At 66.3% G+C, this 54,523-nt stretch carries 48 protein-coding genes and 3 pseudogenes (1 of these 51 running past the window's edge); 24 read left to right on the top strand and 27 right to left on the bottom strand.

Going from position 1 to position 54,523, the window contains the following annotated elements:
- The 5 genes and pseudogenes from ORI27_RS20245 to ORI27_RS20225 all read left to right on the top strand — a co-directional run.
- A pseudogene (locus tag ORI27_RS20245) lies at nt 1–148 on the top strand (cytochrome P450); the annotation flags it as partial.
- Nucleotides 149–241: 93 nt separating this feature from the next.
- Nucleotides 242–514, top strand: a complete 273-nt coding sequence (locus tag ORI27_RS20240) for a hypothetical protein (protein WP_265998710.1) — start codon at nt 242–244, stop codon at nt 512–514.
- A 20-nt stretch (nt 515–534) separates the two neighbouring features.
- A complete protein-coding gene (locus tag ORI27_RS20235; protein ID WP_407666372.1) occupies nt 535–1,413 on the top strand; it encodes a LysR family transcriptional regulator ArgP in 879 nt (292 codons plus the stop codon).
- Nucleotides 1,414–1,508: 95 nt separating this feature from the next.
- The gene (locus ORI27_RS20230) at nt 1,509–1,640 is read left to right on the top strand and encodes a hypothetical protein (protein ID WP_265998711.1); all 132 of its coding nucleotides are present in this window, start codon (nt 1,509–1,511) and stop codon (nt 1,638–1,640) included.
- A 61-nt stretch (nt 1,641–1,701) separates the two neighbouring features.
- Nucleotides 1,702–3,168 (top strand): peptide MFS transporter, encoded by a 1,467-nt coding sequence (locus ORI27_RS20225; RefSeq protein WP_265998712.1) that lies wholly within the window; start codon nt 1,702–1,704, stop codon nt 3,166–3,168.
- Here the strand turns inward: ORI27_RS20225 and ORI27_RS33190 are convergent.
- The 5 genes and pseudogenes from ORI27_RS33190 to ORI27_RS20200 all read right to left on the bottom strand — a co-directional run bounded on the left by ORI27_RS33190 (nt 3,165) and on the right by ORI27_RS20200 (nt 9,566).
- Nucleotides 3,165–4,781 (bottom strand): AMP-binding protein, encoded by a 1,617-nt coding sequence (locus tag ORI27_RS33190; protein ID WP_265998796.1) that lies wholly within the window; start codon nt 4,779–4,781, stop codon nt 3,165–3,167. The two genes, ORI27_RS20225 and ORI27_RS33190, sit on opposite strands and share 4 nt — an antisense overlap.
- 18 nt (nt 4,782–4,799) lie before the next feature.
- A pseudogene (locus ORI27_RS33185) lies at nt 4,800–6,314 on the bottom strand (long-chain-fatty-acid--CoA ligase); the annotation flags it as partial.
- Between the two features lie 24 nt (nt 6,315–6,338).
- Nucleotides 6,339–7,433 (bottom strand): acyl-CoA dehydrogenase family protein, encoded by a 1,095-nt coding sequence (locus ORI27_RS20210; protein WP_265998714.1) that lies wholly within the window; start codon nt 7,431–7,433, stop codon nt 6,339–6,341.
- 1 nt (nt 7,434) lies between these two features.
- Nucleotides 7,435–8,649, bottom strand: a complete 1,215-nt coding sequence (locus tag ORI27_RS20205; protein ID WP_265998715.1) for an acyl-CoA dehydrogenase — start codon at nt 8,647–8,649, stop codon at nt 7,435–7,437.
- Between the two features lie 20 nt (nt 8,650–8,669).
- The gene (locus tag ORI27_RS20200; RefSeq protein WP_265998797.1) at nt 8,670–9,566 is read right to left on the bottom strand and encodes an enoyl-CoA hydratase; all 897 of its coding nucleotides are present in this window, start codon (nt 9,564–9,566) and stop codon (nt 8,670–8,672) included.
- 225 nt (nt 9,567–9,791) lie between these two features.
- On the opposite strand from ORI27_RS20200, the gene ORI27_RS20195 reads away from it, so the two are divergent.
- The 5 genes from ORI27_RS20195 to ORI27_RS20175 are packed head-to-tail and all read left to right on the top strand — an operon-like array spanning nt 9,792 to nt 16,486.
- The gene (locus tag ORI27_RS20195; protein WP_265998716.1) at nt 9,792–10,901 is read left to right on the top strand and encodes an LLM class flavin-dependent oxidoreductase; all 1,110 of its coding nucleotides are present in this window, start codon (nt 9,792–9,794) and stop codon (nt 10,899–10,901) included.
- Between the two features lie 16 nt (nt 10,902–10,917).
- The gene (locus ORI27_RS20190) at nt 10,918–13,467 is read left to right on the top strand and encodes an FAD-binding oxidoreductase (RefSeq protein WP_265998717.1); all 2,550 of its coding nucleotides are present in this window, start codon (nt 10,918–10,920) and stop codon (nt 13,465–13,467) included.
- Nucleotides 13,468–13,480: 13 nt separating this feature from the next.
- Nucleotides 13,481–14,530, top strand: a complete 1,050-nt coding sequence (locus ORI27_RS20185) for an alpha/beta fold hydrolase (protein WP_265998719.1) — start codon at nt 13,481–13,483, stop codon at nt 14,528–14,530.
- Between the two features lie 10 nt (nt 14,531–14,540).
- Nucleotides 14,541–15,677 (top strand): 3,4-dihydroxy-2-butanone-4-phosphate synthase, encoded by a 1,137-nt coding sequence (locus ORI27_RS20180; protein WP_265998720.1) that lies wholly within the window; start codon nt 14,541–14,543, stop codon nt 15,675–15,677.
- Between the two features lie 38 nt (nt 15,678–15,715).
- A complete protein-coding gene (locus tag ORI27_RS20175) occupies nt 15,716–16,486 on the top strand; it encodes an SDR family oxidoreductase (protein WP_265998721.1) in 771 nt (256 codons plus the stop codon).
- Nucleotides 16,487–16,500: 14 nt separating this feature from the next.
- Here the strand turns inward: ORI27_RS20175 and ORI27_RS20170 are convergent, their stop codons facing one another.
- Entirely contained in the window at nt 16,501–17,547 is a 1,047-nt protein-coding gene (locus ORI27_RS20170; RefSeq protein ID WP_265998722.1) for an alpha/beta fold hydrolase, read from the bottom strand.
- A 30-nt stretch (nt 17,548–17,577) separates the two neighbouring features.
- Nucleotides 17,578–18,339, bottom strand: coding sequence for an SDR family NAD(P)-dependent oxidoreductase (locus ORI27_RS20165; protein ID WP_265998723.1), 762 nt, complete (start codon nt 18,337–18,339; stop codon nt 17,578–17,580).
- Nucleotides 18,340–18,521: 182 nt separating this feature from the next.
- Here ORI27_RS20165 and ORI27_RS20160 point away from each other — a divergent pair, with 182 nt between their 5' ends.
- Entirely contained in the window at nt 18,522–19,412 is an 891-nt protein-coding gene (locus ORI27_RS20160) for an AraC family transcriptional regulator (RefSeq protein ID WP_265998724.1), read from the top strand.
- 70 nt (nt 19,413–19,482) lie between these two features.
- A complete protein-coding gene (locus ORI27_RS20155; protein ID WP_265998726.1) occupies nt 19,483–20,862 on the top strand; it encodes an FAD-dependent oxidoreductase in 1,380 nt (459 codons plus the stop codon).
- A 4-nt stretch (nt 20,863–20,866) separates the two neighbouring features.
- Here the strand turns inward: ORI27_RS20155 and ORI27_RS20150 are convergent, their stop codons facing one another.
- Nucleotides 20,867–22,069, bottom strand: a complete 1,203-nt coding sequence (locus ORI27_RS20150; protein WP_265998727.1) for a TetR/AcrR family transcriptional regulator — start codon at nt 22,067–22,069, stop codon at nt 20,867–20,869.
- 192 nt (nt 22,070–22,261) lie between these two features.
- On the opposite strand from ORI27_RS20150, the gene ORI27_RS20145 reads away from it, so the two are divergent.
- Nucleotides 22,262–23,218 carry a helix-turn-helix domain-containing protein gene (locus ORI27_RS20145; protein ID WP_266074012.1) on the top strand — a complete coding sequence of 319 codons (957 nt, stop codon included), beginning with the start codon at nt 22,262–22,264 and terminating at the stop codon, nt 23,216–23,218.
- 6 nt (nt 23,219–23,224) lie between these two features.
- On the opposite strand, the gene ORI27_RS20140 is transcribed toward ORI27_RS20145, so the two are convergent.
- Nucleotides 23,225–23,983 carry a DeoR/GlpR family DNA-binding transcription regulator gene (locus tag ORI27_RS20140; RefSeq protein WP_265998729.1) on the bottom strand — a complete coding sequence of 253 codons (759 nt, stop codon included), beginning with the start codon at nt 23,981–23,983 and terminating at the stop codon, nt 23,225–23,227.
- Between the two features lie 10 nt (nt 23,984–23,993).
- Entirely contained in the window at nt 23,994–25,892 is a 1,899-nt protein-coding gene (locus ORI27_RS20135; protein ID WP_265998798.1) for a PTS mannitol transporter subunit IICBA, read from the bottom strand.
- Nucleotides 25,893–26,163: 271 nt separating this feature from the next.
- On the opposite strand from ORI27_RS20135, the gene ORI27_RS20130 reads away from it, so the two are divergent.
- Nucleotides 26,164–27,222, top strand: a complete 1,059-nt coding sequence (locus ORI27_RS20130) for a zinc-dependent dehydrogenase (RefSeq protein WP_265998730.1) — start codon at nt 26,164–26,166, stop codon at nt 27,220–27,222.
- A gap of 27 nt (nt 27,223–27,249) precedes the next feature.
- Here the strand turns inward: ORI27_RS20130 and ORI27_RS20125 are convergent, their stop codons facing one another.
- Nucleotides 27,250–27,804, bottom strand: a complete 555-nt coding sequence (locus ORI27_RS20125; protein WP_265998732.1) for a DUF1330 domain-containing protein — start codon at nt 27,802–27,804, stop codon at nt 27,250–27,252.
- Nucleotides 27,805–27,999: 195 nt separating this feature from the next.
- Here ORI27_RS20125 and ORI27_RS20120 point away from each other — a divergent pair, with 195 nt between their 5' ends.
- Both ORI27_RS20120 and ORI27_RS20115 read left to right on the top strand, forming a co-directional pair.
- Nucleotides 28,000–28,722 (top strand): peroxiredoxin, encoded by a 723-nt coding sequence (locus tag ORI27_RS20120; protein WP_407666375.1) that lies wholly within the window; start codon nt 28,000–28,002, stop codon nt 28,720–28,722.
- Nucleotides 28,723–28,724: 2 nt separating this feature from the next.
- Nucleotides 28,725–29,075, top strand: coding sequence for a rhodanese-like domain-containing protein (locus tag ORI27_RS20115; protein WP_265998733.1), 351 nt, complete (start codon nt 28,725–28,727; stop codon nt 29,073–29,075).
- On the opposite strand, the gene ORI27_RS20110 is transcribed toward ORI27_RS20115, so the two are convergent.
- Genes ORI27_RS20110 through ORI27_RS20095 form a run of 4 tightly spaced genes read right to left on the bottom strand, consistent with a single transcriptional unit; the run spans nt 29,068 to nt 33,393 of the window.
- Nucleotides 29,068–29,370 carry a glutaredoxin family protein gene (locus ORI27_RS20110; RefSeq protein ID WP_265998734.1) on the bottom strand — a complete coding sequence of 101 codons (303 nt, stop codon included), beginning with the start codon at nt 29,368–29,370 and terminating at the stop codon, nt 29,068–29,070. The genes ORI27_RS20115 and ORI27_RS20110 overlap by 8 nt on opposite strands.
- Nucleotides 29,367–30,830 carry an aldehyde dehydrogenase family protein gene (locus ORI27_RS20105; protein ID WP_265998735.1) on the bottom strand — a complete coding sequence of 488 codons (1,464 nt, stop codon included), beginning with the start codon at nt 30,828–30,830 and terminating at the stop codon, nt 29,367–29,369. Before ORI27_RS20105 ends, ORI27_RS20110 begins: the two co-directional genes overlap by 4 nt.
- 1 nt (nt 30,831) lies before the next feature.
- On the bottom strand, nt 30,832–32,046 hold the full coding sequence (locus ORI27_RS20100) for an acyl-CoA dehydrogenase family protein (protein WP_265998736.1): 1,215 nt from the start codon (nt 32,044–32,046) through the stop codon (nt 30,832–30,834).
- A gap of 3 nt (nt 32,047–32,049) precedes the next feature.
- The gene (locus ORI27_RS20095) at nt 32,050–33,393 is read right to left on the bottom strand and encodes an NAD-dependent succinate-semialdehyde dehydrogenase (RefSeq protein ID WP_265998737.1); all 1,344 of its coding nucleotides are present in this window, start codon (nt 33,391–33,393) and stop codon (nt 32,050–32,052) included.
- 110 nt (nt 33,394–33,503) lie between these two features.
- Between ORI27_RS20095 and ORI27_RS20090 the strand changes: the two genes are divergently transcribed.
- A complete protein-coding gene (locus tag ORI27_RS20090; RefSeq protein ID WP_265998738.1) occupies nt 33,504–34,133 on the top strand; it encodes a helix-turn-helix domain-containing protein in 630 nt (209 codons plus the stop codon).
- Between the two features lie 46 nt (nt 34,134–34,179).
- Nucleotides 34,180–34,425 (top strand): hypothetical protein, encoded by a 246-nt coding sequence (locus tag ORI27_RS20085; RefSeq protein WP_265998739.1) that lies wholly within the window; start codon nt 34,180–34,182, stop codon nt 34,423–34,425.
- On the opposite strand, the gene mhpA is transcribed toward ORI27_RS20085, so the two are convergent.
- Nucleotides 34,369–35,919, bottom strand: a complete 1,551-nt coding sequence (mhpA, locus tag ORI27_RS20080; RefSeq protein ID WP_265998740.1) for a bifunctional 3-(3-hydroxy-phenyl)propionate/3-hydroxycinnamic acid hydroxylase MhpA — start codon at nt 35,917–35,919, stop codon at nt 34,369–34,371. The two genes, ORI27_RS20085 and mhpA, sit on opposite strands and share 57 nt — an antisense overlap.
- Before the next feature lie 97 nt (nt 35,920–36,016).
- Here mhpA and ORI27_RS20075 point away from each other — a divergent pair, with 97 nt between their 5' ends.
- The gene (locus ORI27_RS20075; RefSeq protein WP_265998801.1) at nt 36,017–36,637 is read left to right on the top strand and encodes a TetR/AcrR family transcriptional regulator; all 621 of its coding nucleotides are present in this window, start codon (nt 36,017–36,019) and stop codon (nt 36,635–36,637) included.
- Here the strand turns inward: ORI27_RS20075 and ORI27_RS20070 are convergent.
- Both ORI27_RS20070 and ORI27_RS20065 read right to left on the bottom strand, forming a co-directional pair.
- Nucleotides 36,628–37,566 (bottom strand): fumarylacetoacetate hydrolase family protein, encoded by a 939-nt coding sequence (locus ORI27_RS20070; RefSeq protein ID WP_265998741.1) that lies wholly within the window; start codon nt 37,564–37,566, stop codon nt 36,628–36,630. The genes ORI27_RS20075 and ORI27_RS20070 overlap by 10 nt on opposite strands.
- A complete protein-coding gene (locus ORI27_RS20065; RefSeq protein WP_265998742.1) occupies nt 37,563–38,687 on the bottom strand; it encodes a VOC family protein in 1,125 nt (374 codons plus the stop codon). The genes ORI27_RS20070 and ORI27_RS20065 overlap by 4 nt, the downstream gene beginning before the upstream one ends.
- A 126-nt stretch (nt 38,688–38,813) precedes the next feature.
- On the opposite strand from ORI27_RS20065, the gene ORI27_RS20060 reads away from it, so the two are divergent.
- Nucleotides 38,814–39,056 carry a hypothetical protein gene (locus tag ORI27_RS20060; RefSeq protein WP_265998743.1) on the top strand — a complete coding sequence of 81 codons (243 nt, stop codon included), beginning with the start codon at nt 38,814–38,816 and terminating at the stop codon, nt 39,054–39,056.
- Nucleotides 39,057–39,061: 5 nt separating this feature from the next.
- Here the strand turns inward: ORI27_RS20060 and ORI27_RS20055 are convergent, their stop codons facing one another.
- Nucleotides 39,062–40,834: a sulfatase-like hydrolase/transferase gene (locus ORI27_RS20055; protein ID WP_265998744.1), complete on the bottom strand. Its 1,773-nt coding sequence runs from the start codon at nt 40,832–40,834 to the stop codon at nt 39,062–39,064.
- The gene (locus ORI27_RS20050) at nt 40,827–41,276 is read right to left on the bottom strand and encodes an SRPBCC family protein (protein WP_407666377.1); all 450 of its coding nucleotides are present in this window, start codon (nt 41,274–41,276) and stop codon (nt 40,827–40,829) included. The genes ORI27_RS20055 and ORI27_RS20050 overlap by 8 nt, the downstream gene beginning before the upstream one ends.
- Nucleotides 41,277–41,340: 64 nt before the next feature.
- On the opposite strand from ORI27_RS20050, the gene ORI27_RS20045 reads away from it, so the two are divergent.
- Nucleotides 41,341–41,940, top strand: coding sequence for a GNAT family N-acetyltransferase (locus ORI27_RS20045; protein ID WP_265998745.1), 600 nt, complete (start codon nt 41,341–41,343; stop codon nt 41,938–41,940).
- Here the strand turns inward: ORI27_RS20045 and ORI27_RS20040 are convergent.
- From ORI27_RS20040 to ORI27_RS20030, 3 genes and pseudogenes are all read right to left on the bottom strand, one after another.
- A pseudogene (locus ORI27_RS20040) lies at nt 41,907–42,478 on the bottom strand (acyl-CoA dehydrogenase family protein). The gene ORI27_RS20045 and the pseudogene ORI27_RS20040 sit on opposite strands and share 34 nt — an antisense overlap.
- Nucleotides 42,479–42,482: 4 nt before the next feature.
- Complete coding sequence (mbtM, locus tag ORI27_RS20035) at nt 42,483–44,033, bottom strand: long-chain-fatty acid--ACP ligase MbtM (protein WP_265998746.1); 1,551 nt, start codon at nt 44,031–44,033, stop codon at nt 42,483–42,485.
- Nucleotides 44,030–44,305 carry an acyl carrier protein gene (locus ORI27_RS20030; protein ID WP_265998747.1) on the bottom strand — a complete coding sequence of 92 codons (276 nt, stop codon included), beginning with the start codon at nt 44,303–44,305 and terminating at the stop codon, nt 44,030–44,032. The genes mbtM and ORI27_RS20030 overlap by 4 nt, the downstream gene beginning before the upstream one ends.
- 135 nt (nt 44,306–44,440) lie before the next feature.
- On the opposite strand from ORI27_RS20030, the gene ORI27_RS20025 reads away from it, so the two are divergent.
- The 3 genes from ORI27_RS20025 to ORI27_RS20015 all read left to right on the top strand — a co-directional run bounded on the left by ORI27_RS20025 (nt 44,441) and on the right by ORI27_RS20015 (nt 49,140).
- The gene (locus ORI27_RS20025) at nt 44,441–45,274 is read left to right on the top strand and encodes a sugar phosphate isomerase/epimerase family protein (RefSeq protein WP_265998748.1); all 834 of its coding nucleotides are present in this window, start codon (nt 44,441–44,443) and stop codon (nt 45,272–45,274) included.
- Between the two features lie 407 nt (nt 45,275–45,681).
- Entirely contained in the window at nt 45,682–47,169 is a 1,488-nt protein-coding gene (locus tag ORI27_RS20020) for a hypothetical protein (protein WP_265998749.1), read from the top strand.
- A gap of 171 nt (nt 47,170–47,340) precedes the next feature.
- A complete protein-coding gene (locus ORI27_RS20015; RefSeq protein ID WP_265998750.1) occupies nt 47,341–49,140 on the top strand; it encodes a flavin-containing monooxygenase in 1,800 nt (599 codons plus the stop codon).
- Between the two features lie 181 nt (nt 49,141–49,321).
- On the opposite strand, the gene ORI27_RS20010 is transcribed toward ORI27_RS20015, so the two are convergent.
- From ORI27_RS20010 to ORI27_RS19995, 4 genes are all read right to left on the bottom strand, one after another.
- Entirely contained in the window at nt 49,322–51,742 is a 2,421-nt protein-coding gene (locus tag ORI27_RS20010) for an alpha/beta fold hydrolase (RefSeq protein WP_265998751.1), read from the bottom strand.
- 166 nt (nt 51,743–51,908) lie between these two features.
- Entirely contained in the window at nt 51,909–53,300 is a 1,392-nt protein-coding gene (locus tag ORI27_RS20005) for a glycosyltransferase (protein WP_265998752.1), read from the bottom strand.
- Between the two features lie 261 nt (nt 53,301–53,561).
- Nucleotides 53,562–54,356 carry an ABC transporter permease gene (locus ORI27_RS20000; protein WP_265998753.1) on the bottom strand — a complete coding sequence of 265 codons (795 nt, stop codon included), beginning with the start codon at nt 54,354–54,356 and terminating at the stop codon, nt 53,562–53,564.
- Nucleotides 54,353–54,523, bottom strand: the 3' portion of a protein-coding gene (locus ORI27_RS19995) for an ABC transporter permease (protein ID WP_265998754.1). Its footprint extends 573 nt past the window's final position; the window shows 171 of its 744 coding nt (coding positions 574–744); its start codon lies off the right edge, out of view — the gene reads right to left on this strand; it ends in the stop codon at nt 54,353–54,355. Before ORI27_RS19995 ends, ORI27_RS20000 begins: the two co-directional genes overlap by 4 nt.

Raw genomic sequence — 54,523 nt, 5'->3', positions numbered from 1 at the left:
GGCCCTGGCCCGCATGGAGATGAACAGCTTCTTCACCGAACTCGTCCCCCGCATCACATCCATCGAACTGGCCGGCGAACCCGAGTTGATGGCCACCACCTTCGTCGGCGGGATCAAACACCTGCCGATCCGCTACTCGCTGAAGTGAGAACGGCGGCCCGCTCGCGCGAATAGGCAGCGGTAGCGACCATCGACGGCGATAATTCCTCCTGAGTCGGGCTCAAGAGGGGAAGTGCGGACCATGAAAAGGCTGGCAGCGGCGCTGTTGAGCGCTATGGCAATGGCCGCGGTGCCGGTGGCGATCGCACCGGGCGCACACGCCGACGTGTGCGGTGACTTCGGGGGGCGTCACGTCGTCGTGGGTGGTTGTACCAATATCGCCACCGATGCCGTGGTAGGTGGTGCGGTGGCCGATGTCAACGACGCGGCCGCGCAGGCGGCCGCCGGTCAGCCGCCGTGCTACACGCCGCAGGGTATTCCGTACTACACCCCCGGCTCGGATCCCTGCTTCTGAGCCGCCCCGGTGAGGCCCGCTTGGATGCGGACCAACTCGCCGCCTTCGCCGCGATAGTCGAGCTCGGCAGCTTCGAGGCGGCAGCCGATCGACTGCACGTGACGCCCTCGGCGGTGAGCCAGCGCATCAAGACACTCGAGAAGCATGTCGGCCAGGTGTTGCTGGTCCGCGGAAAGCCCTGTGTGCCAACCCCAGCGGGGATACCGCTGCTGCGACTCGCGGCCCAGACCGCGATGCTGGAGGCGGAGGCCGTCGCCGAGATGACCGGGGGCGGTCAGTCGGCGGCGCGGCCGCGGATTGCGATGGCGGTCAACGCGGACTCGATGGTGACATGGTTCGCCGACGTGCTGTCCGGGCATCCCGATGTGCTGTTCGACATCCGCATCGAAGACCAGGACCACTCGGCGCGGTTGCTGCGCGAAGGTGTGGTGATGGGAGCGGTCACCACCGAACGCACACCGGTGCCGGGCTGCCGGGTGCGACCGCTCGGCGTGATGCGATATCTGCCGGTAGCCGGCGCCGACTACGTAAAGCGCCATCTGCCAGGCGGGTTCACCGCCGAGGCGGTCGCGCGCGCACCGTCACTGGCGTGGAATCGCGATGACGCGTTGCAGGATATGTTGGTCCGTAAAGTATTTCGCCGTGCCATCGATCGACCCGTGCACTACGTCCCGACGTCGGAGGGGTTCGGGACGGCGGTAAGAGCCGGACTGGGCTGGGGGATGTATCCCGAACAGTCGGCCGCGCCGGCTCTGGCCGACGGATCCTTTGTCGAGATCTGCGACGTCTACCTGGACGTTCCGCTGTTCTGGCAGTGCTGGAAGCTCGACAGTCCGCTGATGAACACCCTTACCGCCACCGTGCTGGCTGCGGCGGGGGGACTACGCCCACGTCGCTGAGGCGCGTTCCGGCCGGCGCCGGGCGATGCCCGCGTGCGGGTTCGAGTAGCCGGCTACCCGTGACAGCATTTCGCCATCAGCACGACACTGGCGATGTGACACGTCCGCATGCGGAACCGCCGCTCGCCCCCATCGTCGAGCTGCCGCGCGCCGATGCGGCCGGTCCCGACGAGTCCGCTGGGCAGGATGACGTCGGCGAACAGGTGACCATCGTCCTGCTCTGGTGAAGGTGAACGGCCGGTGTTGATCGGCTGAGCCTTTGGTTAACCATGTGGCATGGTGACATCCATGGCTGACGCCGCACGAACCGATATCCCGTCCGCGCACCGCACCCTGTTCGGGCATCCGATCGGTCTGGCCAACCTCTTCGGCGTCGAGCTCTGGGAGCGCTTCTCGTTTTACGGGATGCTGACCATCCTCGGGTACTACCTGTACTACTCGCTCACCGACGGCGGCCTGGCCCTGCCGAAGACCACCGCCACCGGCATCGTCGGCGCCTACGGCGGTCTGGTCTACCTGTCAACGGTGTTGGGCGGCTGGATCGCCGACCGCCTGCTGGGCATGGAGCGAACCGTGTTCTACGGCGGGGTGGTGGTCATGTGTGGCCACATCGCCCTGGCGGTGCTGCCCGGATTGACGGGCGTCGCCGTCGGCCTGGTGCTCATCGCACTGGGATCGGGAGCGCTGAAAGCCAATGCATCATCGCTGCTCGGCACGCTGTATGACGACGGTGACCCGCGCCGCGACGGCGGGTTCACGCTGTTCTACCTCGGAATCAATCTGGGCGCCTTCGTCGGTCCCCTGATCACCGGCCTACTGCAGACCAATCTGGGGTTCCACTACGGTTTCGGCGCCGCCGCGGTCGGCATGGCGTTGGGGCTGGCGCAGTACGTGGTATTCCGGCGCAATCTGGGCGAGCACGGCAGAACCGTTCCGCATCCGTTGTCGCACAGCGCGTTCTGGCGCACCACAGGTATCGCGCTGCTGATTCTGGCAGTCGTCGTGCTCGCGTTCTTCCTCGGTCTGATCACCCTGGCGAACCTGTCGCAGGTGACCACCGGGATCCTCGTCGTGGCCTCGATCGGCTACTTCGCGGTGATGCTGGGTAGCCCGAGTGTCCAGCCGCTGGAGCGGACCCGGGTGCAGGCGTTCATCCCGCTGTTCATCGCCAACGCGGTGTTCTGGTCGCTGTTCCAGCAGATCTTCACGGTGTTGGCGGTCTATTCCGACGAGCGGATCAACTGGTCCATCTTCGGGTGGACCGCACCGTCGAACTGGATCGGCTCGATCGAACCGGTGTGGATCATCCTGCTGTCACCGCTGTTTGCGGCGATGTGGACCAAGCTGGGCCGGCGAGCACCGACCACTCCACGCAAATTCGCCTATGGGGTCATCGGGATGGGATTGGCGTTTCTGCTGTTCCTGCCGATGGCGGGGTCGACCGGACGCAGCGTGCCCGCCCTCGTCGTGGTGGCGGTCATGGCGGTCTTCGCGGTGTCCGAGCTGATGCTGTCGCCAATCGGCCTTTCGGTCACCACCCAGCTGGCGCCCAACGCATTTCGGGCGCAGATGATGGCGCTGTACTTCTTCTCCGTCGGCCTGGGCACGGCGATGTCGGGCGTGCTGTCGGGGTACTACAGTCCCGACCACGAATTCGCCTATTTCGGCATTCTCGGTCTGGTCGCGATCGCCGTCGGCGTGATCGTGTGGGGGTTCGCGCCCCGGGTCAGCCGGCTGATGGAGGGGGTGCACTAAAGCGGCGAGTCGAGCACCCGGACCATTTCGGCACGCATCTCGACCTTGCGCACCTTGCCGGTGACGGTCATCGGGAAGTCGTCGACGACCCGCACGTAGCGCGGAATCTTGTAGTGCGCCAGCTTTCCGGACGAGAATGTGTGAACCGCGGCAGCATCGAGCGGAGCGGCGCCGGGGCGCATCTTGATCCACGCGCAGATCTCCTCGCCATACCGCGGGTCGGGCACACCGATCACCTGGACGTCGTCGATATCGGGATGGGTGTGCAGGAATTCCTCGATCTCCCTCGGATAGACGTTCTCGCCACCCCGGATCACCATGTCCTTGATCCTGCCGACGATCTGGCAGTACCCGTCGTCGCGCATGACGGCCAGATCACCGGTGTGCATCCAGCCCTCGTCGTCGATGACTTCCGCGGTCTTGTCCTCGTCGCTCCAGTAGCCGAGCATGACCGAGTAGCCCCGGGTGCAGAATTCACCCGTTTCCCCCCGGTCGATGAGTGCACCGGTGTCGGGGTCGACGATCTTGATCTCGACATGTGGATGCGCGCGACCGACGGTGCCGGTACGGCGGTCCAGGTCATCGTCGATCAGGGTCTGGCAGGACACCGGGGATGTTTCGGTCATGCCGTAGGCGATGGACACCTCCGACATGTTGAGCGCATCCAGGCAGCGCTTCATGATCTCCACCGGGCATGGGGCGCCCGCCATGATGCCGGTTCGCAGTGTCGAGACGTCGCGGTGTGCCAGGTCGGGGTGCCCGAGCATCGCGATGAACATCGTCGGCACCCCGTACAGCGCGGTGCAGCGCTCCTGTTCGACCGCGGCCAGGGTGGCACCGGGATCGAACCCGGCGGCCGGGATCACCATCGTGGCCCCGTGGGTGGTACACCCCAGATTGCCCATCACCATGCCGAAGCAGTGATAGAACGGCACCGGGATGCACAACCGATCGCCGGGGCCGAAGTTGATCAGGTCGGTGACGAAGAAGCCGTTGTTGAGAATGTTGCGGTGTGAGAGTACGGCCCCCTTTGGTGCACCCGTTGTGCCGGAGGTGTATTGCAGATTGATGGGATCTGACGGTGTCAGGGAGCCCATCCGGGAGCGCAGCTCCGCGGCGGATGTCCGGTCGGCGCGATGCCGCAGCGATTCCCAATCGGGGGAGTCCAAGAACACCACCTCGGCCAGGTCGGGCACCTCGGCGCGCACCTCGGCGACCATGCTCCGGTAGTCGGACGACTTGAATTCGCTGGCCGACACCAGCATTCGAACGCCGGCGTGCTGCAGGACATAAGCCAGTTCGTGCGTCCGGTAGGCGGGGTTGACGGTCACCAGGATCGCACCCACCTTCGCGGTGGCGTACTGCAGGATCGTCCATTCCGCGCAGTTGGGCGCCCAGATCGCGACCCGGTCACCCTTGTCGATACCCGAAGACATCAACGCTCTTGCCAGCACGTCGATTTCGCGGTTGAGCTCAGCGTATGTCCAGCGCCTGCCGGTGGGGACCTCGACCAGGGCGTCGACGTCCGGGTGCGCCGAAACGGTGCGCTCGAAGTTGGCGCCGATCGTCTCGTCCAGCAAGGCGACGTCGACGGGACCGGCCGCATATGACAGCGGCGCAGCGTGCCGCTCGCGCAGGATGGCCTTTTGCACCTTCCCGCTCGCATTGCGCGGCAGCGCGTCGACGAGCACGACCCGTCGGGGCCGCTTGTAGGCCGCGAGGTGTTCACGGCAGTGCGACTCGATCTCGTCGTCGGTCGGCGGAGCATTCCGATCGCGCGGCACGATCACCGCAAGCGGGGTCTCGCCCCACTTGGGGTCGGGCACCCCGATCACGGCCACCTCGACGACCTTCGGGTGGGCGGCCAGGACGTTCTCCACTTCGGCGCTGTAGATGTTCTCGCCGCCGGAAATGATCATGTCTTTCTTCCGATCGACCACATAGATGTAGCCGTCCTCATCCTGCCGTACCAGGTCACCGGAATGGAACCATCCACCGCGAAAAGCCTCTGCCGTCTGCGCCGGTTTGTTCCAGTACTCCCGCATCACCAGCGGACCCTGGTAGACGATCTCGCCGACCTCACCCGGTGCGACGTCGTTCATGTCGTCGTCGACTATGCGCGCCTCGACGTTGAGCATCGGGGTGCCGACCGAGCCGATCTTTGCGATCGCATCCTCACCACGCAGTAGGCAGGTGATCGGACTGCACTCGGTCTGCCCGAACGCGGCCACGATCTCCGCCCCTGGGAATGCCCCGATCATGCTCTGCAGCAACGTGGTCGACGCCGGAGCCGCACCCCACCAGACCCGCCGCAGATGCGACAGATCCCACTCGGCCAGGCCGTCCATCGCGCAGACGATCTGCCACTGCGCCGGGGTCATCCAGCATGAGGTCACCCGCTCCTCGACGATGGTGCGCACCGTGGCCTCGGCGTCGAATCCGCCCGACGGCGGAATGACGACCTTGCCGCCGGTGAGGAAGGCGGGCAACATCCCCGACACGCCTGCGGTGTGGAACAGCGGGGCTACTCCCAGCCAGCAGTCGTCGTCGACACGGTGGCCCAGCGTGGCGATCGAACTGAAGGCATGGAGATAGAGGTTGCGATGGGTCAGCACAGCGCCTTTGGGGAAGCCGGTGGTGCCGGACGTGTACACGATGAAGGCGGGGTCCTCGTCGGCGGTGACGACGTCGACGGGGTCGTCATCCGCCGCGGCGATGATCGACTGCAAGTCGTCGCCGATCGTGATGACGGTGTGTACCGAGTCCGTGGGTGTGCGGGCCGCTTCGAGGACGGGTGCCAGTCCGGCATCGACCACGACTGCCGTCGAACCGCTGTCGGCCAGCTGATAGGCGATCTCGTCGGCGACCAGGCGGAAGTTCAGCGGCACCACGACAGCACCCAGACGCAGTGTCGCGAACCAGGCTTCGACGAGTTCGAGGCTGTTGAGCCCCAGCACCGCCACCCGGTCGCCGCGGCAGGTCCCGCGTTGTGCCAGTGCGTTGGCGAGCCGGGTCACGTGTGCATCGATCTCACCGAAGGTGCCACGGCGGCGCGGGTCGGCGAAAGCGGGCTTGTCCGGACGGACCCGGGCGTGCCGGGCGAGAACGTCACTGAGGCTGATCCCCGTCGACGCGGACGTGGTCATCACTGGCTCCTTCACAGCCGTCGGCTATAGGCCGATCCGGTCGGCGAGCAGCGCCCGGTGCTGGGTGCTACTGCCGAAGAGTGCTTCGGTGGTCTTGGCGCGGCGTAAGTAGAGGTGCAGGTCGTGCTCCCAGGTGAAGGCGATGCCGCCGTGCACCTGGGTAGCCGTTCCGGCGCAGAGGGCGAACGTGTCGGCGGCCTGTGCCTTCACCAGCGGCGCGGCGACGGCCAGTTCACCGGGGTCGCCGGCGCGCATCGCCGCGAACATCACCGCGACTCTGGTGGCGTCGATTTCGATCGCCATCTCAGCACACATGTGCTTGACTGCTTGAAAGGTGCCGATGGCGCGATCGAATTGCTTTCTGCTGCAGGAATACTCCACGCTGAGCTGGAGACACGCTTCGGCGCCCCCGAGCATCTCGGCGGCCAGAAGCACCCGAGCGGTGTCCAGCACCCGCTCGAATTCACCCGGCGCCGCGTCGATCGGCTCCGCTTCCGCCTGCCGCAGGGCCACCCGCGCCACGGGCCGGGTGATGTCGAACGACGACAGCCGTTCGACCTCGACGCCGGCGGCCTCGGCGCTGACCACGTACAGCCCGACCTCGTCGTCGGTGCGCGCGGGGATGACGAACAGTCCGGCCACGTGGCCATGGAGGACCGGAGAGCATATCCCGTCCAGCACGATGCGGCTGCCGTGGCGGGTGGCCGACACGGTGGCCGACATCGGGTCGGTGACGCCGGCTCCGGTAGCCGCGAACGCCGCGACGAGCTCGCCGGTGAGCAGGCCCGGCAGTAGGCGATGACGCTGCTCCTCATTGCCCATGCTCAGCAGCGCTTGCACGGCGAACATGTGGGACGCCAGCGGGATCGGGGTCAGCGCGCGGCCGAATTCTTCGAACACAATCGCCAATTCGGACATCGTGCCGCCCACCCCGCCATACTGCAGCGGCACCGGCAGCCCGGGCAGTTCCAACTCACGGCACAGTCGCCGCCAGAGCTGTGCGTCGTGGCCGGATGCGCCGGCGATCTCACGTACACGGGATAGCGGCGCGGCGTCCCGCAGGAAGGCGCGCATCGAATCACGAAGGGCCAGTTGCTCGGTGTTGTACTGAAAATCCATGTCAGCGAGGCTCCTTCGGGAGTCCGAGCAGCTGCTCGCCGATCACATTGCGCTGGATCTGTGAGCTGCCGGCGTAAATGGTGGCGGCCCGGGCATAGAGCAGCTCGTCGAGCCAGCAGGCCGCCGAGTTCGGGGTGCCGGGCGCAGGGATGATCAGTGCGCCACCGTTTCCCGGACCGTCCGCGCCGAGCGCGTCGTCCCCGAGGATCTTCGCGGCGAGGTCGGTGCAACGGCGGAAGTACTCGCTCCAGATCACCTTGTTGATGGCCGCTTCGGCGCCCGGCCGCACGCCGTTCAAGAGCGCGGTCAGACCGCGGTAACCCTGGTATCGCAGTATCTGCACGCGCGAATAGCACCACGCCAGTTCGTCGCGGATGTGCGGATCGGTGTGCCGGCCGCGCTGCCTGGCGAGATGCAGTAGGCGATCCAGGTCGCGGCCGAACTCGATGGCCGCGGTGGTGATCTGGGATCCACGTTCGAAGCCGAGCACCGTCATCGCGGTGGCCCAGCCGCCACCGACCCCGCCGAGCACATCGGCGCCCCTGGCCCTGGCGTCGGTGAGGAACACCTCGGAGAACGAGGCATGCCCCGCCGCATTGACGATGGGCCGCACCACGACGCCGGGCTGGTCGACCGGCACCAGCAATATCGACAGACCCTTGTGCTTCGGCGCGGCCGGGTCGGTGCGGGCCAGCACGAAGATCCAGTTGGCGCTCGGCCCCGCCGACGTCCAGATCTTCTGGCCGTTGATTGTCCACTCGTCACCGTCGAGGACTGCCCTGGTCCGCACCGACGCCAGGTCCGAGCCGGCGTCCGGCTCGGAGAAACCCTGGCACCAGCGGTCCTCACCGGACAGGATGCGGGGTAAGAAGTGCTTCTTCTGTTCTTCGGTGCCCAGCGCGATCAGGGTGTTGCCCAGCAGGTCGATGCCCAGCATGTCGTTCTCTTCGCGTTCCGGCGCGCCCGCACGAGCGAACTCCTCGGCCAGCACCGCCTGTTCGAGCGCGGACAGCCCGCCGCCGCCGTACTGCTCGGGCCAGGAGACCGCTACCAGGCCCCGGTCGGCGAGGACCTTGCGCCACCGGTGCCGTAGTTCCTCGCGCTCGCCGGGAGGCAACGCACCCGGGCCGGTCCACTCCGGTGGCAGCTGTTCGGCCAGGAACGCCCGGATCTCGGCGCGGAATGTTTCTGCCTCGGCGGGATAGTCGATGTCCACCTGTGCTCCGCTCTTTCGACTCAGGGCCGGTGTTTGGCCGCGGGCAGGATCTCGGGAGCCAGTCGCCAGTCCTCGAGCCCGTCTTCGACGGTCCCGATGCCCAGCGGATTGCCATTGCGCTCGGCCCAGTGCGAGTGGTTGAGCTGATGCAGCGAGAAGCAGGCATCCAGGGCGGTGGCGAAACCCATGGCGTCCACGGTCTGGTTCACCGACTCCTTGATCAGCAGTGCCGCGACCGTCGGAACCTTGGCGATGCGGCGGGCGAACTCGATGGTTTGCGCCGACAGTTCATCGCCGGCGAAGACCTTGCTGACCATCCCGAGGGCGTGGGCGTCATCAGCGCTCAGTGAGTCGCCGGTGAGCAGCAGTTCTTTCGCCTTGCGCGGTCCGAACTCCCAGGGATGACCGAAGTACTCCACCCCGCACATCCCCAGTCGGGTGCCGACCACGTCGGCGAAGACCGTGTCCTGTGCGGCGACGATGAGATCGCAGCACCAGGTCAGCATGAGACCCGCCGACAGAACCAATCCGTGCACTTCGGCGATCGTGATCTTGCGCAGGTTGCGCCACCGCTTGGTGTTCTGGAAGAAGTAATGCCACTCCTGCCGGTGCCGGGCCTCGGCACCGGTGAGCGATCCCCCGTTGCATTGGTAGGTCGGGTGCTGACCAGGTCCTGGGGAGCGTTCCCGGACGTCGTCGGAGGAGCCGAGGTCATGGCCGGCTGAGAAGCAAGGGCCCGCCCCGCGCAGGATCACGACGCGCACGCTGTCGTCCTCTTCGGCTAGTTCGAACGCCGTGCCGAGCTCGACGAGCATTCCCCGGTTCTGCGCATTGCGCTGTTTCGGGCGATCAAGCGTGATCACGGCGATCCGGCCGTCCTCGATCACTTCGTAGCCGATGTAGTCGAAATGCTGCACGAATGCTCCCTCCTCTTGCTGCGCGTGGCCGTCGCTGATGCAGCACGCTACGCGGGAAATCGGCAAGATGTCCATAGTCAGTACGCTCATATCGAATCATGCGATTCAGTAAACAGGCAAGAAAAATGGATCTTGCATCCGATCAAGTATCTTGCTAGTACTGTGGTGTAAGTCGCAGTCGACGGATCAGATGCGCTTGCTCGACCACTACCGAGAGGGTTCAAGATGGAGATCGGAATTTTCCTCATGCCGGCGCATCCACCGGAGCGCAGCCTGTACGACGCGACCCAGTGGGACCTCGACCTCATCTCGCTGGCCGACGAGCTCGGCTATGTGGAGGCCTGGGTCGGCGAGCACTTCACGGTGCCGTGGGAACCGATCTGCGCGCCCGACCTGCTGCTGGCGCAGGCGCTGCTGCGCACCAAGAACATCAAGCTCGCTCCCGGCGCTCATCTGCTGCCGTATCACCACCCGGTCGAGCTGGCCCACCGGGTCGCCTACTTCGACCACCTCGCGCAGGGCCGTTTCATGCTCGGTGTCGGCGCCAGCGGCATTCCTGGTGACTGGGCCCTGTTCGACGTCGACGGCCAGAACGGCGAGCACCGCGAGATGACCCGCGAGGCACTCGAGATCATGCTGAAGGTCTGGACCGAGGACCAGCCGTGGGAGTTCCGCGGCAAGTACTGGAATGCCAACGGTATCGCGCCGATGTTCGAGGGCTTGATGAAGCGGCACATCAAACCCTTCCAGGCGCCGCACCCACCGATCGGGGTGACCGGATTCAGTGCGGGCTCAGAAACGCTCAAGCTGGCCGGCGAGCGCGGCTATCTCCCGATGAGCCTGGACCTCAACGCCGAATACGTTGCCACGCACTGGGATGCGGTCCTGGAAGGTGCCGCCCGCTCCGGGCGGACGCCGGATCGCCGGGACTGGCGACTGGTGCGTGAGGTCGTCGTCGCCGAGACCGACGAACAGGCATTCCGCTACGCCGTTGACGGCATGATGGGCCGCAATATGCGTGAGTACGTTCTGCCCACCTTCCGGATGTTCGGCATGACCAAGTTCTACAAGCACAATCCGTCGGTACCCGACGAGGACGTGACCCCGGAGTACCTGGCGGAGAACACCTTCGTGGTCGGTTCGGTCGAGACTGTGGTCGACAAGCTCGAAGCCACCTACGACCAGGTCGGCGGATTCGGCCATCTGCTGATCCTCGGTTTCGACTATTCCGACAATCCGGGCCCGTGGAAAGAGTCCATGCGGCTGCTGGCCGAGGAAGTGATGCCGCGGCTCAATGCGCGCATCGCCAAGAAGCCCGCGGCTTTGATCGTCTGACTTGAGGACGGGAGACATGCAGGTGGCTACAGACGTCCCAGCGATCTCCGTACGGTATTCGGACGGAACGTGCAAGACGATGCCGGTGCAGCCGGATCAGTCGATCCTGGAAGCCGCCGAGGAACACGGTATCGCGATCGTCAACGAATGCCAGAGCGGGATCTGCGGAACCTGCGTGGCCACCTGCGCCTCAGGCGATTACGAGATGGGCCGTACCGAAGGCCTGTCCGAGGTCGAGCGCGATGCCCGCAAGGTGCTGACCTGTCAGACGTACCCGAAGTCCGACTGCGTGATCAGCCTGCAATACCCGGCCGACGACAACGCGGCGCGGTTGGTCACCGGCACTGGCGTGGTGACCGCGGTGGAGCACGTATCGCCGAGTACGGCGCTGTTGCGCATCAACCTCTCCGGGATGGGCCCGCTGGGGTATCTGCCGGGGCAGTTCGCTCAATTGCAGGTGCCCGGTACCAACGTGTGGCGCAACTATTCCTATGCGCATCCCGCCGACGGACGCACGGAAGTGGAGTTCATCGTGCGGCTGCTGCCGCGGGGTGTGATGTCGGACTATCTGCGCGAGAAGGCCAAACCCGGCGACCGCATCGCCATGCGGTGCAGCAAGGGCGGTTTCTATCTGCGACCGCCGGTGCGGCCGGTGGTCCTGGTGGCCGGTGGCACCGGATTGTCGGCGATCCTCGCGATGGCGCAGAGCCTGGATGACGGGCACAGTGAGCCGATCCACCTCGTGTACTGCGTGTCCGAGGTCGAAGACCTGTGCAAACTCGACGAACTCGAGGCACTGAAGCGCCGGCTGCCGGGTCTGGAAGTGCACACCGCCGTCTCCCATCCGAACGACGCGTGGGACGGCCCGGTGGGCCGGGTCACCGATGTGCTCGACGCGCACATGTTCCACGGCGGCGACGCCGACGTCTACCTGTGTGGCCCGGCGGGCATGGTCGAAGCGACCCGGAAATGGCTGGACGCCAACGGTATCCACGGAACAGGGCTGTACTACGAGAAGTTCGTCGCCAGTGGGGCCGCGCGAAGGCGTACGCCGCCACGATTGGACTACGCCACGGTCGACCTGGCCGATGTTCGCCGGCGCGGGCGCGGGACCGCGGTGGTGGTAGGCGGCAGCATCGCGGGCATCGCCGCGGCCAAGGTGCTCAGCGAGACCTTCGACAAGGTCATCGTCCTGGAGAAGGATGCGCCGCACGCCCGCCGCGAGGGGAGGCCCGGTGCGGCGCAGGGTTGGCACCTGCACCACCTGCTCACGGCGGGCCGCATCGAACTGGAGCGGTTCTTCCCCGGGATCATCGACGACATGGTCCGCGAAGGGGCGTTCGACGTGGACATGGCCGCGCAGTACCGCATCCGGCTCGGCGGCACCTGGAAGAAGCCCGGCACCGGACCCATCCAGATCGTCTGCGCCGGCCGACCCCTGCTCGAGTGGTGTGTGCGGCGCCGCTTGGACGGCGAACCACGCATCAGCTTCCACTACGAGTCCGAAGTCGCCGACCTCGTCTACGACCGCGACAGCGACACCGTCATCGGCGTGGCCATCGACCGCGACGGCGGTGGACTCGAGGTGCTGCCGGCCGAATTCGTGGTGGACGCGTCCGGAAAGAACACGCACATCCCGGAGTTCCTGGACCGCATCGGTATTGGTGCGCCGGAAGTCGAGCAGGACATCATCAACTGCTTCTATTCCACGATGTTTCACAAGGTGCCACCGGAGCGGCAGTGGGACGACAAGGTGATGCTCATCTGCTATGCCTATCGGCCCTATGAGGACACCTACGCCGCGCAGTACTACACCGACAGCTCGCGCACCATCCTGTCCACGACACTTGTCGCCTACAACTGCTACTCGCCGCCGCGCACGGCTCAGGAGTTCCGCGAGTTCGCCAAACTCATGCCATCGGAGGTGGTGGGGGAGAACATCGACGGACTCGAGCCGGCCTCGCCGATCTACAACTTCCGCTACCCCAACATGCTGCGGCTGCACTACGAGAAGAAGCGCAACCTGCCGCGGGCGCTGCTCGTCGTCGGCGACGCATTCACCAGTGCCGATCCGGTGTCGGGGCTGGGTATGACGCTGGCGCTCAAGGAAGTTCGGGAGATGCAGCTGCTACTCGCCAAGTACGGGCCGACACATCCGGATCTGCCGCGGCACTATTTTCGCAAGATTGCCAAGCTGGCCGACACCGCCTGGTTCGTGATCCGGGAACAGAATCTGCGCTTCGAGTGGCTCAAGGACGTCGATAAGAAACGCCCCTTCTACTTCGGGGCACTGACCTGGTACATGGACCGGGTGATGGAGTTGGTGCATGACGATCCGGACACCTACAACGAGTTCCTCGCTGTCGTTCATCTGGTCAAACCGGCCGCCGCACTGATGACTCCGAAGGTGGCTGCCCGGGTGCTCGGCAAATGGGCACGGACGAGGTTGTCCGGGCAGAAGACTCTCATCGCCCGCAACTACGAGAACCGCACCATTCCGTCTCCGGACCACCTGGTCCAAACCGAGGAAATGCCAGTCGGTTTGGCAACAACCCGATCCCACTAGAGAAGAGGCCCAGATGATCCATCGGATGCTGAACTGCCGGGGCACCCGGATCCATGCCGTCGAAGAGGGTGAGGGCCCCCTGGTGGTGCTGGTGCACGGCTTCCCCGAGTCGTGGTACTCCTGGCGGCACCAGATCCCGGCCTTGGCGGCCGCGGGCTATCGGGTGGTGGCGATCGACCAGCGCGGCTACGGCCAATCCTCGAAATACCGGGTGCAAACCGCCTATCGCATCAAGGAATTGGCCGGGGACATCCTCGGGGTGATCGACGCCTATGGCGAGAAGCAGGCTGTGGTGGTCGGCCATGACTGGGGCGCTCCGGTCGCCTGGACCTTCGCCTGGCTGCATCCCGACCGGTGCCGCGGCGTGGTCGGGATCAGCGTCCCCTTCGCCGGACGGGGTGTGATCGGCCTGCCCGGCAGCCCATTCGGTGAGCGGCGGCCCAACGACTACCACCTGGAACTGGCCGGGCCGGGCAAGGTCTGGTACCAGGACTACTTCTCCGAACAGGACGCCATCATCGCCGAGATCGAAGAGGATCTGCGCGGCTGGCTGCTCGGTCTCACCTACACGGTGTCCGGGGATGCGATGAGGGTTGCGACGGCGGCCGCCGTGGCTGCCGGGGTCGACCTCGCCGCGATGGACCCGATCGAGGTGATCCGCTCCGGTCCGCTGTGCATGCCGCACGGAGCGCGCCTCAAGGACGCCTTCGTCTACCCGGAAACCATGCCGGACTGGTTCACTGAAGCCGATCTCGACTTCTACACAGGCGAATTCGAGCGGTCCGGGCTGGGCGGTCCGCTGAGCTTCTACCACAACATCGACAACGACTGGCACGACCTCGCCGAGTACGAGGGCACCCCGCTGACTCCGCCGGCGCTGTTCATCGGCGGCCAGTACGACGTCGGCACCACGTGGGGCGCCGAGGCCGCTGAACGGGCGCCCGAGGTGATGCCGAATTACTGCGGCACCCACATGGTGGACGGTGTCGGGCATTGGATCCAGCAGGAGGAGCCCAAAGAAACCAATAGGCTGCTCCTCGACTTCCTCACCGGACTCTCGTGATGGAGTCGTCGTGAGGACCGTCCACGGGCGCGTGCGGCGCGCCATCTCGGCCGTCGCCACCGGCCGCCCGGTTGTGGTGGTCGACGAGGCGGTGGCACAGGGATATCTGGTGTTCGCGGCCGATGCCGCGACGCCGGAACTTCTCACGTTCACCGTCCGGCACACCTCGGGCTACATCCGGGTCGCCTTGCCAAGTTCGGAGTGTGAGCGGCTGAACCTGCCGCCGATCTGTCGACACGACGGCGAACCTCGCGGCACCGCCACCCACCGGGTCACCGTGGATTTCCGCGAGACGGGCACCGGGATCTCGTCGATCGATCGCGCCCGAACGATCGCCGCACTGGCTTCGCCCGACGCCACCGCGGCCGACTTCCGCCGGCCCGGTCATGTGATCCCAGTCCAGGCGGGGCACCGCGGGGTGTTGGGGACCGAGCCCGGTGCCGGCGAGGCAGCGGCAGACCTGGCCCGGATGGGCATGCGGCGACCGGCCGGTGTGCTGTGTGAGCTTGTCTCCAGAGAGGATCCGGCCGCAATGGCGAGCGGGCGTGAGCTTGCGTCGTTCGCCGACCACCATCGGCTGCCGCTCGTTTCGATCGCTGAGATCGCCGCGTACCGCCGCCGCACCGAGCCGCAGGCGGTGCGGTCTGCGGAGACCACGTTGCCGACCGGCGCCGGCTCGTTCCGGGTGGTCGGATTCCGCGATATCGACGACGGCTGTGAGCACTTGGCGGTGATCGCGGGCAGGGCCGACGCCGATGCCCCCATGCCGCTGCACGTCCACGTCGAATGCCTTAGCGCATGTCTCATCCCCTGGTCGCTTCGCTCCTGCCCGCCGGATGTCTTCGGCTCGCCGGCCTGCCGCTGCGGAGCCGAACTGGACAGCGCGGTTGCGGCGATGCGCGCTCAGGGCACCGGCATGATCATCTATCTGCGCCCGCCCGAACAGCGAGCCTGCGGTCTGCACGCCGGCACGACGATGCCGGATCTGCTGACCGAAACCGTCGCCTGGATCCTGCGCGACCTCGGTGTGTATACCGTCAGATTGTCCGACGACGCACCAGAGTTGGGCCTCCTGATGTTCGGGGCGATCCGGGAGCACGGGCTGCACGTCGAGTCGTCGACCTCCTTGTGGACGGCAGCTGGCTGAGAGATGCTGTGGCACAACATGATGGGAGAGGTGACGCGATGACGCATCCGGACCTGGTCGGCAAAGCCGCGATCGTGACCGGGGCGGGTGCGGGGATCGGGCTGGCGATCGCGCGACGGCTGGCGATCGAGGGCTGCCGGGTGCTGTGCGCGGACATCAACGGCGAGTCTGCCGGTGCCGCGGCGGCGGAGATCGGCGCAGGTGCAGTCGCACACCAGGTGGACGTCAGCGACGAGCAGCAGGTGATCGCTATGGTCGAGGCGTGCGTAGAGGCGTTCGGCGGGGTCGACAAGCTCGTCGCCAATGCCGGTGTCGTGCATTTCGCGCCGCTGCTGGATACCACAGTCGACGACTTTGACCGGGTGATGCGCGTCAACCTGCGTGGCGCTTTTCTGTGCACCAAGCACGCGGCGCCCAGGATGGTGCAGCGCGGTGGTGGCGCCATCGTCAACATGTCATCGCTGGGCGGGCTGATCGCGGCCGCGGGCACGGCCGCCTACGGTATGTCGAAAGCCGGCATCATCCATCTGAGCCGCATCACCGCAGCCGAATTGCGTTCGGTGAATGTGCGCTCGAATGCGCTGCTGCCAGCCTTTGTCGATACTCCGATGCAGCAGACGGCGATGACGATGTTCGACGAAGCCCTCGGCGCGGGTGGGGCTGACACCATGATCGGCCGACTGCAGGGCCGGATGGCGGGCCCCGAGGAGATGGCTGGCGTCGTCGCGTTTCTGCTCTCGGACGACGCCTCGATGGTCAACGGGACGGCACAGGTCGCCGATGGCGGGACCGTCGCCGCGCTGTGGTGACAGCCCGCCCGGCATCATCCTGTCGGGGAGGGCAATTGACCGAGGAATTCCAGGAGCAACCGGTTTGTCTCGGCGGGCGACTCCTGCTGGATCCAGTGGCCCGCGGACGGAATGATGTGGCTGCCGCGGTAATCGGACATCTTCTCCTCGGCCCGTTCGATCGCCTCGGCACCCCAGGCGGTCGCTATGTCGTACTCGCCGCCGATGAACATCGACGGTGGCGTGAGCGGGAGGTTCTCGACTTCGTCGAGAACCTCCCAGCCGGCATCGGCGTTGTGGTAGAACGCAAGTCCGCCGGAGAAGCCGGCCCGTTCGAACTCGTTGACGTAGAAGTCCAGATCCTCGTCGGTGAACCACTCGGGCATCGACTCCGGCCACACGAAGGCGTCGTCGAGCCTGGAACCATCGGCCATGCACAGCGGGCCGTAGCGAAGGGCCTCGACCGGGTCCGCCGGTGGCACATGCCCCGCGGCAAGCGCGGCTGCCACGGCGTCACCCGACACGGTGTAGGTCAGTCCGAGGAACCACTTCCGCAGGTCCTCCTCGATCTCGTCGATGATCGCGTCCTGCTCGGAGAAGTAGTCCTGGTAGAACGTTCGACCCGGGCCGGCCAGCTCGATGTGGTAGTCGCGGGGCCGCGTCTCGCCGAACGGGCAACCCGGCAGCCCGATCAGGCCCCGCCCGGCGAAGGGGACGCTGACTCCGACGACACCCCGGCAGCGCTCGGGATGCAGCCAGGCGAACGTCCACGCCACCGGGGCGCCCCAGTCATGGCCGACCACTACGGCCTGCCGCTCGCCGTAGGCGTCCAGCAACGCCTCGATGTCGGCGACGACCTTGTCGATGCGGTAGGCGGAGTTGACCCGGAACTTCGACGACCGGCCGAAACCGCGTTGGTCGATCGCGAGCACCCGGTAGCCCGCGGCGGCCAGTGCGGGAATCTGGTGACGCCAGGAGTACCAGGACTCCGGGAACCCGTGAACGAGGATGACCAGCGGCCCTTCGCCCTCTTCGACAGCGTGGATGCGGGTACCACGGCAATCGATGTGCCGGTGAATCATTGTTGTGCTCGCTTTCTCATCGCGGAATGCCTACTGAGCCACCAGTCCGCCGTCGACAAGCAGCGGATGGCCGGTGACGAAGCTCGATTCCTCGGAGCCGAGCCAGAGTGCGGATCGCGCCACTTCCTCGGCGCTCGCGACGCGTCCCAACGGGGTCTGGTGATCGAGCGACGCGCGCAGGCCGGGAATCTCGGCGGAGACCTTGTCGAGCATCGGGGTGTCGACCATGTGCGGACAAAAGGCATTGACCCTGATGCCGTACGGGGCCACGTTCATCGCCGTCGACTTCACCAGGCCGACGACCGCATGCTTGCTGGCGACGTAGGCCGGCAACCCGGCGGGCCCGATGACACCGGCCGCCGACGCGGTGGCCACGATCGCACCGCTTCTGCGGCTGATCATCTGGGGAAGCACCGCCCGGAACGTGCGCCAGGTGCCCATCACATTGAGGTCGAGGATCCTGGCGAATTCGGTCTCGGGATAGTCCCACACATCGCCCGGCGTGCCGAGGATCCCGGCGTTCGCGAAGGCGACGTCAACCGGTCCGATCTCGTCCGCTCCGCGGGCGACGAGTGCGTCGACGTCGGCGGTTCTGGTCACATCGCAGGTGGCGCTGTACACGTCGGTGCCCCGCGCGCGCAACGAGTCCGCGACGTCGGTGAGACGATCAACTGCGACGTCGCCCAGGATCAGCCGCGCACCCTCGCGGGCGGCGGCGAACGCGATCGCCCGGCCGATGCCCGAAGCCGCACCGGTCACCAGTGCGGTCCTGCCGAGATATCGTTCACTCACGGTTGCCGTCCTCGCCGTCCATCCACTGTCAGCGGCACCGACGATAGCCACCGGCAGGGTGCCGGCATAGGGGTTGGCAAGCGGTTACCAATGCCGCGCAAGGATGTTCCAGAACCCCACCTACTGGACGGATCGGCGCCCCTACACTGTGGCCGGTACGTGACGACTCCATCGGAGGTGCGATGGTGACCCAGGTCTTCGAAGACGTTGACGCGACGGGCGTTGATCGTGCGGTGCCCGCCAGATGCACGCTGGCCACCCGCGACGGACAACTCTCGGGCGCCGAACTGCGGGTGTACCAGTTTCATTCGGATCAGACCCTGGTTCCGCCCCTGCGTGACATCGCCGTCATCGCATGGCAGACACCCACCCAGATCGCACTGAAATGCGGCGCGATCCGCAACAAGGCGATCATGTCGCCGGGAGACTTCTCCATCCTGAGACCCGGATTCGAGTCGAGCTGGCAGTGGAACCGGGGCTTTCAGGCAACTGTGCTCTACCTCAACGAGCGTCGGTTGGCTGACTTCGCATCCGAGGTCTTCGACCGGCACGTGGACAGCGTGTCGGTCCATGAGTCCTTCCAGGTTCAGGATCCGGTGATTCTGCACGGAATCACCGCGCTGGCGACGGAATTGAGAAGAGACGCTGTCGGCGGTGCCCTGTGCCGCGATGCGTTGATGACGCAACTCAGCGTCCAACTGCTGCGCCACCACGCAGAGCCGCGGCTTCGTGCGCCACGCTGCCCGGGGGCTTTGAGCGCGTTTCAGGCACGCGAGGTGGCCGATTACATCGAGACCAATCTGGCAGCCGATCTGAGCTTGGATTCGCTGGCCCGGGTCGCGGGCATCAGTCAGTATCACTTTGCGCGACTGTTCAAGCGGCGCTTCGAAATTTCACCGCATGCCTACGTGCAGCGCCGCCGTGCGGAACGGGCGCGCCACCTGATCCTGCACAGCGATATGGAACTGAAGGCAATCGTGGGCGCCACCGGGTTCTGCGACCAGAGCCACATGACCAAGTCGTTCAAGCGGGTTTTCGGTGTGACGCCGGCTGAGTTCCGGCGCTCGGGCTGAGCAAGCCCGCACCGAGAACGGCGCAAGTCCGTCCAAGACGCGGTCCGTGAGCGGACGCAGACTCGTTCTCATGACGGGCAAAGACGGCATCCGGTTCGGCGGCTTCGGCGGCCGCCACGCGATCGTGATCGGGGCGAGTACAACAGGTCTGGCAGCCTCCGCGGTCGCCGCGCGGCACTTCGACGCGGTGACGACAATCGATCGCGATACCCTCCCCGACGAACCGCGGTGGCGGAAGGGCGCCGCGCAGTCGCACCACGGCCACATCCTGCTGCGCGGCGGGCAGAACGTGTTCAACCACTATTTCCCCGGTTTCACCACCGACATGCTGGCCAAGGGCTCGGTCGAGGTGGACATGGGAAACGACATCTGCTGGTACCACTCCGGCGGTTGGAAGAAACGTTTCGACAGCGGCCTGACGATGCTGTGTCAGACCAGAGGTTTCCTGGAGCTCAACCTTCGTCAGCGACTGCTGCAGCTGCCGAATGTGACCATCGAGCAGAACACCAAGGTCGAGGGTTACCGCACCCAGGGTAGGCGGATCACCGGCGTCGACCTGGCCGATGGAACATACCTGGACGCCGACCTGGTGATCGACGTCAGCGGACGCAACTCGGAGACGCCGCGCCAGCTGTCTTCCCTCGGTTTCGGATGCCCGCCAGTGAGCGAGTTGAAGGTTGATATCGGCTATTCGACGACGCTGTTCACCCCGCCGCCCACACCGCGCGACTGGAAGGGAATGCTCATCCACTCCAAGCCGCCGGCCACTCGCACAGCGGCGTTGCTACCCACCGAGGGTGGCAGGTGGATCGTCACGCTGCTCGGCTGGCAAGGCGACTATGCTGGCGGGGACATCGGCAGTTTCCTGGAGTGGACAACAGGGCTTCCGGTTCAGGATCTTCATGAGGTTCTCAGCGACTCCACGTGTGTGGAAGACGTACACCGGTGGCGGTTTCCGGCGAACCTGCGCCGGCATTACGACAAGCTGGCGTCGGCACCCGAGGGCCTGGTCGTGGTCGGCGACGCAAACACGTCGCTGAACCCGCTTTACGCACAGGGTATGTCGCATGGCGCGATCGGTGCCAGCATCCTCGACGTCTGCCTGAGCGAGCAGCGAGCGGATGTGGGTCCGGGGCGCATCGACGGGCTGGCCAAGCGTTTTCATCGCGCCTACAGCGGATTTCTCGACGAGTGCTGGTTCACCTCGACAGTGGAGGATTACGGCGCAGTCTCCACCGGTGGCGGTGGCCGACTGGTGTCGAAGGTCGCCAGCTGGTATCTCGGGAAGGTCACCGAGATGACTTGGCGGGATACCGAAGTGGCCCGTGAGTTCATCGACGTCATGCATTTGCAGCGTGCGCCGATGGTACTGTTGCGGCCGTCGCTGGCGCTGAAGGCGCTGTTACCGTCGTCTCCCGCAGCTCACCAGTCCCGGCCGGCACGGGCGTAAGCGCTCACCGGTCGGTGCTTGCCTGGCTGGTCAGGATCGCGCACGCGATGGTGGTCATCTCCAGGGCGACGTCGGTCCTGCGGGTGAGATGCCATGTCCGCGAAACGTCTTCGATGAAACTGACGGCGGCGGCTACCAGTAGGCGGGCCTGCGCGACGCTGGTCTGCGGGACCAGCGTGCGAATCAGGTCGATCCACACCCCGTCCCGGTCGGCTTGATTCCTGACGATGGTGTCGCGCACCTCCGCGGACGCGTATGCCAGTTCGGTGATCGACACCGACACCAGGTCGGGGTTCTCCAGACTGATCCGAACCCGTCCGGCGACGAGTTGCTCCAGCCGTTGCACCGCAGGGTTATTCGTGCGCAGGGCGCGGATGCACTCCAGCGCCGACCATTCGTCGAGGCGGCGAACCAGAGTGTCGAGGATGGCCTGTTTGGAGGAGAACGAGCGGTACAGGCCCGGCCCTGCGATACCCACACGTTTGCCGATATCGGCCGTGCTGACGGCGGGAAATCCGCGAGCGCGGAACAGCTGTGCGCCGGCGGCCAGCAGCGTCTCGTATCGGGAGAACGACGCCGCCTCCCGGTCAGCCGGGGTCTCCATCGGTTCGAGCGCACCGATCGGCGGGGTTTGCGCAGCCGCCATACACGCCCGGTAAAGGACATCTTTGAGTTCGGTTGCCGGCAGGCTGAGATTGTGCCGCCCGAGACTGGTCAGGGTGCTCGATGCGGCCCACGCTCGTAATTCGATGTGTTGGGGGCTCAGCTGCGGCATCTCCAGCCGAACGCCGGCTTGGATGCCGGCCACGATGGCATTGATGCGGCTGCGCACTTCCGCCCGGTCGTCCTCGGTGAGATATCGCGCCTCCCGTTGCCACAGGACGGTCAGCGCCCTCGTCTCGACCGCGGCCGAGAGTAGTTCGGGCAACTCGTCATGCAAGGGACGGGCCGCCGACTCTGTCCGGCCCTCGGGGTTGCGGACACTCTGGTACTCGTCCTGCGCGTTCAAGATGGCCGCGGTGAGCAGGGCCTGCTTGTTGTCGTAGTGGCGATAGAGGGCGCGGGCCGTCACGCCGGCCGCTTCGGCAATCTCCTCCAGCTTGACCGAATGGAATCCGCGGTCGATGAACAGCCGTGCGGCCTGGTCGAGGATTTGCTTCTTGCGGTCCTTCGGCCTGCGCCTGACGGCCGGGACGGTTGGCTGCATTGCGGTGAATGCTCCTTCCTGCTCGCCGGATCGCAACATCTTCCCAGATCCTATCGAGCGCGAATCTGGAACGTACTAAAAAAATACATGAGTTCGAGAAAATAGCTATCTGCGTGGGACATTAGGGCTACATGGCTGGCCGCTACTGCGTATCAGCTATAGACATAAGTGAGCGGTCGGCGTAGTCTCCTGATGGTGATCGGTCGTCTCGATGCGACGGTGAAGACATCCGGCGCGACTTCGCTGAGTCACCTGCCCGCTGTGGTGGGTGGCACCGCCCGGGTGCGAAGCGACGTGCGCCGGCCCGACCCGGGCGACTTGATCGTCGGCGTGCAGAAGGCGCTCGACCAGCTCATCGTGTCCTCCTCGATGGATGAGCTACTGGCGCGGGCCGCCGAGGCGGCCGGTCAGATCGGCTTCAGCCGAGTCTTGCTCTCCCGGGTGGACCATGGCATCTGGCTGACCCAAAGTGCCCATGCCGTGGATGATCCCGACTTCGCCGAGCAGCTCTTGGCGTTCGGAACCGCGCATTCCCGGGCGCTCACCGGCCAGTTGCTCGAGTCCGAGATGCTGCTCAGCGGAGTCCCGATTCTGGTCTCCGAGGCCCAATCGCACCCCCGAGTCTTCCGTAAGCTCGTGAGGTTCGCGCGGACAACCGATTACGTCGCCGCGCCGGTACAGGCGTGGGGCTTCCCGGTGGCGATGGTGCATGCCGACCGATATCCGGATCGCAGCGTTGCCGAGATGGACCGCCGGCTGCTCGGTCTGTACGCGGGTGGCCTGGGGCTGGCCATCGAGCGTGCGCAGCTCGCCGACCGGCTGAAGGCGATCAATCAGGCCTCGGTCTCCCCAGGTGACCGGGCAGGCGACGGGTGTGAGGGATCGCCGAACCAGCCGGCGCCGATACGACTGGCCGCGGTGTCCCCGTTACCGAGCGCCGAACATGCCACCGAACGGCTTTCGCCGCGTGAATGGGATGTGTTGCGCAGCATCGCTTTGGGAAAGACAAACGCCCAGATCGCCACCGGCTTGTTCCTGGCCGAGAACACGGTGAAGGTTCACGTCAAGCGGATCCTCCGGAAGCTGGGGGCGGCCAACCGAACCGAGGCCGCCGCGCTGTATCACCGGCTCACCCGCCGAGGTCCCTAGGCCGAGCTAGGTCCGCACCACGGACGGTCCCATGGCCTCGTACCGGCGCGCCTCGGTCAGCGGCAGCTCGGTGCCGGTCACGATCGCGTCGAAATCCGAAACTTCGGCGAACCGGCAGAAACTGCTCACACCGAACTTCGTGTGTGCGGCCACCAGAACCCGGCGGCGCGCGACCTTGACCGCGGTCTGCTTCACCGCCGCCACCGCCGGATCCGGTGTGGTGAGGCCGTGTTCGGGTGAAATCCCGTTCGTCCCAAGGTAAGCGATATCGATCACCAGGCGGCCCAGCATGTCAGTCGCCCAATGATCCACGGTCGCCAGGGTGCGGCCCCGCATCCGTCCGCCGAGCAGCAGGACCGTCACCGATTCGCTGTGTGCCAGCGCCTCGGCGGCCAGCAGCGATGACGTGACCACCGTCAGCTCCTCGTCGGCGAGCCGCTCGGCGATCAGCCGCGGGGTGAAACCCTCGTCCAGGTAGACGGTTTCGGCCCCGTGTAACAGATCGGTCGCACCACCCGCGATCCGGTGCTTCTCGGCGAGATCCACCTGGCTGCGATACTCGACTGTCGACTCGAAGGCGGCGGTCTCCAGCGGGACGGCGCCGCCGTGGACGCGCTTGAGCATTCTACGGCCGGCCAGAACCTTCAGGTCGCGGCGGATCGTCTCGGCCGCGACGTCGAGTTCCTCGGCCAGCGCGACTACCTCGACCCGCCCCCTGGTGCGGGCGAACTCGACGATGCGGCCTTGACGGGTGTCCGAATCCACGTCCGTATTCTCACCCGCCGGCGCCGCCGAGCACCGACTGGACCTCCTCGGCGCTGGTGGCATCCCGAAGCCGGGCCACCTCGTCGGAATTCAGGAACACCCCGGCGATCTTGGTCAGCAACGCCATGTGGTCCTTTCCGGCACCGGCGATGCCGACGACGAACTCGGCCGGCTTGCCATTCCAGTCGATCGGCTCGGCATAGCGCACGAACGAGATCCCGGTGCGCCGGATCGAGTCTTTGGCCTCGTTGGTTCCGTGCGGAATGGCCAGACCGTTACCCATGTAGGTGGACACCGAACCCTCTCGCTCGTGCATGGCGTCGACATAGGCCGGTTCGACGGCACCACACGCCACCAGCAACCGGCCCGCCTCGCTGATCGCCGCGTCTCGGGTGGTGGCGGTGCCGGCCAGCACAATGGAATTCACGTTGAGCACGTCCTCGGCGGGCTCGTCCTCAGCGGCCGCTTCGGCAGTCGGGCCGCCGGCGGCGCCGGCGGCGCCGTTGACGCTGCCGAGCAGGTCCACGATCTCGTCGTACTGCGGGGCGTTCATGAAGTTCTCGACGGACACGTGGGTCGCCGACGGCGTCTTCTGGCGGGCTCGTGCGGTGAGGTCCTGGTGCGTCACCACCAACCCGTAGTCGTCGGTGAGGTTCGAGATCGCCTGATTGGTGACTTTGACGTCGGTGAAACCGGCACCGTGAATCTTCTTGCGCAGCACCGACGCACCCATCGCCGAGGACCCCATACCGGCATCGCAGGCGAACACGATTCTGGTGATCGGGCCGCTGGCCTTCGAACCCACCAGGGCGGATGCCACGCTGGATTTCTTGCCCTTGAGGGCCTCCATCTCCGCGGTGGCCGCGACCAGGTCCCCGTCGTCGGTGGAGCGGTCGGTCTTGAGCAGCAGCGAGGCCACGACGAACGAGACTGCGGCGGCCCCGAAGACCGAGAGCGTGACACCCAGGTAGCTTCCCGTCGCGGTCTGTGCGTACACCGCGATGATCGAGCCGGGTGCGGCCGGTGCGCGAAGTCCGGATCCGAACAGAACGTTGACGAAGATGCCGGTCATCCCGCCCAGGATGGTGGCCGCGATCAGCCGCGGTTTCATCAGTACGTAGGGGAAATAGATCTCGTGAATGCCGCCGAAGAAGTGGATGATCGCCGCGCCCGGAGCCGAGGCCCGCGCAGTGCCGCGGCCGAACGCCATGTAGGCCAGCAGGATTCCCAGACCGGGGCCGGGATTGGCCTCCAGGAGGAAGAGCACCGACTTGCCGGTTTCCAGGGCCTGGGTGGTGCCCAGCGGCGTGAGCACTCCGTGGTTGATGGCGTTGTTGAGGAACAGCACCTTGGCCGGCTCGATGAAGATCGAGGTCAGTGGCAGCAGGTCGTGGGCGACCAGGAAATCCACCACATTGCCGGCCGCGCGGCTGAACGCCGAGACAATCGGCCCGATCCCGAAGAAGCCGAATACCACCATGATGAGCCCGACGATTCCGGCCGAGAAGTTGTCGACCAGCATCTCGAAACCGGGTCGGATCTTGCCGTCCCAGATCGCGTCGATCTTCTTCATCGCCCAGGCGCCCAGCGGGCCCATGATCATCGCGCCGAGGAACATCGGGATGTCCGAGCCGGCGATGACGCCCATGGTCGCGATGGCGCCGATGACGGCCCCCCGGGTGCCGTAGACCATCCGGCCGCCGGTGGACCCGATCAGGATCGGCAACAGGTAGGTGATCATCGGCGCGACGACGCCGCCGTCGGCGAAGTCGCCCCAGCCGCCGATCTGGGCAACCCAGCCGCCCGGGTCGCGCAGGCCGGCGAAGATGCCGGTCAACCAACCGGCCTTGATGAACAGCGCGGTGATCAGGCCCCACGCGATGAACGCCCCCATGTTGGGCATGACCATGTTCGACAGCGAGGTGCCGAATTTCTGCACGTGCACCCTCGCGCCGGTGCGGGACTTCGTCTCGGTGATGGACAACTCAGGGCCTCCGATCGTGGGGTGATGCCTGTCACATCTGAATCCCAGTAAAACGCATAACCGGGCATCAACGCAAGAGATCGGTCACAAATGGGCGCAAAAAAGTGTGGTTTTATGCCCGGATTACCGCTAGGGTGTTGTTTGGCACACAGTCGTATCGCCGGCTTCGCCGGAGACCATCGGAAGGACGAGCACCATGAAAGCCCTGCGCTTCTACGCCCCGGAGGATGTCCGGCTGGAGGATGTTCCCGAGCCCACCTGTGGTGCCGACGAGGTCAAGATCCGGGTGCGCAACTGCTCGACATGCGGCACCGACGTCAAGATCTTCTACAACGGTCACCAGAACCTCACCCCGCCGCGGACCATCGGGCACGAGATCGCCGGCGAGGTCGTCGAGGTCGGCGCCGACGTCAACGCGACCTATGGCAGCGACTGGCGGGTCGGCGACCGGGTCCAGGTGATCGCCGCGGTGCCGTGCGGCACATGCCACGAATGCCGTAAGGGCTGGATGGCGGTGTGCCAGAACCAGACCTCGGTGGGTTACCAGTACGACGGCGGGTTCGCCGAATACATGATCGTGCCCAGGCAGGTGCTGGCCGTCGACGGCCTGAACCGCATTCCGGACAACGTGGGCTTCGACGAGGCGTCCGCCGCCGAGCCGTTCGCATGTGCCATCAACGCCCAGGAGCTGCTCGGGATCGAAGAGGGTGACACCGTCGTCGTGTTCGGCGCCGGGCCGATCGGATGCATGCACATCCGGATCGCCCGGGGCGTGCACAAGTGCGGCCCGGTCTATCTGGTCGACGTCAACGACAGTCGCCTCAAGATGTCAGCGGACGCGGTCGATCCCGACGGGGTGATCAACGCCGCCGACGTCGACGTCGTCGCCAAAGTCATGGAACTGACCGGTGGTCGCGGCGCCGACGTCATCATCACCGCCACGGCGGCCAACATCACCCAGGAGCAGGCCATCGCGATGGCCGCCCGCAACGGCCGGATCTCGTTCTTCGGCGGGCTGCCCAAGACCAACCCGACGATCACCTGCGACTCGAACGTCGTGCATTACCGGCAGCTGCACATCCACGGCGCCAACGGCTCGGCCCCCGAACACAACAAGCGCGCGCTCGAATACATCTCCACCGGGCAGGTTCCGGTCAAAGACCTCATCACCAGCCACATCTCCCTCGACAACGTGCTGGATGCGTTCGGCATCGTCAAGAGCGGTGAGGCCATCAAGGTCACCGTCGAGCCTTAGACCGATCGCGAAAACGGGTTCTCCCGGCTAGAGAACCGTAAGGATCGTGGTGGCCGATTCACGCACCGCGGCCGTCCTGAGCGCACCGACCTCGGCGTAGGCGGGATCGGTCACCACGGCGAACCGGCCTCCGGCCGCTTCCACCAAAGGCTTTACAGCGGAGAGATATTCGGCGTAGCGCTGGCGGCCGCCGTCATGGAACCACAGCATGTTCAGTACCGCGATGCCTGGCTCGAGCACCGCCGCACCGGGGTCGGGCGGTTCAATGGCGCACCGAGTCAACACCGCGCGGTGGACCGCATCGGAGCGAAGGTGCGCTACGCGGCGGTAGCGGTCACTGTCGACCATGTCGTCGAACGCTGCCGCCGACGGGTAGCGGACGAAGCCCACCATGTCCGGATCGAATCCGCCCTCGAGCGGTTCGTCCACCATGAGGAACGGCGTAACCAGTTCCGCGCCGACGTCGGCCAGGATGGGCAGCACCTCCCCGCCGTATTCGCCGTAGAGCTGCATCCCGTCGGGGCGAAACCACAGGGTGTTGAACATCGCGATCGGTTGGTCGGGTCGAGTGGTTTCCGGCATGGCCGTCATTGTTCTTGCCGGTGGCCGTCGTGATGTCGACCTGCTCGACTGGACTGCGCCGTGTGGTAGGGGGCGACGAAGAACCCTTGGCCCGGTGTGACACAACAGACATCCGCGCGCGCGTCAGCAGGGTACCGCATATACCCCCATGGGTATATGGTGGAGGCATTGGCAAGAACGACGAAAGGACCACCAATGACCACCGAAGAACATGTCTCGGATGGTACGGGGATGCCCCGGATCGGCGATCCGGCTCCGTCCTTCACCGCGGAGACCACCCAGGGCCCGATCAACTTCCCGGCTGACTATGTCGGGCAGTGGGTCATTTTCTTCTCGCACCCCGCTGACTTCACCCCGGTCTGCACCAGCGAGTTCATGACCTTCGCCGCGATGGCCGACAAGTTCGCCGCCTACAACACCGCACTGGTGGGTTTGTCGGTCGACGGTCTCTACAGCCACATCGCCTGGCTGCGCACCATCAAGGAGAAGATCACCTTCCGCGACATGCACGACGTCGAGGTGAAGTTCCCTTTGGTGGAGGATATCTCGATGGAGGTCGCGCAGAAGTACGGGATGATCATGCCCGGGGAGGACTCGACCAAGGCCGTGCGCGCGGTCTTCATCGTCGACCCCAAGGGTGTGATCCGCACGATCATCTACTACCCGCTGAGCACGGGCCGCAATTTCGACGAATTGTTGCGTGTGGTCAAAGCACTGCAAACCGCTGATCATTTCGATGTCGCGACACCCGCAGACTGGCGGCCCGGCGACCGGGTCATCGTTCCCCCGGCGGGGTCGTGCGGCACCGCCAAGGAACGGATGGCCGGCGACACCGACGGCGTCGAGTGCGAGGACTGGTTCTTCTGCACCAAGGAAATTCCGGCCGACGAGATCGACCGCGCAATCCGGAAGAAGTGATGATGACAACCGACATGATGGCGACACCGGAAGACATCGACGCCGCAGCGGCTGTGCGCCTGGCGAACGAGTCCGGGGCGGTACTGCTCGACGTTCGCGAAGACGACGAATGGTCGGCGGGACACGCGCCGGGCGCGATTCACATCCGCCTCGGCGAGCTGGATCCCGCTCGGCTCGGCAAGGCACAACCTGTCGTGGCGATCTGCCGCTCGGGAAACCGATCACGGACTGCGGCAGTCAAACTGGCGGCAGCGGGACTCACCGTCTACAACCTCGGTGGCGGGATGAAGGCATGGCACGGCGGCGGCCGCCCGGTGGTGCGTGAGGACGGAACCGCCGGAACCGTCATCTGAACGGCCAGATACGCCGTCGTGACCGTCCGGCTTGCTGTTCCAGCAGATGCGGGGCAGTCTCTCGCAGCACGGCTTCGATGGCCTTCAGGCTCGGGTTGACCAGAGCGTCCTGCCCCACGAACACCGTGGGGACCGTTTCGTTGCCGCCGGCGACCTCTCGCACCCGGGCGGCCGCCTGGGGTTCCTCCCAGATGTTGATCTCCTCGACCGGAATCCCGCTGCGGCGCAGCCGGCGGCGCAGCGCCACGCAGAACGGGCAGCCGGGTCGCCAGTACAGCTGGATCGAGGTGATCACGGCTGTGGCTTCCCGCCGCGCAGATACACCGTGGTGGTGTGGGTGTAGAACTCGCGCGACGCGCTGCCCTGCTCCTTGGGGCCCAGCCCGCTCTTCTTGGCCCCGCCGAAGGGCACATGCGGATCGGCGCCGGCGGACTCGGAGTTGACATGTAGCACACCGACGTCGACCTGGTCGACCGCCTGAAGTGCGCGGGTCACATCCTGGGTGAACACCGCCGCGGACAGGCCGAACTCGCTGTCGTTGACCAGTGCGAACGCCTCGTCGGTATCGGCGGCGCGGCGCGCCGCCAGCACTGGGCCGAACAGTTCCTGCGACCAGATATCGGCGTGTGCCGTCAACTCCACGACGGTGGGTGCGACGAAGAACCCGTCGGCCAGCGGCCCTTTGAAGTAGGGGTGGCCACCGGTGAGCACGTCGCCGCCTTGCGAGATCGCTGAGCCGATACCCGCATAGATGCCCCGCTGGGCCATACCGGTGATCACCGGTCCCATCTGTGTCGCCTCGTCGGTCGGATCACCAACCGCCAGCGCGGCCGTCCGTGCCGACAGTTCCGCGAGGAAGCGGTCGGCGATCCGCTCGGTGACGATCAATCGTGATGTGGCCGTGCACTTCTGGCCGGTGGAACGGAAGGCGCCGAGCATCACCTGGTCGAGTGCCATGTCGATGTCCGCGTCGTCGAGGACGACGGCGGCATTCTTGCCGCCCATCTCGGCCTGGACCGGGACTCCCCGGGCCGCGGCAGCCGAGGCGATGCGGCGTCCCACACCGGTGGAGCCGGTGAAGCTGATCGCGTCGATGCCGGCGTGGTTGACCAACGCCTCGCCGACCGGCGAGTCACCGATCACCAGGTTCAAGACACCCGCCGGTAGCCCGGCATTCGTCAGCGCCTCCGTCAGCCGGATCGCCAGCAGCGGAACGGTGGATGCCGGCTTCCACACCACGGTGTTGCCGTGCACCAGCGCGGGCGCGATCTTCCAGGCGGGGATCGCGATGGGGAAGTTGAACGGGGTGATGACGGCGACTACCCCAACCGGCTTGCGGGTGACCAGGATCTGCTCGCCGGCCCGTGGGGAGGCGAAGATCTCGCCGGCCTGCCGGTCACCCTCGTTGCCGTAGTACCGCAGGATCTGGGCGGCCCGCCGGACCTCGCCGATACCTTCGGCCTTGGTCTTGCCCTCCTCGGTGGTCAGCTCCAGACCCCAGGCGAGTGCATTGCTCTCGACCACCGCGGCAGCCTCGAGCAGAAGGGCACCACGCTGGTGGATCGGCGTATTGGCCCACCCCGCTCGTGCCTCTCCCGCCGCGGCCACCGCGCCGTCGACATCGGCCAGTGTTGCGCAGTTTCCCTCCGCGACAACCTCGTTCGGGCGCGTCGGGTTGAGGCTCGTCACCGAATCCCCGCCGCCGTCGCGCCAGTGCCCGTCGATCAGCTGCCGGATCTCGACGACGCCTGTCATCTCAGCGGAACGCTGCTTGTCCGGTCAGGGCCCGCCCGATCGACAGCAGGTGCATCTCGGAGGTGCCCTCGTAGGTGAGCACCGACTCGAGGTTGTTGGCGTGCCGCAGCGGGGAGTATTCGAGGGTGATGCCGCTGCCACCCAACAGGGTTCGGCATTCGCGGGCGATGGCCAGTGCCTCGCGAACGTTGTTGAGCTTGCCCAGGCTGATCTGTTCGGGCCGGGCACCTTCGGCGTCCTTCATCCGGCCCAGGTGCACAGCCAGCAGCATGCCCTTGCCCAGTTCGAGGGTCATGTTGGCCAGCTTCTCCTGCGTCAGCTGGAAACTCGACAGCGGGCGGTCGAACACCTCACGCTCCCGGGCGTAGGCGATGGCGGTCTCCAAACTGTCCCGCGCAGCGCCGAGCGCGCCGAACACGATGCCGAACCGCGCCTCGTTGAGACAGGACAGCGGTGCGCCCAGGCCGGTGGCTTCCGGTAGCTGCGCGGACGCGGGCAGCCGGACGTTGTCCAGCACCAACTCGGAGGTCACCGAGGCCCGCAGCGACAGCTTCTTGTGGATGACGTTGGCGGTGAACCCGGGAGTGTCGGTGGGCACCAGGAACCCGCTGATATCTCCGGCGCCGTCCCCCGTTCTGGCCCACACCGTGGCCACATCGGCGAGATTGCCGTTGGTGATCCACATCTTGGTGCCATCGAGCACCCAGTCGGCGTTTTCTCCGGCGCCGGAGCGCCGCGCGCGGGTGCGCATCCCGGCCGGGTTGGAACCGAAGTCGGGCTCGGTCAGGCCGAAGCAGCCGATGGCCTCCCCGGTGGCCAGCCTGGGCAGCCACTCGTCCTTCTGTTCGTCGGAGCCGTACCGGTAGATGGAGAACATCGACAGTGAGCCCTGTACCGACACGAAGCTGCGGAAGCCGCTGTCGCCCGCCTCGAGTTCCATGCAGGCCAGCCCGTAGCTCACCGCGTTGGTGCCCGCGCACCCGTACCCGTGCAGATGCATGCCCAACAGGCCCAGCTGGCCGAACTCCTTGCCGAGTTCTTTTGGCAACGCGCCGGATTCGAACCAATCCCCGACATTCGGCCGAAGCCGGGTGTCGACGAACTTGCGCACGGTGGCCGCGATGTCCCGTTCGTCGGAGTCCAGGAGGCGGTCGGTGGCGAACAGCTCAAGCGGGCTGTACACGTCCTTCTTGGCCGGCGCCGTGGTGGTGCTCATGGCCTATCCGATCCGGATCAGTTTCTTGTTGACGAACTCGTCGATGCCGAAGCGCCCCAGTTCGCGTCCGAAGCCGGAGCGTTTCACCCCGCCGAACGGCAACTCGACACCGTCGGCGCCGACGACGTTGACGAACACCATTCCGGCGTCGATCTTGTCGGCCACCCGCTTGGCCTGTTCGGTGTCGGTGGTGAACACGTACGAGCCGAGCCCGAACGGGATGTCGTTGGCCAACTCCACGGCCTCATCCTCGGAGTCGACCTTGAACACCATCGCCACCGGCCCGAACAGCTCCTCGCGATAGGTCGCCGAATCGGGGGTGACACCGGTGAGCACACCGGGGGGGAAGTAGGCGCCGTCACGCTCGCCCTCGGTGACGAGGTTGGCGCCGTCGGCCACCGCGCGGTCGATCTGCTCGGCGAGCCGGTTTGCCGCACCCAGCGAGGACAGCGGCGCCAAGCCGTCGGCGGCCTCGATCACCTTCTTGGTGAACTTGTCGAGGAACTCGTCGTACAGGTCGGCGGCCACGATGAAGCGTTTGGCCGCGTTGCAGGCCTGGCCGGTGTTCTCGAAACGGCCCGCCATGGCGGCCTCGACGGTCGCGTCCAGGTCGTCGCTGGACAGCAGGATGAACGGATCGGACCCGCCGAGCTCCAGCACTACCTTCTTCAGGTTGCGCCCGGCGATCTCGGCCACCGCGGCACCGGCCCGCTCTGACCCGGTCAGCGAGACCCCCTGCACGCGCGGGTCGGCGATGGCGTCGGCGATCTGCTCGTTGGTCGCGTACACGTTGACGTAGGCGCCCGCCGGATAACCGGCATCGTCGAAGATCTGCTGGAGGGCCGCAGCGGACTCCGGGCACTGCGGGGCGTGCTTGAGCACGATCGTATTACCCAGCGTCAGGTTCGGACCGGCGAACCGGGCGACCTGATAGTAGGGGTAATTCCACGGCATGATGCCCAGCAGCACGCCCACCGGGCCGCGCTTGATCACCGCGCTGCCGTCCCCGTCGAGCAGCTGGATCGGCTCGTCGGCCAGGAACTTCTCGGCATTGTCGGCGTAGTACTCGTAGATCGCGGCGCTGAAGTCCACTTCGCCGAGGGCCTGATCCAGCGGCTTACCCATCTCGCGGTGGATGATCTCGGCCAGCTTCTCGCGGCGCTCGGTGTGCAACTCGGCCACCCGCCGGATCAGGGCCACCCGGTCGGCCAGCGTCGATGACCTGGACCATTCCCGATACGCCTTGGCCGCGGCGGCCAAGGCCTGTTCCATCTGCTCGTCGGTTGCGGTCGGGTACTCCTGCACGACCTCGCCGGACTTCGGGTCGACCACTGCGTACAGACTCATATCCCGTCCTGATGGTTTAGTGGTGTAAAACTTATGAAGGTTATATACCGCTAAACTTTGGCGGCGCAAGGGCCCGGCGGCGGACCGACTGGCGAAGGTGAGGTGTCCCGATGTCGCAGGAGGACATGTCAACCGATGAAGCCAGCGCCGATGACCTTCTCGCCGGTGTCGACGGGTGGATGAACCGGCTGGGCCCCAAGCTGCGCGAGCTGCGCAAGGAGCGGGAGCTGACGTTGGAGGCGGTCGCTGACCGCGCCGGGCTGACCAAGGGATTTCTCAGCCTGCTGGAGCGCGGCCAGACCACGATCTCGGTTCCCAATCTCCTCAAGGTGTGCGAAATCCTCAGTGTCTCAGTGGGTTCACTGTTCGACTACCCGCAGACGGCGGTCGTTCGGGGCGGCGACGGCGTGCCAGTGGAGATGGGCGGCAGCGGAATCCGCGAATTCCTCCTGACACCGGAAACTGAGCGCAACCTTCAGGTGATGCGCTCGGTGCTGCGCCCCGGCGGCGGCACCGGGGGCGCCTACACGCTGGAGTCGGAAACCATCTTCGTATTCGTCCTGCGCGGGTGTCTGCGCCTGATCGTCGACGGTCAGGAATCGGTCCTCAAAGCTGGCGACTGCTACACTTTCTCGGCCAAGGCGGTGCACTCCTGGGACAACCCCGGAGAAGACGAGAGCGAAGTGCTGTGGTCGATCGTGCCGCCGATCCCACGTAATTCCGGCCCGAATCGGGGCTGAACGTGCTCTACTGGCGCAACAGTTCAGTGCCGGGGAAGGTGTTGGGGTGAAGAAGTCAGCGGGAAAGCGGGCTGACGGCGAGCAATCGATCGCCGTCGATCAACGGGTCCGTGTCTACGTCGATACCGACGATGAGGCACGTGGCGTCGTTGTCGAGGATTTCGGCGACTTGGCGGGCCACGCCGTCGATCTCGGCGACATCCACATCGCGGATGCGGCGCGGCGCTGGGCGGTTCTACTGGACACCGGCACCCTGGTTTTCGTCGACAGCCACCAGATAGCGTCCGAGTAGGCGGGCCAGCGCTCCGGCATCGTGACCGGATCGCATCACAGTCCGATCGGGCCGGACAATCGCCGCGTTGGCATGACCGCCGCGCAACCAGGCCGCGAGTTCGCTGCCGGCCGACACCACATGGAGTGCCGCGCCGTACCGCTCGGCGACCCGGCGTTCCGCGGCGCTCGGTACTTGTGTCGTCACGAGCGCAAAGCCGTTGCCCAGCACTTCGTCGAGACGCCTGCCGCCGGAATCGATGACGTTGGGGCAGAGTCGCCCCGCCAGCTGACCCGGTTTGCCTGAGCGATGGATCAGTGCGGAGCGGTGCAGGGGTGGCGTCCTGGAGTCGACCACCCGTTCCCGCAGCCGGGGCAGTCGGTGAATTTGGGGAATGATGGAGCGGCGCAGCATGTTGCCGATCCGCCCGCCAGCCGTCATGGCACGACCGACCATCAGTGCGAGATCGATCATATTGCGTGCGTGTGGCTTTCGCTCCACCTCGTAGGTATCCAGGGCGGCGGGCGTCAGCGTTCCGTTGATCACGCCGGCCAGTTTCCAGGAAAGGTTCATCGCATCCCGCAGTCCCGCCCCCATGCCCTGGCCGACGAAAGGCGGGGTCAGATGAGCGGCATCTCCCAGCAGAAATATGTTGCCGCAGCGCCACCGGTCGGCGAGCTGGGCGCGAAACGTGTACTCCGCGACCCGAACCAGCTCGAGCTCGTCGAGTTTCGCATGTGCCGTCCACGGCGAGAGCAGCGGGTCCAGCGCGGCCAGGGTGCCGTAATCGCCGACACTCTCGCCGGGCCGCAACCGGAACTCCCAGCGGTAGCGCACATCGCCGATCCGCATGAAGGTGCCGGCCCGATGCGGATCGCACACTTGATGTACACCCGCCCACTGTCCCAAGTCGGCGGTGGTGGCCACATCGACGACCAGCCAGCGCTGCTCGAAGCGCAGGTCGCGCATCTTCGATCCGATCCGTTCGCGCACAACGCTGTTGGCGCCGTCGCAGCCCAGCACGTAGTCGGCATCGACGGCATGCTCACGGCCGTCGGCTCGGTCGGTGTACGAGATCCGGATGCGGCCCTCGGCCATCCCGACGACATCGGTGACTTCGACGTTGCCCCGCAGAGTGGCCAGCGGGTGGCGCGCGAGATTGGCCCGCAGCAAGGCCTCGAGCTCGGGCTGGTCGAACATGTTGGCTTGCGGGTAACCATGCGGTGCCCGGGCGGGGTCCCGGTCGAACTCGGCCAGGACCCGCATCTGCGGGTCCAGCAGGCGAAGGCCCAGCGCCGGCCGGGAGATCGTGGCGAAGTCCTCGGCGATCCCGACGCGGTGGATGATTCGGTACACCTCGTCGTCGAGATGCACCGCGCGGGGCTGCGGATACACCTGTTCGTAGCGATCGAGGATGAGACTGCGCACGCCGTACCGGGCGAGCAGGGTGGCGGCAGTGATGCCGGTGGGGCCGGCGCCGACGATCACCACGCGCGGCGGATCAGTGCAGCTCACGGCGCTCCTTACCCCGAACTGAGGAATTCATCAGTAATGAGAACCGGTAGTATCCGTCCCACCACCTGACGTTGGGGGACCCGTGACCGAAGTGCCGATGAACCGTCTGGAGCGCCGCAAACAGCGGACTCGGATGGCGTTGATCAGAGCGGCCCAGTCGATGATCGCCGCGGGCAAGCTCAACGTCCCGGTGTTGGAGATCACTCAGGCCGCGGACGTCGGGATGGGGTCGTTCTACAACCACTTCCAGAGCAAGGAGGAGCTGTTCGAGGCCGCCGTGAGCGATGTCCTCGACTCGCACGGAGCCGTGCTGGACGAGCTCACCGCCGATATCGAGGACCCGGCGGCCGTCTTCGCGTGCAGCTTCCGGTTGACCGGACGGTTTTTCCGCGAACGCCCACAGGAGAGCCGGATCCTGCTGGCCAATTGGGGGGCACTGCTGTCCTCGGATCGCGGCCTGGCCCCGCGGGCCATGCGCGATATCAACGCCGCCGTCGCGGCCGGGCGCTTTCACGTGGAGGATCCTGAACTGACCCTGTCGGTGGCCGCGGGCGCGCTACTGGGTCTGGGGTATCTGCTGGTTTCGCGTCCCGACCGGGATGCCGGCGCCACGGCCGACGCCGTCACCGAGGACGTCCTGCGGTTGTTCGGGATGTCGGCCGAGGACGCCCGCAATACTTGCGCACTACCATTGCCGGACATGGTGTTTCAGGAATAGGTAACCGTCATGCGCTGGGTGCCGAGATCGATGGCACCGTCGTCGGTGCGCACCGACGCCTCGATCACGTCCCCGTCGCGGAGGTATTTCGGGTTGTCGGCCTGGCGTTTGAAGAACGCCTTCCATTTGATCGCCGGGGGTAACAGCGAACCGATGATCTCGATGGGCTTCGGCGGAGCGCTCAGCGCCGTCCCGACGGGTGTGCCGGTCAGGATCAGATCACCGGCCGCTAGATCCTGGAAGCGGCTCAGGGATTGGAGTGCCTGCGCCGGGCGGTAGAGCATGTCGCCGGCGACCAGGGCGTTCTGCCGTTCTTCGCCATTGACCCGCAGCCGCAGCCGCAGGTCGCCGAAGCGGGCGAACTCGCCGGCGTCGACCAGCACCAGGGCTGGACCCACCGGGGTGAAGGTGGGATAGGACTTGGCTTCGTAGAACTGCGTCTGCGGCAGCTGGATGTCGCGCGCAGACACGTCGTTGGTCACCACCAGGCCGGCGATGTATTCGCTGAGGTTGTCGGCGGAAATGGTTGTGCCGACAGCGATGTCACGACCGATGACCAGCCCGATCTCCACTTCGTAGTCGAGGAACTTGACGTGTGGGGGTTTGTGCACGGGGGCGAACGGCCCGCTGATCGATGCCGATGACTTGCGGAAGAAGGTCAGCGGGGTGGTCTTGGGATCCATGCCGGAGTCGCGGACGTGGGAGGCGTAGTTCGTCATCTGGGCCACCACCCGGCATGGCGCGGTCACCGGTGAGCACATGTCGAGTTCCGCCACGTCGACGGTGTCGGTGCGCTGCGTCGCGGCGACGATGGCCGCCCGGTCGGCCAGCAGTTCGGCGGTGGTGCGCGCCGAGGTGGCGATTCGGGCGGCGCCGGTTGGGGCCAGCGCCCACCACGCGTCTGCGGTGCGAAGGACGGACATGGTCATGAGGCGGCAACTTTCAGCAGGCCGATGAGGCGTTTGACGTCGAACTCGTTATTCCCGCGCAGGGCAGTGAACATCGAAACCAGCTCGTGGCGAGCATGTTTGGGGCTGGTCCCGAGGAAGTCGGCGGTTGCCGGCGGACCCCACTGGGCCAAGCCGGACGCGGTGAACGGCGCCCAGCCGGCCTCCAGGGTGTTGTCGAACATGTCGCCGTCGGCATAGTGCTCGACCAGGAATCCGTCCGGGTCCCGCCAGTAGTCGAAGAGTTGGCTGCCCTGAATGTGCCGGCCGATACCCCATGACCGGACGTAGCCGCGCTCGCGCAGATACTCGCCGCCGGCGGCCAGCGCGTCGAGATGGGCGACCTGATAGGCCGAATGCACGTAGCGGTTGGCCGGCCCGAGCGCCAACGCCAGCGTGTGGTGGTCGGCCGGGACGGAGCCGCGGTCGCACCGGATGAAGCTCATGGTGGGTCCGCGGTCGCGTTGGCCGGGGAAGTAGAGGAAGTCGCTGACGATGAGCCCGAGGTTGTCCAGGTACCAGTTCAGCGTTTCGAGGTATTTCGTGGACTGCATGACCAGGTGGCCGAGCCGCTGCACGGTGGCGGGCGTTCGCGGGGGCCGCACAGTGGCGTTGACGCGGGTGGTCTGCCGGCCGACGTTGAACACATGCAAGGCTTGGGCCGGTTGTTCGGGCAGCTCGTGCAGCCCGGCGACCACCTTCACCGGGATGCCGCTGGGGTCGGTGAGCTGCACCGACAGGCCACCGAGTGACTCCGGCAGCGCGCGGGTGGGGGCGTTGGCCGCCCTGGCGAGTGTGGCCACGTCGACGTCGTCGTGGGCCTTGAACGCGATCCCGCGGAATCGGGTCTGCGGCCCGCGGCGGATGAGAAGGCACGGCGCCCCGGCGTCCGCGCCGCGCAGCTGCAGGTCATCGGCCGTTCGCGCGACCGTGTGGAAACCGAACGCCCGGGCAAAGGCCTCGGCGGCGGTCAGGTCGGGTTTGTCGAACTCCAGCCACGCCAGGTCGTGGACCTTGATCACCGGGTTGGCGGACCGGCCCGGATGCTCACCACGCAGTGCGCCCCGTTCGCTGTGCAGATCGTTGTGCGCGCCGAGAGTCATCAGTACCCGCCTCCGAAGATAATGACGAAATCGTCACATACGACGGAGTCCTCAGTCAAGTGAGCAAATCCACACCTCGGCATATACCCATAGGGGTATTCTGGAGGCAGAGTACAAGAGAGGTGGATGATGATGTACACGCGCACAAGGAGGTTCGCCGCCACGATGGGTGCGGCGGTCGCGATTGCGTTACTCGGCGGGGTGTCGGGCGGTCACGCGTACGCGGCAACGGGATCGCCGACGCAGCCGACGATCCAACATCAGGGGAATTCCCAGACGCTGATCATGGACCCGACCAAGAGTTTCGCGATGAAGGCGTCGCCTTCGGTGAAGGCCACGCCGTACTGGGGCGAGCCGAAGGCGGGTTGAGTTCCTCAGCCGAACAGGCGTCGCCGCCGCGCGGTCGGCGGGCGCCGCGAGGCGTACGGCCACGGGTTGTTGCGTTCGGGGACCGCATCGGCGCGAACCTGTTTGAGCTGAGCCCGCAGGTGGCTCCGCAGGTCGTGCAGGTCCGGGTCGGTCCAGCGATTGACCGCCTCGATCGGGTCGTCGGTCAGGTCGTAGAGCTCCCATTGATCGTCCAGGGGACTGGTCCGGTATACCTCGCCGCCCATCCCGTTGGCGGCCAGGTGGCGCACCCCGGGTTCGGTCCAGGTTGACGGATCGTCGAACGTGCGCACGAGCTTCCACAGGTGACCGTCCACCCGCGCGACGAGTCCCTCGAAGTTCGCCGCGGTATGCGCCGGAATCCGGATACGCAGCGGCGCGGGCGGGTTCACGGTCTGTTTGAGCCGGCGGCCGATTCCGGAGGCCCCGGTGTCGCCTTCGAGCATGTTGTCGCGGGTCATGATGTACACCGCGCGGTCCTCGTCGGCCGGTGCCCCGTCGACGATCGGCATCAGATCCCGCCCGGGCAGTGGATGCACCTCGGAGAACGACTCGGAAAGCGTCGCGGCGACCGATGCGACGTCGATACCGGCGGCGCCGAGCAGGGTCGGTACCAGATCCACGTGGGACGTCGGTGCCGTGACCAGGCGCGCCTCGGTGGCGCGATCACCGATCCGGGCGATGACGAACGGTACGCGCGTTGCTTCGTCGTAGAGGTTGAACCATTTCTGATGCAGTCCACCGTGCGCGCCGAGAAGATCGCCATGGTCGGCGGTGCGTACCAGTACCGCCTGGGCCGATCCGCCGTCGGTCACCGCTGCGCGCACCCGATCGATCGGGCCGTCCACCTCGGCGTGCAATCGGTAGTAGAGGTCGCGATAGCGCTGCGCACCACGGTCGTACACCCGCTGGATCGCCGCGGCGGGGCCGTACCCCGAGTAGTAGGACTCCCGGAAGGCGATCTGCGCGGCCGGCTTGGTGCGCAGATCTTCGTCGGCCGTGGGTGCCGCGGGGACGGGTGGGGGATCCATCGGTGAGGACTCCAGCGGGCTTCGGGCCGACCACATCGGGAACAGCACGATGTCGTGCGGGTTGACGAAGCTCGCGACAAGCAGGAACGGCCGCAGCGCGGCCGCGTCACCGGCGCGCCTGCGGGCGTAGCGGTCCTGCAGCCAGGCCACGACCCGGTCGGCGATCAATGGGTCGCGTCGGAATCCGCTGTTCGCCAATCCCGCTCCGTGTGGCTCGGGACCTACCCAGCCGGAGAACCCGAACGGGGCGAGCGGATCGGCGTCCAGATAACGCTGCACCGCGAACGGGTCGACAACGCCCTCATTATCGTTGGTCGCCAGCGACCCGCCGGTGGCGGGATCGGTCAGGTCGGCGTGCGAGATGTGCCACTTGCCGTCGTAATGGGTGTCGTAGCCGGCGGCCCTGAACCAGTTGCCGAGGGTCGGTACCTCCCCGTGCCGCAGCCACCGCATCCGCGAATCATCGAACACCTTGCCGATGCCGTCGGTCTGGGTGACGCCATGCAGGTCGGGATACTGTCCGGTGAAGATCGTGGGCCGGCTCGGGACGCAGGCCAGGGAACCCGTGTAGTGATGCCCGAAGCTGACTCCGTGCTCGTCGAACCATCGCCGACCAGTCAGCACCCGGTGCCGCCAGGCTGAGACATCGCCGGATTCGTAAGGAGGAGTTGCACGCTCCTCGTCGGTCATCACGATGATGATGTCGGGTCGGTCGGACGTTTCAGACATTGCGGGCCTCCATTCGCTTCGCCAGTCCGGCCAGCATCGCGTCGGACTGCTTGGCCAAGAACCGGCCCAGCACGCGTTCGACCAGCCCGGCCACCGGATTGGCGCCGAGGTTCACCGTGGTGGTCACGGCGACCTCGCTGCGTCCGTTCGCCGTTGGTGTGAGGGTCCAGCGGTTGCCCACCTTCAGTCGGCTGGGCAGGCCCTCGATGTCATAACCGAGTGTGCGCGGCGGACTGACGTCGGTGATCCGTTCGACGAGGGTGTTGCGCCCGACCTGCACTCGTCGCGATGTTCCGACCTGCGGACCGTCGGCGCCGTGCTCGAGAAGACACGAGTGATCCACGTTGTCGGCCCACGCGCTCAGCGCTCCGAAGTCGGCGAGGACATCCCAGATCGGCTGCGGTTCGGCCGCTACCGTGCGCGTGCGGCGAATCTCGACCACCGCACCATTCAACCGCAGGATCGGACCCACCGCTACGGTGATTCGGTGGGCTACGCTGCCCACGATGACCGAGCTTGTCCTTGCCCGTGCGCTCACCGACCTGACCGACGAGGTGGCACAGGTCCCCGCGCCTCCGGTTCCGGTCGTCGAACCACCCTATGCGCTGCGGGTGGCGACGGCGTCGGATGCCACGCTGGTCGCCGAGTGGATGAACCGGCCCCATCTTGTCCAGGCATGGGAGTACGACTGGCCCGTCGCGCGCTGGCAGGCACACCTGACCGCGCAACTCGCCGGGGCCTACTCGCTGCCGTTGATCGCCAGCCTCAACGGGATTGCCGGTGGCTATCTCGAGATATACCGGGCTGCAAAGGATTCGATCGCACCGTGCTATGACGCAGACCCCTACGATCTCGGATTGCATGCCGCGGTCGCGGACGTGGGTGCGCTGAACCGCGGCCTGGCGCCGCGGCTGCTTCCGCGGATCATCGCCAGCCTGTTCGCAACCGAACAGCGTTGCGTCCGTGTCATGTTTGATCCAGACCACCGCAATGCCGCAGCCCGGCGGCTGTGCGAGTTCGTCGGATGCCGGTTCCTGGGTGAGTACGACATGTCGAACCGGCGGATGGCGCTCTACGCGTTCGAGCGGCCGACCAACTCGGCGTAACCGTCGAAGTCGGGTTTCAGCCCGGCAGCGACCAGTTCCCAGAGGATTTCGTCGGTTCCTCCGCCCACCCTGGTCAGCTTCATGTCACGCCACCACCGGCCCAGCGGTGTCTCGTCGATGAGAAAAGCCGAGCCGCCGAAGATGTGCAGGCATTCCCCGGCAACCTCCTCGCCGAGTCGCGCGGCGGTGACCTTGAATCCCGTCCCGCTTACGGATCGTGGTCTGGCAGATCTGCACGTCCGAGCCACCGGCCTCCTCGGATGCGCCGATGCGCAGCACCGCATCGCCGTCGACGGCCTGTTCGCAGATCTCGCGCAGGTAGTCGGTTCGGGCGAACCGACGCAGGATCGCGATCCCCGAGTCGTGCAGGCTGACTCCCACAGCGATGCCCGCTGACATCTGGTCCCCGAGGGCGGATGCCAGTGCGATGAGCTTGCCCAGATGCTCGATCAGCTGACGTGGGAAGCGTTCGGCCACTTCGGTATCCGGCGGTCCACAGCGGCACCTGCTCGTCGAAGCTGGAGTCAGCTCTATGCATTCGGTCATGCGGTCACCGTCTCCAGTCGGCGCTGCACCTCCAGGCGGCGCAGTTTGCCCGAGGAGGTACGAGGCAGCGACCCGGGTGTCAGCAGCATCACGGTGGCCGGAGCGATACCGCAGATCGCGGCCACCCGTTGCGTCACCGCGCTGCGGGCCGCCGCTTCGTCGGGGCCGCGGAATTCGGCGGCCACCACCAGCCCCGGGCGTGGCGAACCGGCCGGCGTACCCACGGCGACCACCGCCCCTTCGCGTACGCCGGGAATCTGGGCGACCACCTGCTCGACCTCGCTGGGGAAGATGTTGCGACCGGCGACCCAGATGATTTCCTTGGCCCGCCCGCAGACCACCAGACCGTCGTCGGTGAGATAGCCGAGATCTCCGGTCGGGAACCAGCTGTCGGCATCGATGGATTCTTCGGCGAGGTAGCCGCTCATCAGCGAGGTGCCGCGGATCTCGATGTGTCCGACGCCGGGCGGGGCGCTGTCGATCGGCACGGTACGGATCTCCATCCCTTCGATCGGTGGACCGAGAATCGCCTGTCGCTGTCGACCCGTCGGGCCGTCGACGTCATCGATCAGTAGTCCGGTACCGGCGGCGGGCATGGTTACCGCGCAGACGGATTCGGCGAGACCGTAGGCGGGCGCGGCCGCCGACGCGTTGAATCCGAACGGTGTCATAGCTGTCGTGAATCTGTTGAGGCCATCGCAGTCGATCGGTTCACCACCGTTGATCGCGATCCGGACACTGCCCAGATCGACATCGCTGACCCGCCTGGCGTACTTGCCGATCAGGTTGTAGGCGAAGTTGGGACCGGCGGTGATCGTGGCGCGGCTTTCGGACAGCCACTTCAGCCACCGGAACGGCGAGGCCGCGAACGCGGCGGTGGGTGCCAGCCAGAGGGGAATGCCAGCGATCGCGGATGTGACCAGGCAGGTCAGTCCCATGTCGTGGTAGAGCGGCAGCCACAGGCATCCCGTGTCGCCGGCGGCGTCCATGCCCAGCCGGTGGACCAATCCACGGGCATTGCTGAGCACGGCCTTAGGCGACAGTGCGGCGGTGCGGGGGTGGCCGGTGGACCCGGCTGTCCCCTGAAGGACGGCGACATCGGTGTGTACGGCGTCGGTGTCGCCGGCCCGATGACGGTTGGCTTCCGAAAGGTCGCGCACGGTCACCGGTGAGTCGTCGTGTTTCAGCAGGTTCAGTTCGGTGCCATGGCTGAACACGGCGCCCACGCCGATATCGCGGAAGCGATGCAAGGTGGCCGTCGCCCACTGGGCCGGATCGGCACCTCGGGTCATGGTCGGCAGGATCGACACGGCCCGCCCGGAGATCAGCGCACCGAAGAGTGCCGCTACCAGTTCGATCGTGGGTTCGCCGACCAAACCTATTGCACCGCTGCAGTCTTCATTGATGAAGTTGGCTGCTCCCTGGGCACGGTCGTGTACCTCGGGCCACGGGTGGCCCCGCCAGGTGTCGGTATCGCGATCGAGGACGATCAGCTCGGCGGTCGACGACGTCATCGACTCCGTGAGTGCCGATGCCAGCACGTTCATCTGTGTGCCTTGGCCGATGTCGTCTGCCCAGCGGCTCCTTTGTTCCGGATAGCCGCGTCGAGATCGCCAAGAGTGTTGCAGGTCAACAACTCTTCCTCCGACAACACGACGCCGAGTTTCTCCTCGATGGCCACCATGCCGACGGCGAAGGCCACCGAATCGAGTCCGACCTCGTCGATCAGATGGGAGTCCGGCGTGAACCGCGACAGGTCGATCTGGAGGTCTTCTCGGAAGATGCTCGCCAGGTCGCCACTGATCGTCGATGAGTCCATGGCTGGGAAGGGTACGTCATTACCTTTGGTAAGGCTACCCTTATCACACTGAAGGTAGCCCCCAAACTTCGGCGCGCTTGTCCGACAATGGCACCGTCGGCGACCGCGGGAGGTGTTGGGGGAAGAGGAGAATCCATGGTCAGACACCGCCCGATCGCGCTGGCACCGCTTACGGTGCTCGAGCTCGGCCCCGCCGAAATGGTCGACTGCGCCGCCCGGGCGGGGTTCGATGCTGTCGGACTCCGCCTCATCCGGGCCACCGCCGAGGAGCCGCCACGCCCGACCATCGGAATGACCCGGCTGATCCGCGAAACCCGCCGCCAGCTCGACGGCACCGGCCTGGCGCTGATCGATATCGAAGTGCTGCGCCTGACACCGCAGAGCAGGGTGCGGCACGACTTCACCGCCTTCATCGAGACCGGGGCGTACCTGGGTGCCAGTCAGATCTTGGTCACCGGAAACGATCCCGACCACGCGCGTCTCGCTGATCATCTGGCCGAACTGGCCGATCTGGCCGCCGACTACGATCTGACGCCGAACCTGGAACCGATGCCGTGGACGGACGTCGAGAATCTGCAGCAGGGCGCCGCGATCGTCGCGCGCTGCGGACACTCGAACGTCGGGCTGCTGGTCGACGCGCTGCACTACGACCGTGCGCTGAACACCCCCGAGCAGCTAGCGGCGTTGCCCGTCGGGTGGATCCGCTACGTTCAGATCTGCGACGGCATGGTCGAGCGCCCGACCACCATCGAGGCCTTGCGTTATCAGGGGCGCAACGCGCGTCTCTTTCCCGGTGCCGGGAACATCGACCTGGTGGCCATGCTGCGTGCCTTACCGCCCGAGGTTCCGGTCAGCGTAGAGGCGCCCGTGCTTTGGCAAGCTCCCGCCATCGAGCGCAGCCGTGCAGCGCTACGTGGCGCGCGTGAGGTACTTGACCTTGCGTACACCGGCTGCCGGCATCCGGCGTGAGTGTGCCAACGGAACCGCCTATGTCGCAGTACATCCTGCGGCAAGGACGTAGGCGGTTTGGGTCCAGCCGAACCCGAGACCCTCGAGAGATTATTTCAGCGAGGGCTGGCGGGATTCCCGAGATGCCGACGATGCCAAGCTCAACCCGTTTGACCTCGGACTTTCGGCGTGAGATGAGTTCAGTCGCGCGGCAGGCGGAGTTGGGCGACCGGGTGAAAACGGCCTCTAGTCGCCAGACGTAGGTATTGACCGGGGTGAAAGCCGATCCAAAGATGATGCTGCCTTTCTTCTCAGGAAACGCACAGAACCAGCGCCTGCCATAGCGGCCAGGCCGTGAATCGCAAAGGGAACGTATGAACGCGAAGTTCGGATATCGAAGAACTGCACCGCATTCCACACAAGAACACGTGTCGACGACGGGGGTCGCTGGGGCGGCGATGGTCGGGCTCTTCGCGTTGGCTGCGGCTGCCGCCGCGGTCGCACTCGACGAGCCGACGGCTGTCTCCGCCCGGACCGTCCAGGCGACTCAGATCCAACTCGTCTCGTGCGAGACGGTCGGCGGCCTCGCCGACCCAGGCTGCTCTTCGGCGCCCAGCGCCGCCAGCATCGTGACTCCCGACGCCTCCCAGTCGGTACTCGCCTCTGCGGTCGGTACCGGCGGTTGGCTGATCGGCAACGGCGCTGACGCCGCCGCGGACTGCATGGGAGCCGCCTGCAACGGCGGTAACGGCGGCATGCTGTGGGGTAATGGCGGAGACGGCGCCAACGGCGGAAATGGCGGCAACGCAGGATGGTTCGGTGGTAGCGGCGGTGACGGCGCCGCCGGCGTGGATGCCGTGTACACCGGCGACGGCACGCTGGTGTCCGCGGCCACGGCCGGCGGTGACGGCGGCAACGCCGGTCTGTTCGCCGGTAATGGTGGTAATGGCGGCGACGGCGGGTCGGACACCAACACCAGCGCCGCCGGCGAGGGCGCGAACGCCGTTGGCGGCAACGGTGGCAACGGCGGCGACGCCTCTCCGCTCGCGGCACTGAGCGCGCTGATGGGCGGGACAGGTGCGAGCAAGGCCGGTGATGGCGGCGAAGGCGGTTCAGCCTCTTCGGTTTACGGAAACGCCACCGGCGGCGACGGCGGTACGGGCGGCACTGCGCTTTGGGGATTGCCGCTTGAAGGTGACCCCACCGACTACGGCCCAGGCGCCGGCGGCGCGGGCGGTTCCGCGACGGTGGGCCTGGCCGATGGCACTGGCGGCACCAGTGTCCAGACCGCCCGCGGTGGTGCCGGCGGCGACGGCGGCTATGGCATCCTGTCCGGCGGCAATACCCCCGACGTGGTCGGCAACGGCGGCAGAGGCGGTAACGCGACCGCATACCAGGACGGAAGGGCCATCGGCGGCGATGGTGGCGATGGCGGCGGGCGTCTGATTGCGCGCAGCGCCAACGGCGGTCGGGGCGGCAGCGCCACCTCGGAGGCCGGTAGCGCCACAGGTGGCGCGGGTGGCTCAGGCGGCAGCAGTCAAATCTCCGGCCTCGGTGGCCGCGGGAACAACGGCGGCAACGCGACCTCCACCGAGGGTGGCAACACCACCGGCGGCCGGGGTGGCAACGGCGGTGACGGCGGCGCGATCGGCGGCAACGGTGGAAGCGGCCGCAACGGTGGCAGCGCATCCGGTGGAACCGCCCGTGGCGGCAACGGCGGCACCGGCGGTAACGGCGGCATCTCCGTCGGAAGTAGCGGCGGCACCGCTACCGGCGTCGGCGGCAATGGCGGTAGTGGCGGCAGCGCCACGTCCAGTCCCGGCAAGACCGCCACCGGTGGCAACGGTGGATCGGGCGGCAGCGGCGGTGGCGGCAAGGGCAACCAGGGCAACAACGGGAGTGCCAGCAGCAGTTAAGGTTCCGCGGCTCGACACGCATTGATGCGGGTACGGGTCCCGGCTGGACATCAGCCGGGACCCGTACCCGCCGCCGTTTCAGGCCGAAAAGGTAGAGCCCCACGCGAAGTTAGCCTGCCCTAATATCTCTGCGGGGCGCGCTGGAGCTGGTCGGAATGGCGGAGGTATGTGATGAAGGTCTGCGTTGTCGGAGCAGGTCCATGCGGACTCACGACCATAAAGCAGCTCCTCGATGAAGGCCACGAGGTCGTGTGCTTCGACAAGAACCCTGACATCGGGGGTATCTGGCTTCGTCATGACGGCGATGGCGCCACCATGAAGGCGTACGACGATCTGTACCTGACTATTTCGATGAAGCTGATGGCCTACTCGGACTATCCGTTCCGCGGGGTCCGGATGTTCTACTCGCGGGCTCAATACCTCGAGTATCTCAGAGCCTACGCGGACCGATTCGGCCTCGGCGGACGGATCCGATTCGCCAGCGAAGTCACGAACGTCGAACGGGTTGAGCAGCATTGGGTCGTATCGGTGCGCCGCGAGGGTATCGATTCTCGGGAGCTGTTCGACGCGGTGGCCGTCTGCTCCGGACCGTTCAAGACGCCCAACCGGGCCAGCGCGGGCCTCGAGGATTTCGCCGGGGAGATCGTGCATTCTGCCGAGTACCGAAACAGTGATCGCTTCCGGGGCAAGCGTGTTCTCATTGTGGGTCTGGCCGAGTCCGGCGCCGATATCGTCCGCCAGATCGGCGGCGTCGCGAGTGCCTGCACGCTGTCAATCAGGTCATACACCTACCTGTTGCCGAGAGTGTCGGACCGTAGGAGGACGACGGATCACGGCACGGTGCGGGCGCACCACCACGAAATGTATCGGCGTGCTACCACCTATCCCCTCGTGCTCGAATCATTCTGGGGCCGAGACCCGCTCGCAAAGGCTCTCTTCCTCGTCATGACGGTGGTTTATGGGGTAGCCGCGATGGTGCTGGGCGCGCTGGGTGCGTACCGCGAGAGGTCCGGCGCGCGACCGACCACCAACCCGATGGGCGAACCCGTCGAGCCGGCGAAGCTCGATCTCGGCACGCTGGACAACGACGAGAACTGGCACTTGATCGAGACCTGGAATCGTCGCTCCCACCCGGACGGCAGCTGGAGCCCGCGACGTATCTTCTGCAAGAACGTCAGCTTCATCCCGGCAATCGCTGCCGGCCGAGTAACGCTGAACGATAGCGGGATTGCGAAGGCCGACGGTAGCAGGATTGTCTTCGAGGACTCGTCGGTCGGCGAATTCGACACCGTCGTGCTGTGCACCGGCTTCGAACATGATTTCTCGATCGGCGAACTCCGGGTCAAGGACGGCAACGTCGGCAACCTCTACAAGCACTTCCTGCTCCCCGACCACCAGGGGACGGTGGCATTCATCGGGCTCATCCGGCCGTTCTCGGGTGGAATACCCGTATGCGCGGAGATGCAGGCGCGCTACTTCGCGCGGGTGTGCAGCGGCAAGCAGCGCGTACCCGACCATCTGGATGAGCTCATCGCTCGGGACAAGCAATGGGAGGACCATTGGACGTCGCTGAGCCCGAACCAAACCGAGTCCATCCCGTCGCAGGTTCTGTACCTGGACGCGCTGGCACGTGAGATCGGCTGCCTTGTCCCGATGAGCAAGATGCTGTTCAACCCGAAGCTTTTCATCCAGCTGTGGTTTGGCAGCTTCAATCCGTCCAGCTACCAGATTGTCGGCCCGCACAACCTCGGGAGTGCGGCCCTGACTGACCTCTATTCCGAGCCTGTCGAGAACCGACGCGACATGGTGCTCCGCCATATCGTGCTGCAGTTGGCACCGCCTTCATTTCACCCGAAGCATCTCATGGGCAGACCCCAACTGAACTGGGCCGGGGATCCGCTTCTGGGCGCGCGCTACGCTTTGTCGGGTCCTTTGACGGGTGGGTTGGTTTCCGAGAGGGTCGTGCGTTGAGCGATGCCACGCGGTGACGCACTGCAGGGTTTGGCCACCCTGGCCGTCATCGTTATCGGGTCGGTAGTCACCGGCAATATGATCACCAGGATCGGCCGGCCCAGAGCTCTCGGGCCGATCGCTGTCGGCATCTTGGCCGGGACCGCACTGGCTTCCTGCCCTGAATCCACTCGGGCAGAGCTCATCTCGACTGCGCCCGGGCCGCAATGATCCAGTCGACCACCGCGTCGATGTGTGGCGCTCGAACGATCGAATGGTGATCACAGTCCAGAACATGAGAGTCCAGTCGACCGGTGAGGATTCGCCGCCACAGACGTGGGTCGTCGGCGTTGAGGTGACTGCGGATGAGCAGCGCCCGGCCGTCCCACGGCGCGGGTCGGTGCCGGTAGGCGGCGATCATGCCGACTTCCTCGACGGCCCGGGTCTTGCGGTTGTAGTCCGCGGAGAACAGCCCGGCCAGCGGAACGGTCTTCTGTCGTTCCCACCATGTGCTGAACCCGTTCGCGTCGTCGGTTTGGAGCGTCACGGTCGCGCCCGGAAGGTCCCTGCGGGCATCCCAGGCAACCCGCGGTGAGAGCCAGGGGTCCAGCAGGACGACCATCTCGACGGTCTCGTCGGCCGCCTGAAGGGCGCGGGCCGTCTCGAGAGCGATGTGGGCCCCGAGTGAATGGCCGATCAGCGTGTAGGGGCCATGTGGCTGCACGCGGCGCAGATCCTTCCAATGCCGCTGGACGGCACGGTGTATCGACCAATCCGGGAGGGCGCGTTGCGAGAGTCCGCTCGGTTCGAACGCATACACCGCGGTCTGGGCCCCGACGCGCTCGGCTAGCGGGAGAAAGCACAGGGCGGAAGCACCCGCTCCGGTGAAGCAGAACAGCGGGGCGGGAGACGTATCGGCCGATAGCGCCCGTAGCGGCGTCGTGGTCGGCTGCAGCCGGTGTCGTTGCGCCGGTCTCGTGACTGCCCGGTGGGCGGCGGACAGCTTCGTCGCGAACGCGGCGACGGTGGGTGCGCTGGCAAGATCGGCGGGGTTCAGCGCGATCCCGTGAGACTCGCGGAGGGTGACCAGCATCTGCGCAACGGAGAGTGAATCACCGCCCAGTGCGTAGAAGCTGTCAGTGCGGCCCACCCGCTCGACGCACAGGATTTCTCCCCACAGCGTGGCTATCACTGATTCGTCGACACCGCAGGGTGATTCGAATGCGACCCGGCTCGGCTTCGGCAGCGCCATCCGATCGACCTTGCCGCGGTCACCCCGGGGCAGATTGGCCAGGATCTCGATGTTCGCCGGCACCATCCACGGCGGCAGGTCGCGGTGCAACCGTGTGCGCAACTCGGCGACCGACGGCGTACGCGCTGTCGTGCTGGGCGCGACATAGGCACTCAGTGCCGGTTTCCCAGTGCGGTCGGCGACCACGGCGACTTCGCGGATGTCGGCATAGGACGCCAGAGTCGCTTCGATCTCGGCCGGTTCGACGAGGTACCCGCGGACCTTCACGGTGCTGTCCGCCCGTCCCGAGAACACCAGGTTGCCCTGCTCGTCCCACCGTCCCACATCGCCGCCGGTGAACGTCGTCGTGCCGTCACCGTTGGCGACGAAGGTGGCCGCCGACGCTGAGCAGTCCAGATAGCCGGGGCCGAGGTACTCCGACGTGATCGACACGATCCCATCGTCGTCGATCTGGATCCTCTTATGCGGCGAGGCAATTCCGACCGGGATGATCCCGCGGGGGACCGGCGCTGTCGGCGGGATGTCGTGACTGGCGATGGCCAACGTTTCGGTCGAGCCGACCCAGTTCGTGATCACCGCGGCGGGCGCAAATTCGCGCGCGAGTTTGACATGGCGTGCTTGGAGGGGCTCCCCGGTGGTGACGATCCGCTCGACCTGCGGCAATATCGCACCCGCCGCGGCCCGGTGTAGAGCGTCGACAAATGACGGCGTGCAGGTGATCACCTGAGCCCGCGCAGCCCGGATCCGGTCGAATGCATGCCGTCCACTGTGCTCGCGCGGATCGACGGCGATCACCTCGGCCCCGCCCAACAGCGAGCCGATCAGGACGTTGAGCCCACCGGCGAAGCTGATCGGCATGCACAGCGCTACCCGCCGGCCGTCGGCGAGGCCGAAGCGGTCGTTCAAGAGTTGAGCGTCGGCCAGCCACAGTCCGTTGGTGTGCAGCACGGCTTTCGGTGTGCCGGTAGAGCCAGAGGTGAATTGGATGCTGGTGACGTCACGGATGTCGGTCTCGGTGCCCAGCGTGCCGGCGACGCACTGGATATCGGAGGGCATGTCGACCGGCACCACCATGAAGTCGTGCTCGGCGAGGATTCCCCTGATCGCTGTGACGCGGTTGTCGGGGGTCTCCGGGTCGAGCGCGACCACGGTCGTCCCGGCAGCGACGAGGCCGAGAATGGTGGACACCGTCTCGGGGGTGAGGGTGGCGGGCACGAGGGCGGCGCGCGCCGGCCCGCCACCGTGCAACGTGCACTGGCGCACCGCACATGCTGCACCGAACAAGTCCTGGTAGGTGACGCTCTGGGTGGATGTGCGCAGCGCAACCCGGCTCGGGTGCCGGCGTGAGGTGGACTCGAAGTGCGCTGCCACAGATCGATATTCGATGTCCCGCTGAGGCGGGACCGGCACCGGTGGTGTGTCTGACGGCCGCTGGGCAACCGGCCGCCGGTGGACCCGGCGGCGGAACGCGAGGATAGTGACGGCACCGGCAGCAGCGGTTGGCAGGCTGCTGAGTAGCAGTCGGGCACCGTTCGTCCTATTCGGCAACGTGGACTCGACGGTCGATGGGGTGGACGGAATTGAACCGAAGAGCCGGTTGCTGTGCGCGATCGGTCGGGATGTCGCGCGATCCGATGTGGAATCCCGGGGGAGACATCTCGGGCTCGAGGCGGCGGATGGGTCGGCGCGCCGCGGCACGCCGGTCGCGCGCGGCTGTCTCCAGGAGGTCGGCCGCCGCGGTGACACTGTCCTGTGGTGTGGTCATCTCCTCGGCGATCCTGGCTGCGCGTCGGCGATACCGGGGCGCCAACACCGTCTGCAGACCCGCGCGGATCGAGTCGGCCGTCGCGATCGAAAACCGTTCGGAGGTACCGACGCCGAGCTTGGTGACCTGCTTGGCCCACAGTGGCTGCTCCGCGCTGATCCACAGGATGAATGTCGGTGCGCCGGCGCGTAGTCCCGCCGCCGTGGTGCCCGCCCCACCGTGGTGTACCACGGCGCGGCACTTCGGGAACACCGCGGCATGATTGACGTTGCGCACGATGCGCACATGCTGAGACGAGGTGTCGGGAACGTCCCACACCCCAGAACAGATCAGTGCACGTTCACCCAGGTCGGCACACACCTCGGTGATCATCGCCACCGCCGCCCTCGGGCATCCGATCGGCATGCTGCCGAACCCGAAATAGATCGGTGGCGCGCCCTGGCCGATCCACGATTCGGTTTCCGCGTCGGTGTCGGTGTCGAGCTGGAGCGTGAGGGAACCGATCAACGGTCGGCGCCCGGCCCACTCCTGCGCCAGGCCCTCGAAGAACATCGGGTCGTAGGCCTGGATCTCGACCGCGCCCGACTCGACGATGCGTCGGATTGCCCGTTTGCGCGTTCGCGGCAATCCCAGTTCGTGCCGCTGGGCGGTCTCGGCTTGCTTCATCAGCCGCCAGTAGACCGACTCGGCCATCGGCCAGATCGCGCGGGCGAGCCATCCGGGTACTCGGGGGAACATCACGCTGTTGGCCCGGAACGGAAAGTAGTGCAAGGCCGCAAGCGGCGTGTCGAGGTATTCGGCGACGTTCGCGGCGACCTCTTGGTAGGTGGTACCGGTCAGGATCAGGTCGGCATCTCGGGCCAGGGCGACCAGGGCGGTGTTCATCTCGGCCCACCCCTGGCTTAGATAGTCCGCGAGTTCGCGCCACTCCCCGCGCGGGTTCCGTATCCCCCAGGACTTGCGGAAGATCGAGGCTTCCAGCTGCTGTTGAGAATCAACGCCGTAGGGGAGTGCCCGGGCGATACCGCACGCCTGGACGAAGCCGACCAGGTTCGGCGGGACGGCCATCGACACGTTGTGGCCGCGGCGGTCGAGTTCGAGTGCCACCGCCGCACATGGCTCGACGTCCCCACGGGTGCCGTGTACGGCTATCGCGAACTTCATCGCGCCAGTTGCCTCCATCCTGCGGTGCGAAATAGGCACCGAAAAGTAGCCGGGCCAAGCAGTTTTGGTCACCCGCTCGGCCGCTCCGCCGGCTGTGGAGCGATCGAGCAGGGCGGCTCACCGCCCTGGCCGGAGGGTCATCCGGCGCTCGGTTCTGGTCATTATGGCCGGGCGAGCGCCGCCGTGGTGGGCTACGTCCGGGCGATCCCCTAAATGGTGGCTGGTGCTATCGAAAACTCGCTTTGCACAACAGAATATCCGCTAGCCCGAGCCGCCGGACTGCGCCGCGGACCGGTATCCGCGCACGGCCAGCGGGCCGAAGACGGCCCCCAAACCGATCAGCCAGGCCAGTGCGGTGAGCAGCGTGCGGCCCGCTGGCTCGCCACGGATGAGCGCACGCATCGCGTCGATGACGGGGGTGAGCGGTTGGATTTGCGCGAAGGGCTGAATCCATTCCGGAAAGTGCTCCAGCGGCGCTACGCCGCCCGTGCAGAAGGCCATCCCGATAGCGGCGCCGCCCAGCAGCGTAAGCAGCGAGGCGCTGTGAGTGCGCACCGCGATGGCGATTACGATGGCGGTGAAGACAACGGTGACCAGCATCGGCATCAACAGAAGCGGGATCACGGCGGGCCAGGAGCCCTCGAACCGCAACCCGAGTGCCATCCCGACGAGCAGGATCAGGAAGCTGGCGACCAGCGTTTGCGCCACTTCGGCCATAACCGTGCCCACCAGGAAGCTTCCGCGGTGCACCGGCATGATCCAGAGCCGGCTCAGCAGGCCGCTGTCGCGTTCGCCCGGTATGTGGAAGCCCGCGTTGAGCGTTCCCATCATGGTGCCCGCCACCATGGACATCGGCACCAGCGTGGCAAGGTTGTCGGAACCGGTCACCAGCGTCATCGACCTGCTGACCACCAGGTGGTAGGTCAGTAGTAGCAGCGTGGGAACCAACACTGACTGCAGCGGGACCATGGGGTGTAGTCGCCAGTGCATCACCATTCGTTCGGTGAGAATCAGGGCGGGTGCGACCCGCCGCGGTGCGCCGGCATCCGTTCTCATAGCGGTCGCCTCTGCAGGTGCACCGCAATGGGCGCCAACACAAGGAGTAGACCCAGGCACCAGGCCGCGGTGATCGCTACCTGGGCGCCCGCGATATCGCCGACGGCCAGCCCGCGAATGGTCTCAGTCACTTGGGACACCGGTTGATGGCGCACAAAGGCTTGTAC

Source organism: Mycobacterium pinniadriaticum, from assembly GCF_026242045.1.
Taxonomy (GTDB): domain Bacteria; phylum Actinomycetota; class Actinomycetes; order Mycobacteriales; family Mycobacteriaceae; genus Mycobacterium; species Mycobacterium pinniadriaticum.
Note: the sequence above shows the minus strand (reverse complement) of the source record. Positions and strands in the feature narration are given on the sequence as shown.

What these genes read in the sequence shown, in the direction of transcription:
- ORI27_RS20240 (WP_265998710.1), top strand. Translation starts at nt 242, where the DNA reads ATGAAAAGGCTGGCAGCGGCGCTGTTGAGCGCTATGGCAATGGCCGCG.
- ORI27_RS20225 (WP_265998712.1), top strand. Translation starts at nt 1,702, where the DNA reads ATGGCTGACGCCGCACGAACCGATATCCCGTCCGCGCACCGCACCCTG.
- ORI27_RS20210 (WP_265998714.1), bottom strand. Translation starts at nt 7,433, where the DNA reads ATGGATTTTCAGTACAACACCGAGCAACTGGCCCTTCGTGATTCGATG.
- ORI27_RS20195 (WP_265998716.1), top strand. Translation starts at nt 9,792, where the DNA reads ATGGAGATCGGAATTTTCCTCATGCCGGCGCATCCACCGGAGCGCAGC.
- ORI27_RS20190 (WP_265998717.1), top strand. Translation starts at nt 10,918, where the DNA reads ATGCAGGTGGCTACAGACGTCCCAGCGATCTCCGTACGGTATTCGGAC.
- ORI27_RS20185 (WP_265998719.1), top strand. Translation starts at nt 13,481, where the DNA reads ATGATCCATCGGATGCTGAACTGCCGGGGCACCCGGATCCATGCCGTC.
- ORI27_RS20175 (WP_265998721.1), top strand. Translation starts at nt 15,716, where the DNA reads ATGACGCATCCGGACCTGGTCGGCAAAGCCGCGATCGTGACCGGGGCG.
- ORI27_RS20170 (WP_265998722.1), bottom strand. Translation starts at nt 17,547, where the DNA reads ATGATTCACCGGCACATCGATTGCCGTGGTACCCGCATCCACGCTGTC.
- ORI27_RS20160 (WP_265998724.1), top strand. Translation starts at nt 18,522, where the DNA reads ATGGTGACCCAGGTCTTCGAAGACGTTGACGCGACGGGCGTTGATCGT.
- ORI27_RS20155 (WP_265998726.1), top strand. Translation starts at nt 19,483, where the DNA reads ATGACGGGCAAAGACGGCATCCGGTTCGGCGGCTTCGGCGGCCGCCAC.
- ORI27_RS20150 (WP_265998727.1), bottom strand. Translation starts at nt 22,069, where the DNA reads ATGCAGCCAACCGTCCCGGCCGTCAGGCGCAGGCCGAAGGACCGCAAG.
- ORI27_RS20145 (WP_266074012.1), top strand. Translation starts at nt 22,262, where the DNA reads ATGGTGATCGGTCGTCTCGATGCGACGGTGAAGACATCCGGCGCGACT.
- ORI27_RS20135 (WP_265998798.1), bottom strand. Translation starts at nt 25,892, where the DNA reads ATGGTCATGCCCAACATGGGGGCGTTCATCGCGTGGGGCCTGATCACC.
- ORI27_RS20130 (WP_265998730.1), top strand. Translation starts at nt 26,164, where the DNA reads ATGAAAGCCCTGCGCTTCTACGCCCCGGAGGATGTCCGGCTGGAGGAT.
- ORI27_RS20125 (WP_265998732.1), bottom strand. Translation starts at nt 27,804, where the DNA reads ATGCCGGAAACCACTCGACCCGACCAACCGATCGCGATGTTCAACACC.
- ORI27_RS20120 (WP_407666375.1), top strand. Translation starts at nt 28,000, where the DNA reads ATGACCACCGAAGAACATGTCTCGGATGGTACGGGGATGCCCCGGATC.
- ORI27_RS20115 (WP_265998733.1), top strand. Translation starts at nt 28,725, where the DNA reads ATGACAACCGACATGATGGCGACACCGGAAGACATCGACGCCGCAGCG.
- ORI27_RS20105 (WP_265998735.1), bottom strand. Translation starts at nt 30,830, where the DNA reads ATGACAGGCGTCGTCGAGATCCGGCAGCTGATCGACGGGCACTGGCGC.
- ORI27_RS20100 (WP_265998736.1), bottom strand. Translation starts at nt 32,046, where the DNA reads ATGAGCACCACCACGGCGCCGGCCAAGAAGGACGTGTACAGCCCGCTT.
- ORI27_RS20095 (WP_265998737.1), bottom strand. Translation starts at nt 33,393, where the DNA reads ATGAGTCTGTACGCAGTGGTCGACCCGAAGTCCGGCGAGGTCGTGCAG.
- ORI27_RS20090 (WP_265998738.1), top strand. Translation starts at nt 33,504, where the DNA reads ATGTCGCAGGAGGACATGTCAACCGATGAAGCCAGCGCCGATGACCTT.
- ORI27_RS20075 (WP_265998801.1), top strand. Translation starts at nt 36,017, where the DNA reads ATGAACCGTCTGGAGCGCCGCAAACAGCGGACTCGGATGGCGTTGATC.
- ORI27_RS20070 (WP_265998741.1), bottom strand. Translation starts at nt 37,566, where the DNA reads ATGACCATGTCCGTCCTTCGCACCGCAGACGCGTGGTGGGCGCTGGCC.
- ORI27_RS20065 (WP_265998742.1), bottom strand. Translation starts at nt 38,687, where the DNA reads ATGACTCTCGGCGCGCACAACGATCTGCACAGCGAACGGGGCGCACTG.
- ORI27_RS20060 (WP_265998743.1), top strand. Translation starts at nt 38,814, where the DNA reads ATGATGATGTACACGCGCACAAGGAGGTTCGCCGCCACGATGGGTGCG.
- ORI27_RS20055 (WP_265998744.1), bottom strand. Translation starts at nt 40,834, where the DNA reads ATGTCTGAAACGTCCGACCGACCCGACATCATCATCGTGATGACCGAC.
- ORI27_RS20045 (WP_265998745.1), top strand. Translation starts at nt 41,341, where the DNA reads ATGACCGAGCTTGTCCTTGCCCGTGCGCTCACCGACCTGACCGACGAG.
- mbtM (WP_265998746.1), bottom strand. Translation starts at nt 44,033, where the DNA reads ATGAACGTGCTGGCATCGGCACTCACGGAGTCGATGACGTCGTCGACC.
- ORI27_RS20030 (WP_265998747.1), bottom strand. Translation starts at nt 44,305, where the DNA reads ATGGACTCATCGACGATCAGTGGCGACCTGGCGAGCATCTTCCGAGAA.
- ORI27_RS20025 (WP_265998748.1), top strand. Translation starts at nt 44,441, where the DNA reads ATGGTCAGACACCGCCCGATCGCGCTGGCACCGCTTACGGTGCTCGAG.
- ORI27_RS20015 (WP_265998750.1), top strand. Translation starts at nt 47,341, where the DNA reads ATGAAGGTCTGCGTTGTCGGAGCAGGTCCATGCGGACTCACGACCATA.
- ORI27_RS20005 (WP_265998752.1), bottom strand. Translation starts at nt 53,300, where the DNA reads ATGAAGTTCGCGATAGCCGTACACGGCACCCGTGGGGACGTCGAGCCA.
- ORI27_RS20000 (WP_265998753.1), bottom strand. Translation starts at nt 54,356, where the DNA reads ATGAGAACGGATGCCGGCGCACCGCGGCGGGTCGCACCCGCCCTGATT.